This is a genomic window from Curtobacterium sp. Leaf183 (genome assembly GCF_001424385.1).
In the GTDB taxonomy this organism is placed as follows: Bacteria; Actinomycetota; Actinomycetes; order Actinomycetales; family Microbacteriaceae; genus Curtobacterium.
Genome location: NZ_LMPO01000007.1, coordinates 133,744 through 187,015, shown reverse-complemented (window position 1 = coordinate 187,015; position 53,272 = coordinate 133,744). Strand labels below are relative to the sequence as shown.

Sequence of the window (53,272 nt, the reverse complement as noted above, 5' to 3'; positions counted from 1 at the left end):
TCGCGCAGGCGGAACGGCACGGTGGTCCCGCCCGACATCCGCAGGACACCGGTGCGCTCGAGCTCGTCGAGCGCGAGCGCCACGGCGTCGGGGTCGACCGTCTCCGGCTGCTCGCCCGCCAGGCCGGCCGCGACGGCACCGAGCGTTCCGTGGCCCTGGCCGGTGGACGCCAGCGAGCCGTACAGGTCGACGCGGATCGTCGCGACGGGCAGCTCCGCGACCTGCGCGGCGAAGGCGGCGGCGGCCCGCATCGGCCCCACGGTGTGCGAGCTCGACGGGCCGACACCGATGCTGAAGAGATCGAACACGGAGACCGGCACGTCCGCCACCCTAATCCGTCCGGACGGTCGGTCCCCGATCGTCACTCAGCGTCGGCGACCGCCCTGTGCGGGCATCAGGATCCAGAGGATGACGTAGGCGATCCACAGCGGGCCGGGGAACAGGCTGAGCAGCGCCCAGATGACACGGACGAGGAACCGGGACCAGCCGAGACGGTCGGCGATCCCGGCACACACGCCGGCGAGCAGACGACCGGAACGGGGACGCGTGAGTGACTTCATGGCCCCGACGCTACGGGATCAGGACGATCTTGCCCCGGGTGTGCCCCTGCTCGAGCTGCTCGTAGGCGTCCTGCACGCGATCGAGCGGGTACGTGGCTGCGACGGGCACCTCGATCTCGCCGTCGGCGACCATCCGGGCGAGCGCCCCGAGGATCTCCGGGTCGGCGGTGTCGGTGCTGCCGGAGGTCTTCGCCCCGACCTCGGCCGCCGCCTCGAACGCGATGATCGTCTCGATGCGGTCCGCGGGGATGCCGAGCGCGATGCCCAGGTGGACGTACTCGGCGCCGTGCGTGTCGATCAGGGCGTCGACGCCGTTCGTCGCGAGCTCCTCGATGCGCTGCTGCAGTCCGTCGCCGTACGTCACCGGACGGGCGCGCTTCGACGCGAGCCACTCGTGGTTGGCCTCGGACGCGACGGCGATCACGTCGATGCCCTCGTTCGTGAGCAGCTGCGTGACGAACCCGCCGACGCCGCCCGCGGCGCCGGAGACGACGACGGTCTCCCCCGGCTTCGGGTCGACGGCGCGGACGGCCGCGGCCGCCGTGGTCGCGACGACGTCCAGCCCACCGGCGACCGTCCAGTCGAGCAACCGGGGCTTCTGGACGACCTGCTCCGCCGGCACGGAGACGTACTCCGCCTGGCTCGAGCGCTCCCACGACCAGCCGATGACCTCTTCGCGCTCGTCGACGCCGTCCACGCCCTCGCCGACCGCGACGACGATCCCGGCGAAGTCGGTGCCCTGCCCGGACGGGAGCTTCGTGTCGTCGCCACCGTCGAACAGGCCCTGGCGGATCGCGGCCTCGCCCGGGTTGATGCCGGCGGCGCGGACGCGGACGAGCACGCGCCCGGGTTCGACGGCCGGCACGGGGACGTCGGCCACGTGCAGCACGGAGCGGTCGCCCCACGCGTCAAATCGGACGGCTCGCATGGTCTCAGGAAGATCACTCATCACGCCCGACGGTACCCCTGCTGCGGCCCGACCCCGATGTGGACCGCTCCATCGGCGTGGCCGTGGGAGACTGGCGACCATGCCCATCCTCCACAAGGACATGCAGGTCTGCATCTCGCTCGCGGCCCGACCGAGCAACATCGGCACCCGGTTCCACAACGTCCTGTACGACGAGCTGGGGCTGGACTTCATCTACAAGGCGTTCACCACGACGGACCTGGCGGGCGCCGTCACGGGCATCCGGGCACTCGGGATCCGCGGCTGCTCGGTGTCGATGCCCTTCAAGGAGGCGATCATCCCGCTGGTCGACGTCGTCGAGGACTCGGCGGCCGCGATCCAGTCCGTCAACACCGTGGTGAACGACGACGGCGTGCTCACCGCGTCGAACACCGACTACGAGGCAGTCGCCGCCCTGCTGGCCTCGCACGGCGTCGACACGTCCGCGCGCGTGCTGCTGCGCGGCTCCGGTGGGATGGCGAAGGCGGTCACCGCAGCCTTCCGCGGCGCGGGCTTCGACCACCTGACGGTCGTCGCCCGCAACGCGGACACGGGGCGGGCCCTCGCCGACCAGTACGGCTACGACTGGACGCGCACCGAGGACGAGGCCGGTGACGCCGACCTGCTCGTCAACGTCACGCCCCTCGGGATGGACGGCGACGAGGCGGAGACGCTCGCCTTCGACCAGGCTCGCATCGACGCGGCCCACACGGTCTTCGACGTGGTCGCCTTCCCCTCGGAGACCCCGCTGGTGCGCGCCGGCCGGGCAGCTGACAAGCACGTCATCACGGGTGCCGAGGTCATCGCCCTGCAGGCCGCTCGCCAGTTCGAGCGGTACACGGGCGTCGCCCTGACCGACGACCAGGTGCGGCGCGCGAGCGAGTTCAGCCGCGCTCGGTAGCCGGCCACGGTCCGGACCGGAGGCTCGTCACCAGCTGGCACCGGGCCTCCCGTCAGCGGTCGGCGCGACCCGTCGCGACCCAGCCGAGCCGGCGGAGCGCCTCGCGGTTGCGGACCCAGATGAGCGGCTGCATGAGGAAGCCGGGGACGTACGTCATCGGCCCGCTGACCGCGTCCTCGACCATCGTGACCCGGCACCCACGCGCATGCGGCTCGACCGTCAGGGCCACGCGTGCCGCGCCGAGCGGCCAGCCCTCAGGCTGGATCACCAGGCTGCGCGGCGGGTCCCACTCCATCGATGTGGTGACGTCGTCGACCACGAGCGGCCACACACCGAACGAGTGGTGCAGGCGGGTGCCGACGGCCGGCCAGTCCGCCTCCTGCTTGCGCATGCGCGACGCACCCACGACCCACGTGGGGTAGAGCCAGCCGTCGCGGAGCACCGCGAAGACGGCCTCGGGCGAGCAGCGGATGATGCGGACGTTCTTCGCCATGGTGGTCACTCCTCCGGGCGCAGGTCGACGTCCTCGGACAGGCCGAACGTGTGCCGCAGGGCACTGCGCGCCGCGTGCCAGCCTGCCATGCCGTGCACACCGGGCCCGGGAGCCGCAGCTTCGGACGACAGGTACATGCCGCCGCCCATCCGCCACGGGTCGCTCGAGAGCACGGGGCGTTTGACCAGCTGCCAGAAGCTCGCGGCACCGGCGGCGATGTCTCCGCCGACGTAGTTCGGGTTGTACTCGCCCATCTGGACGGCGGTGCGGGAACTCGACGCCAGGACGGTGTCGCGGAAACCCGGGGCGAAGCGCTCGATCTGCCGGGTGACCATCTCGGTCGGGTCGACGTCGGAGCCCGCGGGCACGTGCGCGTACGCCCAGAAGACGTGCCTGCCGGCCGGCGCCCGAGACGGGTCGACGACCGTCGGCTCCGCGCCGAGGACGTAGGGCCGCTCGGCGTGCCGTCCGCGGGCGACGGCGCCCTCGGCTTCGGCGATCTCCTGGCGGGTCCCGCCGATGTGCACGGTGCCCGCCTTCCGGAGCTCGTCGTTGGTCCACGGCACCGCGTCGGACAGCGCGAAGTCCACCTTGGCGGCGGCGTTGCCGAACCGGAACCGGCGGAGTGCACCCCGGCGCGGCGACGGGATCTGGCTGCCGGCGATCCGCAGCATGCCGGGCACGCTCGTGTCGAACAGCACGGCCTTCGCGGGTGTCAGGTCACCGAGCGAGCGGATCTCGCGACCGGTCTCGATCGTGCCCCCGTGCGCGACCAGGTCGGCGGCGAGCGCGTCGACGATCGCCTGGCTGCCGCCGATCGGCACCGGCCAGCCCCGTGCGTGCGCGTAGGAGCCGAGCGACAGCGCCGCGGCGGCGGTCGAGAGCGAGGGGACGTGCTGGATCGAGTGCGCGGCGACGCCGGTCACCATCGCGGGGGCGACGTCCTGGCGGAAGCGTGCGTTCCACGCCCGGCTCCCCTGTTCCAGTGCGCGGAGCCCGAACCGCAGGACCGTGAGCGGGTGGCGCGGGACGTGCAGCAGCGCGTCGGTCGCGAAGTCGGCGACCTGGTCGGCGCTCCGCGAGAGCGGGCCCATCAGGGAGCGGAAGGCGGGGCCGTCGAGCCCGAGTTCCGCAGCGGTGCGCTCGAGGTCCTGGTAGGCGATGCCCGCACGGCCGCCGTCGAGCGGGTGGCCGTACTGCACCTCGGGCAGCCGGAGCTCGATGCGGCGTTCCATCTCGAACAGCCGGAAGAACTCGGACTGCAGCGCCATGGGGTGCACGGCGGAGCAGACGTCGTGGTGGAACCCGGACAGCGTGAGCTCGGCCGTGCGGGCTCCCCCGCCGATCGTGTCGTTGCGCTCGACGACCTCCACCGACAGCCCCGCCCGCGCGAGCGTCACCGCGGCGGCGAGCCCGTTGGGTCCCGCCCCGACCACCACCGCATCGACCATGCCCCGAGCCTACGAGCGGGCGGTGTCCGCACTCGCAGGGTCGGTGCCCTCGTCGGACTCGTCGAGGTCGTCCGGCTCGTCGGTGTCCTCGAGCGCCGCAGGCCCGGACCCGACGGGGTGCTCGGCGAGCAGGGCGGCGAAGTCCTCGGCGAGCATCTCCTGCACGCGCTCGTCACGCCCGATCTCGTAGCCCTCGGTCGGACGCTGCGCCCAGCCGAGCCGCCCGACGACCGTCGTGCCGATGTCGTCCCAGGCGCGGGCCCGGGCGGCCAGCACGATCCGGTCGACGAAGCCCTGGTCGTCCCGCCGCGAGTCGAGCATCTCGGCCAGGCGGTCGTAGGTGGCCTCGCGCATCCGGAGCGCCAGGTCGTCGCCGCGCTTGTAGTCGTGCTGGTGCTTCGAACGGCCCTTCTGCTTGAGGGCCTTCGCGCGGATGTCCCGCATGCGCTCCGCGTCGCCGCGCTGCTCCTCCGCCATCCGGTGCAGTTCTTCGCGCACGTTCTCGGCGGCGACGGCGTGGTCGAAGAAGCCCTGGTCCCGCAGGGAGTTGGTGATGATGCGGTTCGCCACGGCGATCGTGACGGCCGCCTTCGAGATGAGGAAGCCCTCGTCGACCGCCCGCTTCAGCTCGACCTGGCTGACGGGTCGCTCGGTGGAGTCCTTGCCACGTCGTCCGAACATCGCCATGCCCTCGACGATACCGGCGGAGGTCGGCCGTCCGTCCGCAGGTGGACCCGGATCACCGACGGGAGGGACGACTCGCCGCACCCGCGTCCCTAGCGTGGTGCACATGGTCACCTCCACCACCGCTCCCCGTACCGGCCTCGGCACCGCCAGCCTGGTCCTCGGCATCTGCTCGCTGCTCGCCGGGTGGACCTTCGTCGCGCCGGTCGTCGGACTGGTGCTCGGCATCATGTCCCGCAGCCGCGAACCCCTGGCCCGCGGCCGCGCGGGGTGGGGCATCCTGCTCAACCTCGTCGCGCTGGCGATCTGGGTCCTGCTCGGTGTCGTCTTCCTGGCGTTCGGCACGCTGGCCGTCTGGTCCCGTACGACCCAGGGCGGCTGAGCGACGGGTCAGAGCACCAGTCCGTACACGGCGACGTCGACGCGTCGCTCCCCCAGCGGCATCCCACTGCGCAGGGTCCCCTCGTGCGTGAACCCGAGCCGCTCGGCCAGCCCACGACTGCGCACGTTGTCCGCCGCCGTCCGGATCTCGACACGGTGCGCGCCCCGCGCCTGCGCGACCTCGACGAGGGCCGATGCTGCGCGCCGGGCGACCCCGCGGCCCTCCAGTCCGGCATCGACCCAGTAGCCGAGCGACGCCTGCCCCAGGTAGGTGTCGAACGCCAGCGACGCCGCGCCGACGATGCGGTCCTGCTCGCGGACGACGCACGGCAGCGACCGGTCCATCGCGTACTGGCCGAGCATGTGCTCCGTGTACCGCTCGGTGCCCGCGAGCGTCTGCGGTCCCCACGCCCACGGTTCGGCGGCCCGCAGGCGGTCGAGGTTCGCGAGCACGAGGTCGTGCACCGGACGCACCGTCGACAGGTCGCGCAGCGTCAGCGTGTACCCGTCACCGAGGTCCCGTCCGTACGCCGCCACGTCCTCGACACTAGGCACGCGCGACGGGCCCCGTCCGGCGTGGACGGGGCCGTCGCGCGCGGTGGACCGGACTACTCGTAGCGCAGGGCCTCGATCGGGTTCTGGCGTGCCGCGCGGCGTGCGGGCAGCGTGCCGGCCAGGAACGCGATGGCCATCACGACGAGGATGATCGTGATCACCGAGGAGGGTGCGAACTGCAGGATCTGCAGCCCGGGCAGGTCCTTGAGCACGGTCCCGGCGAGCACGTTCGAGATCCCCGTCCCGAGTGCGATCGCGACACCGGCGCCGATCGCGCTCCCGAGGAAGCCGATGAAGACGGCCTCGAGCGAGAAGAGCGTGTAGACCTTGCCGCCGCCCATGCCCATCGCCTTCATGAGCCCGATCTCGCGGGTGCGCTCCTGGACGCTCATCAGCAGCGTGTTGATGATGCCGAACCCGGCCGCGACCAGGGCGATCACGGCGAACGCGTTGAGCACGCCCACGATGCCGTTGATGACGGTCTGGAACTGCCCGAGCTGGTCTTGGATGGTCTGCCCGGTGAAGCCGGCCTTCGACAGCGCGCTCTTGACGGTCGACGCCGACGCGCCGGATGTCAGCGTGGCTGACGCGCTGGCGTACGAGGTCGCGATCGATGCGGGCTTGCCGGTCTCCTGCGCCGTCTGCATGGCGTCGGTGAGCGCCGTGTTCGCGCCGGCGCTCCCGCCGAACAGCGACTCGTTCTGGACGCCCACGACCGTGGCCGTCAGGGTGTGCTCGCCGCCCTGGTAGTCGTCCACCGCGAAGGTGAGCTCCTTGCCGACGGCGGCCTTCGCGCTGCCGAGCCCGAGGTTCTCGAGGTAGTTCGTGGGCAGGATCACCTGGTTCGCGTCGGTGCTGTCGTCGAGCTGCTTCCCCGAGGCCAGGTCGGCCTTGAGTTCGCCGGCGTTGGCGGACAGCGCCACGACGTACTTGCCGTCGCTGCCGTGCTCGGCGTACTTCGGGCTGAGCGCGACGGCCGGACGCACGGTGTCGATGCCCCGCACGTCCTTGATCTTGTCGACGTCGGACTGGGACAGGTACCCGAACGACGCCGGCCCGCGGTCGACGCTCTGGCTCGACGCGTCGGGGTCGTACTTCGCGGGGCCGCTGTCGGTGGACGAGCTGTCGACGGTCTTGGTGATCGTCAACGAGCCGGTGTCGCCGATCGAGGCCACCTGGGTGTCGATGTAGTTGCCGACGCCCGTGCCGATCGCCGAGGTCAGCGTGATGGTGAACGCGCCGATGAAGATCGCGATGACGGTGAGCGTGGTGCGGAGCTTCGAGCGGAAGGTGTTGCCGACGGCGGTCCGCAGCAGGTCGAGGAAGTTCATGCGGAGTGCCTTCCGTGGTGCTCGGGCTGGCCCGGGGCAGTGGACGCAGTGGCGGAGGGCGCCGTGGCAGCCGACGCAGCGGGTGCAGGCGCAGCGGCTGCGGGCGCGGGCGCACCGTCGTCCGACCCGCCCACGATGAGCCCGTCGCGCACGTTGACGCTCCGGTCGCAGCGCGCCGCGAGGTCCTCGTCGTGGGTGACGACGACGAGCGTGATCCCCCGCTCGCGCTGCAGGCCGAACAGCAGGTCCTCGACGATCTCGCCCGTGTTCGTGTCGAGGTTGCCGGTGGGCTCGTCGGCGAAGATCACGCTCGGCTCCCCCACCAGTGCCCGGGCGATGACGACGCGCTGCTTCTGTCCGCCGGACAGGTCGTTCGCGTCGCTCCTGGCCTTGTCCGCCAGCCCGAGGGCGTCGAGTGCCGCCATGCCCCGGCGCTTCCGCTCGGCCCCGGAGACGCCGGCGATCTTGAGCGGGAGCACGACGTTGTCGAGCACCGAGGTCTTCGGCGTCAGGAAGAACTGCTGGAACACGAAGCCGAACGTGCTGTTCCGCGTGCGGTTGACCTGGCGAGCGCTCAGCGACGCGGCGTCCGCGCCGTCGAGCAGGACCTCGCCCGTCGAGGGCCGGTCGAGCAACGCCAGCAGGTGCATGAGCGTCGACTTGCCGGACCCGGACTTGCCCACGATCGCCAGGCTCTCGCCCTGGTGCACGGCGAGGGACACCCCCTTCAGTGCATCGAACCGCGTGGAACCGCGGCCGTAGGTCCTCGTGAGGTCTCTGGCCTCGAGCACGGGAGTCGTCATGGACCCACCGTACTGTCCGATGCACGAATGCAAGTTTGCATCTGCTGTAGACACTGTGACTTCCCGGTTACAGTCGTGCCATGCCCGAGACCGCGCCGACCCCTGCACTCGGTCTCCGTGACCGCAAGCGGATCGAGACGCGGCACCGGATCGCCGAGTCCGCCCGCTCGCTCGCACTCGAGCAGGACATCGACCACACCACGATCGAGCAGATCGCCGCGCGCGCCGACATCTCGCCGCGCACCTTCTTCAACTACTTCGACAGCAAGGAGGACGCGGTCCTCGGGCACACCGAGCTCGACCTGTCGCCGGAGACCCTCGCGGACCACCTGCGCGCCGTCGCCGGGGAGCCCGCAGCGCAGGCCGTGGTCGACCTGGCCTTCCTGGTGTTCGGCGAGACCTTCGGCGACGAGCGCGAGCGCGAGACGCGGAAAGAGGTGCTGGTGCGGTTCCCCCAGCTGATGCGTCGGCAGGTCGCGCGGATGACGACCGTCGCCGAGGCGATGACCGGCGCCGTCCGCACGGTGCTCGAGCGGGATCCCGCGTGGGGGCCGGAGGCCGCGACCCCCCAGGCCGCCGAGATGCTGCTCGGGATGGTGATGACCGCGCTCCGGAGTGCCGCCCGGCACGAGGGCACGGACCCGGACGAGGTCCGGGTGACCGTGGCCGCCCTGATCCGCGACACGGCGGCGCGGATCAGCGCGGCCTGAAACCGCACTCCGCAACGGACGGGAGGCGCGGTGCCAGCTGGCACCGCGCCTCCCGTCTGTCTGCTGGTCGGGTCCGGACCCGTCAGCCCTTGCTGATGAAGCCCTCGTCGACCATCCAGTCGAAGGCGACGTCGGCGGGTTCGCGCCCCTCGACGTCGACCTGGCGGTTGAGCTCCTGCAGCACCGCGTCGGTCAGCTTCGGCGAGATCTGGTTGTAGATGCCGCGCAGCTGCGGGTACTCCTCGAGCGTTGCGCTGTCGAGCACCGGAGCGACGTTGTAGGCGGGGAAGAAGCCCTCGTCGTCCTGCAGCACGTCGAGCCCGAGGGACTTGATGCGGCCGTCGGTCGTGAAGACCTCGCCGAAGTTGCACCGTCCGCGGTCCGTCGCCGTGTAGACCGTGCCGGTGTCGAGGATGTCGACGTTCCCCTTCGGGATGCCGTTGTCGCCCGAGCCACCCAGCTCGAGCCCGTACTTCTCGAGCATCGGCTTGAAGCCGTCCGCACGCGAGTTGAACTCGGACTCGACGCAGAACGTGCGCTGGTCCTTCGGCAGGTCGCCGATCTGCGACAGCTTCGTGATGCCGCCGAGCTCCTCGACCGCCTCCTTCCGCACCGCGAACGCGTAGGTGTTGTTCATCGGTGCGGGCTTCAGCCAGGTCAGGCCGTTGCCGGCGTCCTCCTTGCGGACCGCCTGCCACTGCTCGGTCTTGTCCGGGATGCCCTCCTTGTGGCCCATGTAGGTCAGCCACGCGGTGCCGGTGTACTCGTACGTCATGTCGGCGTCGTGCCCGGTCATGAGCTGGCGGACGGCGACGCTGCCCGGGACGTTCGTCTCGTCGGTGACGTCGAACCCGGCGGCCTTCGCCGCGAGCACGCCGATCTTGCCGAGCACGAGCTGCTCGGTGAAGTTCTTCGACGTGACGGTGATGTGGGCGCCCTCGGGCAGGTCGTCGATGCGCTCGATGGAGCCCGGTCCGGCGGCGGGGACGAATGATGCGGCGGGCTGCAGGCCACAGCCGGTCAGGGCCAGGGCGGCGGCACCGGCGACGAGGGTCGCCGCCAGGCGACGGGTCGTGCGTGAGCGGGTCGTCATCGGAGTCCCTTCGGTCGTGCGACGGTCTCGACGATGCGGCCGAGCCAGTCGATGGACAGCGCGAGCAGCGCGATGAGGAGCGCTCCGGACACCAGCACCTTGGGCAGGAACAGGTTCACGCCGGTGGTGATGAGCAACCCGAGCCCACCGGCCCCGATGAAGGTCGCCAGCGCGGCCGACCCGACCAGCAGCACGAGGGCGGTGCGGATGCCCGCGAGCATGACCGGCACGGCGAGGGGCAGTTCGACCTTCACCAGGACCGAGAAGGCGCTCATGCCCATGCCACGGCCGGCCTCGACCAGGCGGCCGTCGACGCTCTCGATGCCGATGATGGTGTTGCGGAGCACCGGCAGGATCGCGTAGAGCACGAGCGCCACGACGGCGGCCCAGAACGAGAACCCGAGCCAGAACGCGAGCAGGACGACCAGACCGATGGCGGGTGCCGCCTGCCCGAAGTTGGCGATGGCCAGGATGAAGCCGCTGGCCCGGCGCAGCGGTCCGCGCGTCAGCACGATGCCGAGCGGGATCGCGACCACGAGCACGATGACGGTCGACACGATGGTCAGCTGCACGTGCTGCCAGGTGAGCGACAGCAGGCCGGAGGGGTTGAGCGTCGACCGCTCCGTCGCGGTCAGGTCGGCCGTGGCCAGCCAGACGGCGAACGCGGCGAGCACGACCAGGATCGCGACGGGCTGGATGACGAGCGGCTTCCACGACCCGCTGCGCGCGGTCTTGCCGGTGGTGGCGGCCGGTTCCACGAGGACGTCAGTCATCCGCGGACCCCCCGACGGTGGCCGGCGCCGGCATCGTCTCGATCGGGTTGGTGTTCGTGCCGACCGGCGTGTACGCCTGCTCCTCGGCCGCTGCGGCACGGGACCGGGTGATCGCGTCCATGACGGTCTCGACGGTGATCACGCCGCGGAAGGAGTCGCGGCGCCCGGTGACCAGCGCGGCACCGGCGCTCGAGACGAGCATGGTGTCGAGCGCGTCGTTCAGCGTCGCGGCCTCGCCGACCACGGGCAGGTCCGGCTCGATGCCCTCGGGGATGCGGTCGAGGCGCTCGAGCTGACGGCGCGACGGCCACCCGATCGGGCGCTGCCGACGGTCGACGACCACGGCGTGCCCGTGCCCACCGGCCTCGCGCATGCGCTGCAGCACGGCCTTCGCCTCCTCGCCGGGCGAGCAGGTGACGGCGTCGACGACCTCGACGTCGCGCACCCGGTTCAGCGTGAGCTGCTTCAGCCCGGCGCCGGAGCCGATGAAGTTCTCGACGAACTCGTTCGCGGGCTCGGCCAGGATGCGCTCCGGGGTGTCGTACTGCACGATGTGCGCGCCCTCGGAAAAGATCACGATCCAGTCGCCCAGCTTCACGGCCTCGTCGAAGTCGTGCGTGACGATCACGATCGTCTTGTGCAGCTCTTCCTGGATGCGCAGGAGCTCGTCCTGCAGGCGCTGCCGGGTGATCGGGTCGACGGCACCGAAGGGCTCGTCCATCAGCAGCACGGGCGGGTCCGCGGCGAGGGCACGGGCCACGCCCACGCGCTGCTGCTGCCCGCCGGAGAGCTCACGGGGGAAGCGGTCGCGGTAGGTGTCGGGGTCCAGCGAGACCAGGTCGAGGAGCTCGTCCACGCGGGCGGCGATCCGGTCCTTGGACCACCCGAGCATCTTCGGGACGATCGCGATGTTCGCCGCGACGGTCATGTGCGGGAAGAGCCCGCCGGCCTGGATCACGTAGCCCATCCGCCGACGGAGCTCGTCGCCGTCGATGGCGGTCACGTCGTCGTCGCCCACCACGATCCGGCCCTCGGTGGGCTCGATCAGGCGGTTGATCATCTTGAGCGTCGTCGTCTTGCCGCAGCCCGAGGGGCCGACGAGCATGACGATCTTGCCGGCCGGGATCTCGAGCGTGATGCCGTCGACGGCGGGCTTCGACTGCCCGGCGTACCGCTTGGTGACGGTGTCGAGCAAGATGCTGCGGCCCGTGACGTCGCCGTCGGCGGCCACGGGTGCGTCGGTGGTGGACATGGGTGCGTCAGTGCTGGACACGGATACCTCGCGAGGTGGTCAGACGGCCGAGGCCGAGGAGGAGCAGGTCGAGGACGAGGGCGAGCAGGACGACACCGACCACACCCACCACGACGGAGTTGAGCGCGTTGGCACCGCCGAGTCGCGACAGGCCGGAGAAGATGAAGCCGCCGAGCCCCGGGCCGAGCGCGTAGGCGGCGACCGCGGCCACGCCCATCACCATCTGCGCGGAGACGCGCACGCCGGTGAGGATGATCGGCCACGCCATCGGCAGTTCGACCTGCACGAGCGTGCGGAACCGACCCATGCCGATGCCGCGGGCCGACTCGACGACGGCAGGGGAGATCTCGCTCAGCCCGACGACCGCGTTGCGCAGGATCGGCAGGGCGGCGAAGAAGGTGATCGTCACCACGGACGGCACGACGCCGAACCCGAGCGGGACGAGCAGCAGGCCGATCACGGCGAACGACGGCAGCGTCAACCCGATGGTCGACACCTCGTTCGCGACGGACCGGAAGCGCGGGCTGCGGTAGACGAGTGCTGCGAGCACCACGGCGATGACGGTGGCGAGCACGGTGCACTGGACGACCAGTGAGAAGTGCTGCCACGACGCGAACCAGATCTGGCTCCATCGCTCCACGACGTACTGGAACACCGGGACGGGCTCCTCTCGGGTCGGCAGTCCTGCCCACGGAACGGGGCACGAACGTCGCCAAAGCTAGCCATCGCACGCGGTAGTTGTACAACCGCAAAGGTCCGGAGCGCGCTCGACGCTGCTCGCGACGATCACGAGAAGCCCAGGTCAGCGGCTGTTGTCCGCAGCAACCCTGGGAGAACGGTAACGATCCGGCTGGGGACCCCGCTACAGCCCAGCGCTCCGCAGGCCCGCCTGTTCCGCGATGCCGACCAGGTGCTCCCGCCAGTCCTGCCACGCAGCGGGCGACCGGTCCGCCAGGTTGCCGTCGCCGTCGCCCGCCAGCCCGTCGAGCATCTCGCGGACGATGTCGACGTGTCCCGCATGCCGTGCCGTCTCGTACGCCATGTGCACCAGGACCCGGTGCAGCGTCACGTCGCGCACTTCCTCCGGCCACCACGGGACGACCCCGCGGGCGTCGAGGTCGAGCGCCGCGATGGTGGCGTCGGCGTGCGCGGCGCTGGCGTGGTGGAAGGCGACGACGTCGGCCACGGTCTCGTCGAGCGTCGCGTACATGTCGGCATCGGGGGCCGCACCCTCGCGCATCCAGGGCGGCAGGTCCGGGAACGGACGCCCGAACACCGCCCCGAAGTACTCCACCTGCACCGATGCCACGTGCTTGACCACGCCGAGGACGTTCGTGCCGGTCGGCGTGACCGGCCACCGAGCCTGGCGCTCCGCGAGCCCGTCGAGCTTGCCGACCAGTGCTGCCCGGTGCTTCTGCAGGTAGCGGTGCAGGGTCGACTTCACGGTGGCGGCGTCGGTCACCGGCCGCGTCCCCTCGTCCGACAGCCGGGCGTTCCCGACGCCGGCGAGGGTGTCACCGTGCACCGCCGACCGCACCGCCGGCAAGTCGTCGGGCACGGGGGAGTCGACAGCGGGGCTCATGCCCCCGATCGTGCCACCGTCCGCTCACGGACGTGCTCCGACTCGGTGACCGCGACGCGTTCCGCCGTCAGCAGGAGTCCGGCGACGTCCGCGGAGGTCCGCGACGGTGCGTCGTTCCAGCTCGTCAGGTCACGCACACGACCCATCCGGACGTCGGGTGCGGGGCACCAGAGCACCGGTGCACCCTCGTCGGCCGCCAGCGCGTGCCACACCACGTCGAGGGCGCGCTGCACCGGCTGCGAGTGGACGGCGTGCGGGCCGCCTGCGGCGTAGACCACCGCGCCGACCAGGCACGCCCCGACGAGCGGGCGTCCGGCGACGTCCATCGCGGCGGCGCTCGAGGCCTTGCGGGTCCGGCCCTTCTCGTCGACGTAGGCGAACCACGCGTGCTGGATCCAGCCGCGTTCGATCACCGCGCGGGCGCCGGAGAGCAGGCGCTCGAGGTCGGCGAGCTCGAGCAGCTCGACTTCGGCACGGCGGACCCGGGCAGCGGCTCGGCGGGCCGCGAGACGGTCGAGGAGACCGCGGACGCCGGAGCGGGCGGGCGCGGAGGAGGAGGGAGCGGCGTCGGTGTCGACGTCGTGCTGGACGCGGAACTCGAGGGTCATCAGGCCCCTCCGATCTTCACGTGCACGGATTGGTGTGGAGTGACGATAACCCCGTTCTCGTCACCCGTCGAGAGCCGCTGCCATCCCGCGCACACCGACGGTCCGGAACGCGCTGTCGTCGCTGGTCCACAGGGCCGAGGCGATGGACACGGCCCAGCCGCGGGCCCGCAACCGGGTGGCGTCGTCGACCGCGACGCGCTCCAGGAAGACGGCCCGTGCCTCCCGGTCGAGCGTCAGCCAGGCGGTCGCGAGGTCGACGGCGGGGTCGCCGGCCGTGACGTCGCCGAAGTCCACGACCGCCGACAGGCGGTCGCCGTCCGGTCCGGGTTCGACGAGCAGGTTGAACGGGTGCAGGTCGCCGTGCACCCAGACGGGAGGCCCGGCGTGCGTCCGTGCGGACGCCGCGGCCCGCCAGAGCGCGGCCAACTCCGGAGCACGGGGCACGTCCTCCGATCGCAGCCGGTGCAGGACGGCGTCCGTCCGGGTCGCGAGGGGCACCGCGCGGACCGGGTTCACCGGGGCGTCCGACGGCGCCGGGACGTGGAGCAGGCGGACGAACGCGGCGAGCGCCTCGGCCAGGACGACGCCGCCGAGCCGTTCGCCCGCCGCCGTCCCCGGCAGCCAGGGCACGACGCTCCACGACCAGGGGTAGCCGAGCGCCGGACGGCCGGTGCGGACGGGCGCGGGCACGGGGACGACGGCGGCGACCTGCCGGGCCAGCTCGGGGAGCCACCGCTGCTCGTGCTCGATGAGCGTCGCGGCGGCCGAACGGCGGGGGAGCCGGACGGCCAGCGTGTCCCCGAGGCGGACGACCACGTTGTCCCACCCGTTTGCAGCGACCGTGAGCGGCAACGCGGCGAGGTCGGGGTGCTGGTCGGCCAGGAGCGCACGCACCAGTGTCGCGTCGACGGTGTGCTCGGCGGCGGGTGTCGGCATCGGGTCAGGGTAGTGCGCGCGCCCCTCCCGCCGTCCCCACGAACGGGGGCGTGCAGATGGTGAGGACTACTTGGTATTTTCTCAGCATCGGTCGCGTGGGCTCGTTGGGGGGGGCTCACGACCCGAGGGCGGCAACGCTCACCAGCGCTCGTCAGGCACGGTGTCCTACGGTTCCCGGCATGGACGGATGGCGGAACCCGGTGCGCTGGGCACGGACGGGGCGGTGGCTCCTGGTGCCGATCGCGGTGCTCGACTGGTTCACGCTCGTGCCCCAGGGTGCCTTCGTCGCCGCGTTCGCCGTCGCGGTGCTCGGGCTGGCGGCCGTCGCCGCTGCGCTCGTCGTGCGGATGCTGCGCGGCCGCCGCGGTGCGATGGCCGCACTCGGCGTCGTGATGCTGCTCGGGGGCCTCGCCTGGTTCGTCCTCGACCCGTTCCCCGGGTCCTTCCCGCTGATCGACGCCTGGTGGCCGGACGCCGTCACACAGCCGCAGCACGTCGGCAGCGCCTACTGGCAGCTGGCCGGACTCGGCATCGAGCTGTGTGCGTTCGGGCTGCTCGGGACGCTGCTGGTCGCCGCGCTCACCCGACCGGTCGGCGGGTCAGCACCGCGACGGTGACGTCGGCGTCGGGTGCCGTCGGCAGCAGCGCCAGGACGCGGTCGGCGAAGTCCGGGCCCGCGTCGACGGCGAGCGTGGCCACGGCGTCGATGTCCGGGAGACCGTCGAGTGCGAACACGCCGTCGGTGAAGAGCACGAGCCGGTCACCGGGCTCGAGGGCCCCCTCGACGTGCGTGCGCGTCGACCCCCGCTGCAGGCCGATCGGCAGGTCGAGCGTGCGCAGGACCGTGTGCGTGCCGTCCGCGCCGAGGTGCAGCGCCAGGCCGTGCCCCGCGTCGACGAACACCATCCGTCCGGTGTCGGGCTCGACCCGCACGTGGAACAGCGACCCGACGGCTCCCGACGCGGCGAGGTCGTCGCCGATCTGGGTCTCGAGCGCCGGACCGTCCGACCCGAGTTCGACGTCGGTGCGCGCCACGACGGCCGACCTGATCGTCGACGCCAGCAGGGCAGCCGCGCGACCCGCCGCCGACACGGACCCGATTGTCAGGCGCAGCGTGCCGTCCGCGGCGAGGCGCCAGTCGGCGACGTCCCCGGATGACTCGCGTGCCGACGTCACCACCTGCAGGTCGTGTCCGGGGACCTCGACCGGGTCGGGCGTCATGCCCGCCAGGACCTTGCGGACCCGGTCCAGGTCCATCGCGTGTCCGAGCTCGCGCTCCGCCCAGCGCGCCAGGTCCGTCAGGAGCTCGAGTTCCTCGGCGGACAGGTCGCGGGGCTCCGCGTCCATGATGCAGAGCGTGCCGACCTGCGTCCCGTCGGGCATCGACAGCGGGGCGCCCGCGTAGAAGCGGATGCCCTGCTCGCGGACCGCCGCCATGTCCTTGAACCGTGGGTCGAGCGTGGCGTCGCGGACCGTCACCGGGCCGTCGTGCATGACGGTCACCGAGCAGAAGACCTGGTCGGACGGGGCACTGCCCCCCTGCTCCCACCCCTGCGTCGACTGGGCGGTGACGACGTCGTGGTGCACGAGGTTGAGGAAGCTCAACGGGACCCCGAACGCCTGCTGCGTCATGCGGGTGATCCGGTCGAAGCGCTCCTCGGGACCGCTGCCGAGGATGCCGAGGGCCTCGACGGCAGCGGTCCTGCGGGTGGAACTCTGATCCGTGGTGGTGGTCACCCGTCCTGTCTACCCGCACCCGGAGCCAGGAACCAGTCCCGAGGGTGGGGGTCGGCGCTCAGTGTCCGGCGGGGCGTCGACGGTGCTGCCCAGCCGGCCGCGTTCGCCAGGACCCGCTGGATGTCGGCGTGGTGGTACACCGGGTACTCCTGGTCGCCGGGCGAGAAGTAGAACACCCGTCCGCGACCGCGGCGGTACGCGACACCCGAGCGGAAGACCTCGCCGCCGGCGAACGTCGACAGGAACACTTCTTCGTCGGGTCGGGGGATGTCGAAGTACTCGCCGTACATCTCCTGCCGGTCGATGACGATCGGGTGCGGCACGCCCTCGGCGATCGGGTGCTCGGGCGCCGTGGTCCACACCAGCTCGCGCTCCCCGTCGTTGCGCCACTTCAGCGAGCACGTGGTGCCCATCAGCCACTTGAAGGGCTTCGAGTAGTGCCCGGAGTGCAGCACCACGAGGCCCATGCCGGCGTGGACGGCGTCGACCACGCGCTGCACGACCGCGTCGGCGACCTGGTCGTGCGCGACGTGCCCCCACCAGAACAGGACGTCGGTGGCGTCCAGGCGTTCCTGCGTCAGCCCGTGCTCGGGCTCCTGCAGCGTCGCGGTCGTGACGTCGGCATCGGGGTGGTGCTGGCGCAGCGCGTCCGCGACCACGGTGTGGATGCCGTTCGGGTAGTGCCCGAGGACGATCTCGTCCCCGCGGCTCTCGTGCACGTTCTCGTTCCAGACGACGATGTTGGTCACGCCTGCACCTCCACTTCGTGCCCGGCAGCCGCGGACGCGTAGATCGCGTCGACGACACGGCTCCGGTGCAGTGCGAACTCCCCGTGGTGGCCGTCGTGCAGGCCGCTCCGGATCGTCGCGATGAACTCCTCGATGACGCGCTGGTGGTGCCCGGACGGCACCTGGACGGCGGGACGGGTGACCGTCGGCACGCCCTGCTCGTCCGAGTACAGCGTCACGGTGCCCTCGGTCGCGTAGTCGCGGACGAAGAGGCGCGCGCCGCCGGTCGACCCGAGCAGCTCGACCTCGATGTCCTCGGCGTCCTTCGAGTAGCTGGCCCACGAGGCCTGCAGCTGCAGGCTCGACCCGTCGTCGAAGCGCAGCAGGGCGCTCGCGAAGTCCTCGACGTCGAACGGGCGACCGGTGGCGGCCGACACCGGCGTGCGGGCGCTCCCACCACGGCCGGCGCTGCCGAGCTCGTTGTACGCCACGGCGCTCGCCGTGACGACCCGGGGTTCGCCCATCAGGTGCAGCGCGATGTCGAGCACGTGCGAGCCGAGGTCGATGAGCGGACCGCCGCCCGCTGTCTCCTTGTTCGCGAACCAGCTCTGGATGCCGGGGATGCCGGCGCGACGCAGCCAGCTGGCACGGGCGTGGTAGACGTGGCCGAGCGGGTCGCCCTGGGCCAGGTGGTTCGCCAGGAACTGCACGTCGGCGCGGCGCCGGTGGTTGTAGGCGACCTCGAGCACGCGGTCGTTCTCGACCGCGGCGTCGACCATCTCCTGCGCCTGGTCGCCGGTCGTGGCGAGGGGCTTCTCGCAGAAGACGTGCTTGCCCGACGTCAGTGCGGCCACCGCGATCGGGTGGTGCAGGGAGTTCGGCACGCCGATCGACACGATGTCGAGGTCGTCGCGGGCGACCAGGTCCTGCCAGTCCTCGTACCGGTTCGGCACGTGCCGGGACTCAGCGAGTTCGGCCAGTCGGGCCGGTTCCTGCCCCGCGAGTGCCACCACCTCGACTCCGGGCAGGGCCGTGTAGGCGTCGAGGTGGGTGGTCCCGGCGAACCCGAGCCCCACCACCCCGACTCGGAGTGTGCGGGTCGGATCCGTCGTCGTGTTGGTCGTCATCGACATGCCTCCGACGCTACCCGAGGCTTGTGTCGAATCGATACGACCTCCGGCGTGTCACCGCCTCCGCGCGTCGCGAGGTCGCACGACGCGCCGCTCACGTCCCGCGACGTCGCGCACCCTGTCGCCCGCGTGCCCGACGGCCGACGGAACGTGCGACGTGGGCCGATGACGTGCGGCACGTCGTGCGACGCCGGAGCCCCGCCCGATCGCGGAGCATTCCCAACCAGGGTCCGGGACGATGGACGCATGACGCCTCGATCCCTGTTCCGCGCACTGGCGGTCGCCGAACTCGTGACCTGGACGATGCTGCTGGTCGGCATGCTCATGAAGTACGCGATGGGCCTCGGTGACCTGCCCGTGCGGATCGGCGGCAGCGTGCACGGGTTCGTGTTCCTGGCCTACCTCGTGGTCGCCACGGTCGTCGCGGTGAACCAGCGCTGGTCGTTCGGCGCCACGGTGCTCGCGTGGGTCAGTGCGATCGTGCCCTACACGACGCTGCCGTTCGAGCTCGGGGTCGCCCGCCGCGGCATGCTCGACGGTCCCTGGCGCCGCTCGGGCGACGGCGGTCGTCGTCCGGGGTTCCTCGACCGACTGCTCTTCGCCGTGGTCGCGCACCCGTTCGTCGCCGCGCTGATCGGCGTGGTCCTGGTCGCACTCGTGTTCGCCGTCCTGCTGACGATCGGTCCGCCGGTCCCGTCCCGCTGACCGCAGCGCGCACGCTCGGCCAGCCGTCGCATCCACCTCCTGAGGTTCCACGACTCGCCGCTCAGTTCCGCCCCGGTTCCGCAGACGACCGGTCCGGGCGCTCGAGGTTCCGTGATTACGGAACCTCGAGGTGCCTGGGTGGGCCCCAGGACGGACGGGAGGCCCGGTGCCAGCTGGCACCGGGCCTCCCGTTCGTCGTGTTTCGCGCCTACAGCGCGGCCAGGACCGCGTTCAGCGTCGCGGACGGGCGCATGACCGCGCTCGTCTTGGCGTCGTCCGGGCGGTAGTACCCGCCGATGTCGACCGGCGAACCCTGTACGGCGACGAGCTCGTCGACGATCGTGCGCTCCTGCTCGCCGAGCTGCCCGGCGATCTCGGCGAAGGCCGCCGCGAGCTCGGTGTCCTCGGTCTGCGCCGCCAGTTCCTCGGCCCAGTACTTGGCCAGGAAGAAGTGGCTGCCACGGTTGTCGATCGTGCCGATCTTGCGACCGGGGGACTTGTCCTCTTCGAGGAAGGTGCCGGTCGCACGGTCGAGGGTCTCGCCGAGGATGCGCGCGCGGGCGTTGCCCGTGACGCCGGCGAGGTGCTCGAGGGAGACCGCGAGCGCCAGGAACTCGCCGAGACTGTCCCAGCGCAGGTAGTCCTGCTGCACGAGCTGCTGCACGTGCTTGGGTGCGGACCCGCCGGCGCCGGTCTCGAACAGGCCGCCTCCGCCGAGCAGCGGCACGACGGACAGCATCTTGGCCGAGGTACCGAGCTCCATGATCGGGAACAGGTCGGTGAGGTAGTCGCGCAGGACGTTGCCGGTGACCGAGATGGTGTCCTCGCCGCGGCGGATGCGCTCGAGCGAGAAGCGCATCGCGTCCTCGGGTGACATGACCTCGATCTGCAGACCCTCGGTGTCGTGCTCGCCGAGGTACCGGTGGACGAGCTCGATGAGCGCCGCGTCGTGCGAACGGGTCTCGTCGAGCCAGAAGACCGCCGGCGTCTGCGAGGCGCGGGCACGGGTGACCGCGAGCTTCACCCAGTCGCGGATCGCGACGTCCTTGGTCTGGCAAGCGCGCCAGATGTCACCCTGGGCGACCTGGTGCTCGATGACGGTGTCGCCGGCGGCGTTCGTGACGCGGACGGTGCCGTCGCCGGGGACCTCGAACGTCTTGTCGTGGGAGCCGTACTCCTCGGCCTTCTGCGCCATCAGGCCGACGTTCGGGACCGACCCCATGGTCGACGGGTCGAAGGCCCCGTTGGCGCGGCAGTCCTCGATGACGGCCTGGTAGATGCCGGCGTAGCTCGAGTCGGGGATGACCGCGACCGTGTCGTGCTCGTCGCCGTCCGGGCCCCACATGTGCCCCGACGTGCGGATCATCGCGGGCATCGAGGCGTCGACGATGACGTCGCTCGGCACGTGCAGGTTCGTGATGCCCTTGTCCGAGTCGACCATCGCGAGCTCGGGGCCCGCGGCGATGCCGTCGGTGAAGGCCTGCTTGATCTCGGCACCGTTCGGCAGCGCGTCGAGCCCGGTGAGGATCGAGTTCAGGCCGTCGTTCGGCGTCAGCCCGGCCGCGGCGAGGTCGGCACCGTAGCGGTCGAAGACGTCGGGGAAGAACGCGCGGATGACGTGGCCGAAGATGATCGGGTCGGAGACCTTCATCATCGTTGCCTTGAGGTGGACCGAGAACAGGATCCCCTCGTCCTGGGCGCGCTGGATCTGTGCGCGGAGGAACTGCTCGAGCGGCCCCACGTGCAGGACGGTGCCGTCGATCACCTCGCCCGCGAGGACCGGGATCGACTGCTTGAGGACCTGCGTGCTGCCGTCGGTGCCGACGAACTCGATCGTCAGGGTGTCGTCGGCGGGGGCGACCCATGTCTTCTCGTTGGAGCGGAAGTCGTCGGCGCCCATCGTGACGACGTTCGTCTTGGAGTCGGCGCTCCACTTGCCCATGCGGTGCGGGTGCTTGCGGGCGTAGTTCTTGACCGAGAGCGGCGCGCGACGGTCGGAGTTGCCCTCGCGCAGGACCGGGTTGACGGCGCTGCCCTTGACCTTGTCGTACCGGGAGCGGGTCTCGCGCTCGTCGTCGGTCGTCGGCTCGTCTGGGTAGTCCGGCAGGTCGTAGCCCTGCGACTGCAGCTCTGCGATCGCGGTCTTGAGCTGGGGGATCGAGGCCGAGATGTTCGGCAGCTTGATGATGTTCGCCTCGGGGGTCTTGGCGAGGTCGCCCAGTTCGGCCAGCGCGTCGTCGAGTCGCTGCTCGTCGGTGAGCCGCTCGGGGAAGAGCGCGATGATCCGGCCGGAGAGGGAGATGTCCCGGGTCTCGACATCGACACCGGCAGTGCCGGCGAACGCCTGGATCACGGGCAGGAAGGAGTGGGTGGCGAGGAACGGCGCCTCGTCCGTGAGCGTGTAGATGATCTTGGCCATGCTGGCGGGTACTCCCTTGTTCGCGCGTCGGTGGCTCCACGCTACTCGCGGTGAGCATTATCTCGACATCAAGATACATGGGCTGTGGACGAGCCTCCCGAGATGCCGACCTGTGGAGGCCGGAGGGTGCCACCCTGGGGACATGACAGATCCCCTCGTCGTCGGGCTGGTCGGGCTGCTCGTGATCGCGGGTGCCGCTCTGGTCGGGCCGAAGATCGGTGTCGCCGCGCCCCTGGTGCTCGTCGCGGCGGGCATCGTCGCGAGCCTGGTGCCGTGGATCCCGGACGCCGAGATCGACCCCGAGTGGATCCTGGCCGGCGTCCTGCCACCCCTGCTGTACGCGTCGGCGGTGTCGATGCCGACGATGAACTTCCGCCGGGAGTTCGGTGCGATCAGCGGGCTCTCCGTCGTGCTCGTCGTCGGCAGCTCCCTCGTGCTGGGGCTCTTCTTCTCCTGGGTCGTCCCGGGTCTGGGCCTGGCGTGGGGCATCGCGCTCGGCGCCATCGTCAGCCCGACCGACGCGGTGGCGACGTCGATCGTCAAGCAGACCTCGGTGTCACGCCGGGTCATCGCGATCCTGGACGGTGAGTCCCTGCTCAACGACGCGACGGCGCTCGTGCTGCTCCGGACCGCCATCGCCGCCGGTGCCGCGTCGTTCTCGTTCTGGGGCGCGGTGGGGGACTTCGCCTACGCGGTCGCCGTCGCGGTGGCGATCGGGCTCGTCGTCGGCTGGCTGAACCTGCGCGTCCGCGCCCGGGTGACGAACGCGACGGTCAACACCGCCCTGTCCTTCGCGGTGCCGTTCGCGGCGTCGATCCCCGCCGAGGGCCTGCACGCATCGGGCCTGGTCGCCGCGGTGGTCGCCGGGCTCGTCACGGGCATCCGGGCGCCGCGGGTGCTGCCGCCGACGCACCGGCTGTCGGACGCGCAGAACTGGGGGACGGTGTCCTTCGTGCTCGAGGGCGCGGTCTTCCTGGTGATGGGCCTCGAGCTCGCGTCGATCGTGGCCGACGTGCAGCGCGACCACGCCGGCATCGTGCCGGCGCTGCTCATCGCCCTGGGCGCCCTCGTCCTGACCGTCCTCGTCCGGGCGGCGTACGTCGTCCCGCTGCTGTGGGGCCTGTCGCGGAGCGCCGACCGACAGGCCCGACTGCAGGGCCGGCTCGAGGAGTACCGCTCGGCCGACCGCGCGGCGACGAGCGCCGCCCTGCAGGAGCACCGCTTCGGCAACCGACAGCCGAGCGAACGTGACCTCGAACGTTTCGGCACCCGGATCCGTCGGGTCCTCGCCGACATCCGGTACTTCTCGGCGGCGCCCCTCGGGTGGCGTGAGGGCACGGCGGTCGTGTGGTCGGGGATGCGCGGCGCCGTGACGGTCGCCGCCGCCCAGACCCTGCCGGACGGCACCCCGCAGAAGTCCCTGCTGGTGTTCGTCGCGTTCGCCGTCGCCGTGCTGTCGCTGCTGCTGCAGGGCGGCACGATCGGCCCGCTGCTGCGGTGGATCAGCCCGCCGCGGTCCGACGACACGGCGAAGGACCGCGAGGAACGCCGCCGTCTGATGGAGGTCATGCGGAGCGCCGCCGAACAGGTCACCGCGGCGAGCGCCGAGCCGACGGCGCCGCGCACGCGCGAGGAGCTCGAGGCCACCGACCCGGCGGAGCTGCGGGCGTGGTTCGGCCGCGAGAAGACCCGGCGACTCCAGGTGCTCGACGCCCAGCGGTCCGCGCTGCTCGACGCCCGTGACGACGGCGTGTTCGACGCCGACGTGCTCGAGTCGGTGCTCGGGAACCTCGACGCCGAGCAGATCGCGCTCGAGCTGCGCGGCGGACCGGCCGGCTGACGGGCCCGGGCCGGTGGGGACACCAGCCGGTGGGGTTCAGTGCCCGATCGTGATCCGGAAGACCCGCACACCGGCGGCCTGCAGCGCCGCCAGTCCGAGCCGCAGTCGCATCGTCCGGAACGGTCGCCGGAACCCGGACGGAGCCGATGCGGCCCCGATCTGGTGGAGGACCTCGGACGTCAGGGTCCGCTCGAGCTTCGGGACCAGCCGGGTCGCACCCGACACCGTGATCACGATGCGGACCGCGTGCGGCGTGAGCAGGGGTCCGATCAGGTCCGCCGCCTCGTGCGCGCGGTGGAAAGCCGGGTCGTTCCCCGGACGTCGGATCGCGATGACGGCGAGCTCGGCGTCACCCGTCTCGGACGGGTCGGGCAGGTCGTCGACACCGATGACCCGCATGCGTGCCGCGTCGACACCGGCGCGGACGGCCGCGACTCGGAGCACCGGCAGGAGTTCCTGCGTGCCGGCGAGGACGACCTCGGCGTGCTGCAGGTCGATCGGCTCGTGGCGTTCCCGGGGCGTTCGGGCCATGAGGGGGTCCTTCCGCTCGTTCGTCGTCCCGACAGTACCGATCGGCGGCTGACCGGGCCGGTCCACCCCGAGACCGGCCCGGTTCGCCCCTAGGCTGGCGCCATGGCACGGGTGCTGCGGACGGACCGGGGGCTCGACCGGCTCGTGAACTTCTCGGACGCGACGGTCGCGATCGCGATCACGCTGCTGCTCCTGCCGCTGGTCGACGTGGCGAACGAGATCGACCGGATGTCCCTCGGCGCGCTGCTCAGCGAGAACGTCGGCAAGCTCATCGCCTTCGTCGTCAGCTTCGTCGTGATCTCGCGGCTGTGGTTGTCGCACCACGGCCTGTTCGAGGCGACCCGCTCGTACTCGACCACGGTCCTGCGCGTGAACTTCGTCTGGTTGGCGAGCATCGCGTTCCTGCCCTTCTCGTCCAACCTCATCGCGCAGACCACCCACGACCGCGGCGTGAACGCGCTCTACATCGGCACGATCGCGCTCGCGAGCCTGAGCATGACGGCGATGCAGTGGACGATCTGGCGGGACCCGGAGCTCATCCGCCCGGACGGTCGCGGCATGGTGCACCCGGTGGACGGGACGGTGACGTTCATCGCCCTGGTGGTGGCGCTGGTCGGCGCCGTGATCGTGCCTGCCGGGGGGCCGTTCTGGCTGTTCCTGCTGGTGCCGGCCGGCTGGGTCTCGACGGCGCTGGAACGCCGGCTCCATGCGGATGACGGTCGGGCAGCGACCCCCCACGAGGACGACACCGGCGACGTGTGACCCCGTCGAGGGGCTGTACAACCGGACAGCTTCGTGCAGAATGGTCTGCGGCCATGACGATTCCCAGCGACGCAGACCAGCAGCACGCCACCCCGACCGTGCACCTGTCGCGTCGTGCTGCCCTCGAGGCGGAGCGCGCCGCGGCGAAGAAGCCGAAGCCCATCGTCACGAAGGCGACGAAGAAGCCGAAGCCCGCCAGCGCAGCCCCGACCACCCGCTTCACCCGCACCCCGCGCCGCACCGTCACCACCCGCCCGAGCCTGCGGCGCACCAGCCGGCTCACGCTGACCAGCGCCGCGGCCGCCGTCGCGATGTTCGCCGCCTCGGCCATGCCCGCGCACGCCACGGTCGGCACGTCGAGCGCCACGTCGACGCTCGCCCCGGTCGTCCGCACGCAGGACTACGCCGTCACGCAGGCCGTCGCGACCGCCACGACCTCGCGGGACGGCTTCACCATCGGCGGCGGCAACAAGGTCGTCACGACCGACCCCGATGCCGCGGTCGTGTACGGCGGCGAGGTCCGGTCCCCGTTCCCCGCTCCGGTGCGCATGAGCTCGGGCTTCGGGTGGCGCTCGGCCCCGTGCGCGGCGTGCTCCTCGCAGCACCAGGGCCTCGACTTCAACCCCGGCATGGGTGCGCCGATCGGTGCCGTCGCCGCCGGTACGGTCCGCGTCTCGGGCACCTACTTCTCCTACGGCAACGCGGTCATCATCGACCACGTGGTCGACGGCCGGAAGGTCTCCACGCTCTACGGCCACATGATCCCGGGGTCCTCGCCGGTCACGGTCGGCCAGCGGGTCGAGGCCGGCGAGTTCATCGGCAGCGTCGGCTCGTCGGGCGTCTCCACGGGCGCGCACCTGCACCTCGAGGTCCTGATGGACGGCACGCTGCCGGTCGACCCGCGCGCGTGGATCGAGTCGCACACCGGACGCCCGCTCTAGCTTCCTTCCCAGCAGCTGCGGGCTGATCACCCAGCCAACCTGTGCAGGATCACAGGGTGGACACCTGGATCGCCTTCGCCCTCGTCGTCGTCTTCGTGTTGGTCGGCGGGGTGTTCGCGGCAGCCGAGATCGCCCTGGTGTCGCTCCGCGAGTCCCAGCTCCAGCAGCTGGAGCGCCGTGGCAGCCGCGGTGCACGGGTGGCCGCGCTCGGCCGTGACCCGAACCGCTTCCTGTCCGCCGTGCAGATCGGCGTGACCGTGGCCGGCTTCTTCTCCGCCGCGTACGGGGCGTCCTCGATCGCCCCCGACGTGGCCCCGCTGTTCACCGGGCTCGGGCTCGAACGCGGCGCCGCCGAGGCCGTCGCCCTGGTCGCCATGACCCTGGTCATCGCCTACCTGTCGCTCGTCTTCGGCGAACTCGTGCCGAAGCGCCTGGCCCTGCAGCGTGCCGAGGGCTTCTCGATGGCCGTCGCCCCGACGCTCGACCGGTTCGCGGTCCTGATGCGCCCGGCCATCTGGGTGCTGTCGAAGAGCACCGACGCCGTCGTGCGGCTGCTCGGCGGCGACCCCGACGCGCGCAGCGAGTCGATGAGCACCGAGGAGCTGCGCGGGCTCGTCTCCGACCACGACGCGATCGACGAGCAGGGGCGCCGCATCGCCCGCAGCGCGCTCGACGCCCACGACCGGATCCTGCGCGAGTCCATGCGGCCCTGGTACGACGTCGCGACGCTCGACGGCGCACAGAGCATCGCCGAGGCCACCGACCGCGCGCTCGACCTCGGGCACACCCGCTACGTCGTCACCGACGGCTCCCGCGACGGGGTGACGGGCTTCGTGCACCTGCGCGACCTGCTCCGACCCGAGGACGCGACGGCCGAGATCCGGTCGGTCAGTCGGTCGATCGTCGCCTTCCCCGAGACGAAGTCCCTGTCGAGCACCATCGCCGAGATGCGCACCTCCGGCGCCCAGATCGCGCTGGTCGTCGACGAGTACGGCGGCAGCGCGGGCATGGTCACGCTCGAGGCACTGCTCGAGGACCTGGTCGGCCCGATCCGTGACGAGTACGACGCCCCGGTCCGTGACACGGGCGACGTCGACGGCGCCACGGTGCTCGAGGACCTGGTCGCCGACGGTGGACCGGCCCTGCCGGACGGCGACTACGAGACCGTCGGCGGACTGGTGCAGGTGCACCTGGACCGCGTCCCCCGGGTCGGCGACGTGGTCGAGGTGGGGGACCACCGCCTCGAGGTCACCCGCATGGACGGCCACCGTGTGGCCCGCGTCGCCGTCACCACCACAGCGGAGCGCGTCGTCACCACCTGACCCGAGTCACCACGTGATCCGCGTCACCACGTGATCCGCGTCACCACGTGATCCGCGTCACCACGTGATCCGCGTCACCACGTGACGGACGGGAGGCCCGGTGCCAGCTGGCACCGGGCCTCCCGTCCGTCTGTGCGAGCGTCAGAAGTCCGTGCCCCGACTCACCGACTCCCACGCGTCCACCTCGGAGCGGAGCGCGTCGAGCGCGGCACGGAACCCGTCGGACGCGTCGTTGCCGAGCAGCAGCATGAACGGCGTCGCGTCGGACTCGACCGCGGTGATGAGCGCCTGCGCCGCCTTCGCCGGGTCACCGGGCTGTGTGCCGTGGGCGGTGTCGTGCTCGATGCGCCGCTTGCCGGCGGTGTCAGCGTAGGCCTCGATCGGGGTGGCGGACTGGGTCAGCGAGCGCCCCGCGAAGTCGGTGCGGAACCCGCCGGGCTCGACGACCATGACGTCGATGCCGAGCGGCGCGACCTCCTTGCGGAGGGAGAGCGACAGGGCCTCGAGCGCGGCCTTGACCGCCGCGTAGTAGCCGGAGCCCTCGGGCGAGATGCGGGCGCCGATCGAGGAGATGTTCACGATCGTGCCGGTCCCGCGCGCTCGCATCCCCGGCAGGACGGCGCGGATCAGCCCGGTCGGGCCGTGGACGTGGGTGTCGAAGAGCGTCCGGACGGCCTCGGGCTCGCCCTCCTCGACCGCGGCGCGGTAGCCGTACCCGGCGTTGTTGACGAGGACGTCGACGCGGCCGAACCGCTCCTCGGCAGCGGCCACGGCGGCCGTCACGGCGTCGGGGTCCGTGACGTCGAGCGCCAGGGCGAGCGCGCGGTCGGGCGCGGTGTCGGCGATGTCCTGCACGCGGGCGGCATCGCGGGCGGTGACGACGACGGAGCCGCCGGCGGCCAGGACGGCCTCGGCGAACGCACGACCCAGCCCGGTCGAGCAGCCGGTGATGAACCAGGTGGTGTCGGAAGTGGTGGTCATGCGCCCATGCTGCCGCTGTGCACGGGGGCGAGACGGGGCACGGTGGTACCTGCCTGACGTCAGGCACCAGGACGTAGCCTTCTCGGCATGGGTATCGACGTGCGCAACGAGATCCGCGACTTCCTGTCCTCCCGGCGGGCGCGGATCACGCCGGACCAGGCGGGCATGCCCTCGTTCGGCGGCGGGGTCCGGCGGGTGCCGGGGCTGCGTCGGCACGAGGTCGCGATGCTCGCCGGTGTCAGCGTCGACTACTACACACGGCTCGAACGCGGCACGCTCAAGGGCGTCTCGGACAGCGTGCTCGAGGGCCTGGTCGGCGCACTCCAGCTCGACGAGGACGAGCGGACGCACCTGTGGGACCTCGCCCGCCTGGCGAACTCGGGCGTGAAGACGATGCACCGGACCATGCCGACCCGGATCCGCCCGGGTGTGCAGCGACTGCTCGACGCCATCACCGGCGCGCCGGCGTGGGTCCGGAACGAGCGCGGCGACGCCTTGGCGGCGAACGAGCTCGGTCGCGCGCTGTACGCACCGATGTTCGCCGGCCCGGGTCGTCCGGTGAACTCCGCGCGCTTCACGTTCCTCGACCCGGCGGCGCGGACCTTCTTCGTGGACTGGCCCCGGACGGCGCGTGACTCGGTCGCGATCCTCCGGGCGGCCGCGGTCGCGAACCCCTGCGAGCCCGGGCTCGTGACGCTCGTCGGCGAACTGTCCACCCGCAGCGAGGAGTTCCGCACGTGGTGGGCCGAGCACGACGTGCGTCTGCACCGCAGCGGCAAGAAGCGGCTCGACCACCCCGTCGTCGGCGTGCTCGAGCTCGACTACGAGGCGCTCGACCTGGTCGCCGACCCCGGCCTGACCATGTTCACGTACAGCGCCGAACCCGGCTCCGAGTCCGAGCGGTCGATCGCACTGCTGGGCAGCTGGGCCGCCACGGAGCGCGCCGAACAGGTCGCGGCCGAGGCCTGAGCGCGACCGACGGCGCGGCGGCGGACACCGACGCGGAACGACACCGCCGACGTCGTACGACAGCGTATTTGTCGCCTCGCCGGCAAGCATCAGTACGGTCGGCGCCGTGCCGAGTCGGAACGACACCGCCGATGTCGTACGACAACGGACCTGTCGTCCCCGCGGCAGGCCACGCTCGGCGGCGCATCGGCCCCGCGGCGGGTCGCGCGCTACGCGGTGGTGCCCGGTGCCTCACCGTCGTCGCCGTGCGTGTCGTCGAAGTCCTGCAGGAACGCGGTGCGCTCGAGTGCGGCGATGCGCAGGACCCGCTCGCGGGCTGACAGCCGCAGCACCCGGATCGCGGCGAACACGAGCACGATGAGCGCCACGGTCAGCACCGCTATCGCGAGCAGGAAGACCACGTACGGCACGGCGAAGATGCTGAACCCCGAAGACATCACGCGATCGACCCTACCGGCGCCGCGGATCGACGCCGCCGTAGGCTGACCGCGTGAGCACCCCCGGCGCCAGCACCGACCACCGCGCCGAACCCGCGTTCGCCCGCGCGGTCGCCAAGGCCCTCGGGGAGGCTCGGACCGTGCTGGCCCTCGGCGCCGGCAGCGTCCAGTACGTCCCGAACGCCGTCGACGTGACGACCGTCGAGGACCCGACCGGCCCGCTCCCCGCCGCGGACGCCGCCGTCGCCGCCTTCTGCGTGCAGGACTGGTCAGACCCGGAGCACGTGCTCGCCGAGGTCCGGCGCGCCACCACCGGTCCGGTGGTGGTCCTGACGCGGGACCCCGCGCGGATCCCCGAGCACTGGCTGGCCGAGTACGCCCCCGACGTCACGGCCGCCGACGCGGCGCGCCACCCCGCGCTCGACCGCATCGCCGCGGCGCTCGGCGACGAGGTCACGACCACCCGGCTGCCGGTCCCGTTCACGAGCGTCGAGCGGTTCGCCGAGGCGTTCTACGCGCGGCCGGAGCGGCTGCTCGACGCCGACGTGCGCCGGGCCGACCCGGCCTGGGCACTGGTCGACGAGATGAGTGCCCGGCGCTCGGTCGCCGCGCTCCGCACCGCGCTCAAGACCGGCGCCTGGGACGACCGGTACGGGCACCTGCGCGTCCAGCCCACGTACGACGGGTCGGTCGTGCTCTTGACAGCGGGTCCTAGGCTGACCTCGTGAGCAATCGTCCCCAGGAGGTCGTCGGCGTCCACGCCGGCATCAGGGCCTGACGACCCCGGCTGTGTCGTCCGACGCGGCCGCGCTCGTCGACCCCCTCCCGGAAGCACCGTCCGGCGCGACGCCCATGGGCGCCCCGGACGGCACCACAGAACGGTTCACACCATGCTGCCCATCAGCGAGACCACCATCCGCACGTCCTTCGTCAACGCCTCGCGCAAGGAGACGAGCGACGTCACACTGCCCGCCGGCTTCGACACGATCGTCTGGGACGACCTGGACTTCCTCGGCTGGCGCGACCCCAAGATCGGACGGCGCGCGTACGTCGTCGTGCCGACGCTCGACGGCGGCCTGGTCGGGATCCTGTTCCGCCAGGCCGAGGCGTCGCCTCGCTCCCGGGCCCAGTGCTCGTGGTGCCAGGACGTGCAGCTGCCGAACGACGTGGTGTTCTGGAGCGCCAAGCGCTCCGGCAAGGCGGGCCGGAACGGCAACACCGTCGGCACCCTGGTGTGCGAGGACTTCCAGTGCTCGAGCAACGTCCGGAAGACCCCGCCGTTGGCCTACGAGGGCTTCGACGTGCAGGCCGCACGCCTGCGGCGCATCGAGGACCTGCAGGTGCGCGCGGCGGGCTTCGCCGCCGAGGTCTGACCCACACCCCAACACGGACGGGAGGCCCGTGGCGGGGTCGCCACGGGCCTTCCGTCCGTCTCCTGGTCGGTTCTACCGGCCGATGCTCGACATGTCGGGGTAGCGGTCACCCGACGGGGCGGGCAGCGCCGACAGGCGCTCGACCTGCTCCGGGGTGAGGGTGAGGTCGGTGGCGCCGACGTTCTCCTCGAGTCGGCTGACGCGCTTGGTGCCCGGGATCGGGACGACGTCGTCGCCCTGCGCCAGCAGCCAGGCGAGGGCGACCTGGGCGGGCGTGCCGCCGACCTCGTCCGCGACGTGCTTGACCTCGTCGACGATGCGCATGTTCGTCGCGAAGGCTTCCTCCTGGAAGCGGGGGTTGTCGAGGCGGAAGTCGCCGGAGTCCAGGTCCGAGGGCTTCGTGATCGCTCCGGTCAGGAACCCGCGGCCGAGCGGCGAGTACGGCACCAGGCCGATGCCGAGTTCGCGCAGGGTGTCGAGCACGTCGCCCTCGGGGTCGCGGGTCCACAGCGAGTACTCGCTCTGCAGGGCCGTGATCGGGTGGACGGCGTGCGCCTTGCGGATCGTCGCGGCACTGGCCTCGGACAGGCCGATGTGGCGGATCTTCCCCTGCTGGACGAACTCGGCGAGCTGGCCGATGACGTCTTCGATCGGGACCTGCGGGTCGACGCGGTGCTGATAGTACAGGTCGATGTGGTCGGTGCCGAGGCGGCGGAGGGAGCCCTCGAGCGCCTCCTGGACGGACTCGGGGGCAGAGCTGATGCCACGCTGCGTCGCCGGCTCCGCTTCGCCCGGCTGGTGGGTGATGAGGCCGAACTTCGTCGCGATGACGACGTCGTCGCGGCGGTCGGCGAGGGCTCGACGCAGGAGCTCCTCGTTCGTGTAGGGACCGTAGGCCTCGGCCGTGTCGAAGAGGGTGACGCCGAGGTCGATCGCGCGGTGGATGGTGCGCACCGACTCGTCGTCGTCCGTGCCGGCGCCCGTGTAGAAGGCGCTCATCCCCATCGTCCCGAGGCCGAGGGCGCCGACGTGGAGGTCACTGAGCTTGCGTGTCTGCATGCATCCCGGTCTACTCGTGCTGTGATCAGAGCGTGAACCTGTACTTCCGGCTGCTGCTCCTTCGTCTCCGGACCCGGCGAGCGCGCCGCCTGTCGCTGTGGGACGAGGCGAGGACGCCGTTCCGCGTGGTGCCGACCGACCTCGACCCGCTGCGGCACGTCAACAACGGCAAGTACCTGTCGATGCTCGACCTGGGCCGGATGGACCTGATGCTCCGCTCCGGGTTCTGGCAGTCGCTGACCGATCGTGGCTGGTACCCGGTCGTCGCCGCGCAGACGATCACGTACAAGCGGTCGCTGACGCTCGGGCAACGGTTCGAGCTCGTGACCCGCGTGCTCGGGGTGGACGACCGGGCCGCGTACATGGAGCAGACGTTCGTGCGGCGCGGGTCCGTCGTCGCCCGTGCGGTGGTGCAGGCACGCTTCCTGCGGACCAGCGGCGGCACGGTTCCATCGGCGGAGTTGCTCGACGCCCTCGGCGGGGCCCCGGCGGACCGGGAGCTGCCGGCATGGGTGCACGACTGGGCCGGAGCCGTCCGCATCAGCTCGACGGAGGCGTAGACAGGTTCCGTGAGCGAACGACCGTCCAGCAGCACCACCCGCAGGGGACTCATCGCCGGGGGAGTCGGCCTGGGACTGGCGGGGGTGCTCGCCGCGTGCAGCGGACCCGCACCGAAGCCGTCGGGGTCACCCTCGTCCGCACCGTCCGACTCCACGCCGTCCGGATCCGCGTCGCCGTCGTCGGGCGGGACCGGTCCGACCACCTGGGACGCGTTGGCCGCGGCCGTGTCCGGCACGCTGCTCAGATCCGGCTCGCAGGGATGGGACGGTGCCCGCGTGCTCGAGAACCCCCGCTACGACGACGCCGACCCGCGGGGCATCCTCCGCGTGGCGGACACGGACGACGTCGCCGCGGGGCTGGCGTTCGCGCGGAACACGAACACCCCCGTGGCACTCCGCGCTGGCGGTCACTCGTACACGGGGTGGTCGGCCGGCGGCGCCGCGGGCACGGACGTCCCCCGGTCGCTCGTGATCAGCACCGCGGACCTCGACGGTGTCCAGGTGTCCGGCGACTCGGTGACGGTGGGCCCCGGCGCGCGGCTCGCGGACGTCTACGCGACCCTGGCCGATGCCGGACGTGCCATCGGCTCGGGCTCCTGTCCGACGGTCGGCATCGGCGGCCTGACCCTCGGCGGTGGCGTGGGGGTGCTCGTCCGGTCGTTCGGGCTCACCGCCGACCAGGTGACCGCCGTCACGATGGTCACCGCGGACGGGACCGTGCACGAGACGTCCGCGTCGTCGGACCCGGACCTGTTCTGGGCCAGCCGTGGCGGGGGTGGCGGGACGGTCGGCGTCGTGACGTCGATGACGCTGCGGACGCAACCCGCGCCTCCCGTGCTGCTCTTCACCGTCGTCTTCCCCTGGTCTGCCGCTGCGGCGGTCGTGCGTGCCTGGCAGGCCTGGGCGCCCCGGGCGGACCCGAAGCTGTGGTCGACCCTGAAACTGCTGGCCGGGTCGCGACACAGCACACCGACCGTGACCGTCACGGGAACGTGGACCGGCGAGAAGTCGGGCGCAGACACCTCCGTCGACGGTTTCATCGCGTCCGTCGGGGTGACTCCGACGTCGCACACCGCGACGGAGCTCAGCTACGGCGCTGCGATGGCGCAGCTGGCGGGGAAGCCGCAGCGGGTGTCCGAGGCGGCGACGTCGTCGATCGGGACCACGGCGCTGTCCGACGCGCAGATCGACGTGCTGGTGCAGCAGGCCGCGGGTGCGTCCGACGTCTCCGGGATGCAGGAGGGCGGTGTCGCGCTCGACGCCCTCGGCGGGGTCGTGGCCGACGTCGGGCGGACGGACACCCCGTTCCCGTGGCGGTCGGCGCTGTGCACCGTGCAGTACACGGCGGTCTTCGCGAACGGCAGCGACCCGGCGCCGTTCGACCGGTACGTGCGCGGGTTCCGCTCGGCGATGCGTCCGGCGTGGGGCGATGCGGCGTACGCGAACTACTGCGACGCCGCGATCACCGACCCGTCGGCGTACTTCGACGTCAACACCTCACGGTTGCACCGCATCGCCGAGCAGGCCGATCCGCACGGGGTGTTCGCGCAGCCGCACTGGGTCTGAGCCGCGGCGCCGATGCGGGCGCGGGCGGAACGGCACTGCACGCCGGGACGGACACAGCACCACGGGATCCCGTGGTGCTGTGTCCGTTCTGCGGTGCGGTGCGGGCTGCACGCCCGCGCCCTGTGGCTCAGCCGCGGCGGAAGTAGCCGTTCGACGCCGGCAGGAACATCAGGATCGTCGCGATGATGACCGCGACCAGGCCGATGGTGCCGATGATGCTGAAGGCGCTCACGACGCCGAGGACCTGCAGGATCGCCAGGACCAGCAGCACGATGCGGGCCCAGTTGCGGCCGTCGCGCATCCGGAAGACGATGAACAGCTCGACCAGGGCGATGATGATGCCGATCACCCCGCCGGCGACGAGGGCGCCGCCCATGCCGTTGGTCTGGTTGCCGCTCATCGAGAAGAGCCCGACGATGCCGCTGATGATGCCGAGCACCACGGTGATCAGCCAGAGGAAGAACGAGACGGTGACCGCGGTCGGCCGCCCAGAAGATGCGCTCATGGTGTGTGTTCCCTTCGTGGTCCCTGTGGACCGGATGTGACAGAAGGTAGTCGTCGGCGGCCCGGTTCGTCCGCGACGACCTACGATGTGCGCATGGTGGCACCGGAGCTGGTCGTCCTCGACGCCGATGCCTGGCGTGCCTGGCTGGTCGCGCACGACGACGAACCCGACGGCGTCTGGCTGGTGCTGGCGAAGAAGGGCACCACCGAGCCGACGACGCTCACCTACGCCCAGGCACTCGACGAGGCGCTGTGCTCGGGCTGGATCGACGGGCAGAAACGCTCGCGTGACGCGGCCACCTTCCTGCAACGGTTCACCCCGCGCCGGAAGGCCTCGCTGTGGTCGGAACGGAACATCGGCCTGGTCGCGACGCTGACCGCCGCGGGCCGGATGCGCGACCGCGGCCAGGCGGAGGTCGACCGCGCGAAGGCGGACGGCCGGTGGGACCGGGCGTACGCGGGCGCGGCGAGCGCCACGGTGCCCGAGGACCTGCAGTCCGCGCTCGACGCCGACCCCGCGGCGGCCGCCCTGTTCGCGGACCTGGACGGGACCAACCGGTACGCCGTGCTGCAACGGGTGACGACGGCCCCGAGCCCCACCGCCCGCGCGAACCGCATCGCCAAGCTGGTGGGGATGCTCGGACGCGGCGAGACGCCGTACCCGCGACCCGAGCGCTGACCCGGGGGACAGGTGTGGATGCTCCACCCGCCATCGCGGCGTAGACCGGGTCCATGACCAACTCCGACACCACGACCCGTCCCGCAGACGCCTCCGGCACGTTCCGCATCGGTGGCGACCTCGAGGTCAACCGCCTCGGCTACGGCACCATGCAGCTCACCGGCCCCGGGGTGTGGGGACCGCCGAAGGACCACGACGAAGCCGTCCGCGTGCTCAAGCGCGCCGTCGAGCTCGGGGTGAACTTCTTCGACACCGCCGACTCGTACGGCCCCTACGTCGCCGAGGAGCTCCTCAAGGAGGCCCTGCACCCGTACGGCGACGACGTCGTCATCGCGACCAAGGCCGGCCTGACGCGGACCGGACCCAACAAGTGGCCGCCGGTCGGCCGTCCCGAGTACCTGCGCCAGGAGGCCGAGATGAGCCTCCGGCGCCTGGGGCTCGAGCGCATCGACCTGTTCCAGCTGCACCGCATCGACCCGAAGGTCCCGCTCGAGGACCAGGTCGGCGAGCTGAAGAAGCTGCAGGACGAGGGCAAGATCCGCCACATCGGGCTGTCCGAGGTCTCGGTCGACGACGTCAAGGCCGCCCAGGAGATCGCCACCATCGTCTCCGTGCAGAACCTCTACAACCTGCAGAAGCGCGACGCCGAGGAGCTCCTCGACTGGTCCACCGAGCAGGGCATCGGCTTCATCCCGTGGTTCCCGCTCGCCACCGGCGGACTGACGGGCGACCGCTCCCCGCTGACCGATCTGGCGCAGCGCAAGGGCGCGACCCCGGCACAGCTCGCCCTGGCGTGGCTGCTCAAGCGCTCGCCGGTCATGCTGCCCATCCCGGGCACGTCGAGCGTCGACCACCTCGAGGACAACCTCGCCGGTGCGACGATCGAGCTGACCGACGACGAGTTCGAGGAGCTGTCCGGCCTGGGCAAGTGACGCGACCGGGCCCCGCTGGCGGCGGTGGTTCCCGGATCGAGCGGTGACGAATCCGGTTCGCGATCCTGCGGGATCCCGGACCGGATTCGTCATCTGACAAAAGCGATGGCCGCCATCGCCCGAGCAGCAGCCCGGCCGAGCCCCTCCGCCGGCCTGGTCCACCGCCAGGGCGCGGGCGACTACCGTCGACAGCATGCAGCGACGCCCCCTGGCCAGCACCGGCCGCGAAGTCTCCGTCATCGGTCTCGGCACGTGGCAGTTCGGTGGTGACTGGGGGCCCGTCTCCGACGAGGACGCCTTCGCCGTGATGGACGCCTCCGCCGACGCCGGTGTGACCCTGTTCGACACCGCCGACGTCTACGGCGACGGCGAGAGCGAGCAGCGCATCGGCCGTTGGCTCAGGGCCAACGCGGACTCCGGGGTGACGGTCACGACGAAGATGGGCCGCCGCGCGGACCAGGTCCCGGAGAACTACGTCGCGGCGAACTTCCGCGAGTGGGTCGACCGGTCGCGGACGAACCTGCAGCAGGACACGCTCGACCTGGTTCAGCTGCACTGCCCGCCGTCCGTGGTGTTCGCGGACGACGCGGTGTACGACGCCCTCGACGCCCTGATCGCGGACCAGTCGATCGCCGCGTACGGCGTCAGTGTCGAGACCGCCGAACAGGCCCTGACCGCGATCGCCCATCCCGGTGTGGCCAGCGTGCAGATCATCCTCAATGCGTTCCGCCTCAAGCCGCTCGACGCCGTCCTGCCCGCAGCCCGTGAGGCCGGTGTCGCCGTCCTGGCCCGTGTGCCGCTGGCGTCGGGACTGCTCTCCGGCAAGTACACGACCGACACCGAGTTCGCCCCGCAGGACCACCGAACGTACAACCGGCACGGCGAGGCCTTCGACCAGGGCGAGACCTTCAGCGGCGTCCCGTTCGAGGACGGTGTCCGCGCGGCGCAGGAGTTCGCGGCGTCCCTGCCGTCCGGTGTGTCCGTCCCGCAGGCCGCGCTCGCGTGGATCGTCGCGCAGGACGGCGTCACCGCGGCGATCCCGGGTGCGCGCAACGCCGACCAGGCCCGCTCGAACGCCGAGGCCGGCTCGCTCGACCTCGACTCCGTGCCCGGCCTCGACAGCACGGTGAACGACCTGTACGACCGCTGGTTCCGCGCGACGGTGCACGAGCGCTGGTGACCTACGGCCTGAGCTCCTCCCAGCGTCGGCTCCGAGGGGCTTCAGGCAGCAGGCGTGGTTCCCACCGGTCCCACGGCTGACCGGCCCGGTGCGGGCCTACGGTGATCCCGCAGCTGCAGGACACCCGGGAGGACCGCCATGCGTCCGCGTCACATCGTCACCGTCGCGTCACTGGTCGCGGCCCTCGTCGCGGTCCCCGCCGTCGTCGTCCTCGCGTCGCACCCGGTGGTCACGACCACCGCCACCGCCGAGGCGGCACGCATCGCCGCGGCCCAGATCCGCGAGCTCCGGCACACGCCGAACCAGGTCCTCACCGGCGTCGTCGGCGCGGACGTCCGTGGTGCGGTGACGTTCGCGTACGCCGGGGACTCGATCACGGCCCGCCCGGGTTCGTGGCTCCGTGACCTCGCGAGCGACCCGACCGGCTCGGGTACCGGCGTGCACGCGCTCGGCGGCTACGCGCACAGCGGGTACCGCTCCGACCAGGTCCTGGCGCGGATGCCCGCCGTCCCCGGGGCGGACGTGCTGGTCGTCGAGCTCGGCACCAACGACGTGAACCAGGGCGTGCCGACCGACCGCATCGTGCGCACCATCGACACCCTCGTCGAGCGGCAGGGCACGCCGCACGTGCTGCTGGTCGCCGCTCCGCCGTCGAACCACACCACGAGCCTGTGGGGCGTCGACCGTCGGACCGGCAACCGGGTGCTCGACCGAGCCCTGGCGACGGACGCCCACGCGCACGGCTGGTCCTACGCCGACCCGTTCGCCGGCGACCGCGAGCCCGACGACTCCTGGGCGCCCGGCACGACGGCGGACGGCATCCACCCGACGACCGCGGCGAACGTCCGGATCGCCGGCGCGTTCGCCACGGCGATCCGCACGGCGTCGGGATCGTCGGGGACCGGCGCCCCCGCAGTCAGCGAGACCGCCGTCAGCGACACCACGGTCACCACGCGCTGAGCGTCAGCGCGAGGTGAGCGTCAGCGCGAGGTGAGCGTCAGCGCGAGGTGAGGACCTTCTGCGTGCCAGCGATCACCGCGGCGTCCTCGGCGAGCGCCACGAGCGGGTCGTGCAGGCCGGTGGTCTTCCCGACGGCCTTGCGCGCGGCCAGGCCCACGAAGCTGCCGATGACCGCGCCGACCGCGCCGAGCACGGCACCCTCGACACGGCGGTCGCGCCTGCCGGTCGTGCCGATGGCGAGCCCGACGACGGCTCCGGACGCGGCACGGCCGATCAGCCCGGTGGCGGCGGTGCGGTTCGGGGTCATCGGGAGCTTGTCGCCGATGATCTCGCCGACCGCGGCAGCGACCAGCAGCCCGCGGCCGAGCGGCGTGCGGAACACCGCCCAGTCCTGCCACGACCCGGACAGCTGCGACTGGTCCCGGTTGAGTGCCAGCAGTGCGAGCGGGGTCGCGCTGCGGCCGCCGGTCAGGATCCCGAGCAGCAGTGCCTTGGTGCCGGTGTGCTTGGTGTGCTTCGCCATCGTGTGTCTCTCCTCGTACAGGTCCAGTCCGACGCTACGCGCACGCCTCGACGCCAGCTGGAGGGTGTAGCAATGTGCCGTGCATGTGGGCGTGATCGACGAGGCCGGACGGCTCCGACTGCTCGGCGCCGCGATCGCGGGGGCCGCGTTCGCGGTCGTCCTGGTGATGCTCGTGCTGTCGTCGTGGACCACGGCGACGACCGGCGTGCTCGTGTCCGTCGGCATCCCCGCCGCGGTCGTCGGTGGTGCGATCGGCGTCGCGCTGACACTGCGGTCCTGGCGGCTCGAGGGCGGGTACGAGCGGGCGACGGTCGCGCAGCGGTGGGTCTCCGACGGCGAGGTCCCGGTCGACGTGCCCGCCACCGAGTGGATCCCGCTCGTCCAGGCGCAGGCCGAACGCCAGCTCGCCGGCTGGGGGAAGATCGTGCTCAGCGTGTTCTGGATCGCGATGACGTGGTCGATGCGCGCCCAGCACGGCATGCTCATCACCCTGCTGCTCACGGGGCTGTGGGTGGGGCTCGGCCTCTGGAGCGCCGTCGTGGTGATCCCGCGGGCGCGGGCAGCTGCGGCGATGCTCAGGCGTCCGTTCGTCACCGAGCCGGATGGTCCGGTCACGTCCGTGTAGGCAGGGTGCATGACACCCCCGAAGCACCCGTTCCGTTCCCGTCGCGCCCTGGTGACCGGTGCCAGTGGCGGGATCGGCGAGGCGATCGCGGTCGGCCTGGCTCGCGCCGGCAGCGACGTGGTCCTGGTCGCCCGGTCCGCGGACGCGCTCGAGGCCGTCGCGGCGCGGATCCGACGTGACCACCGGGTGCGCGCCGAGGTCGTCGTGGCCGACCTGGCAACGGATGCCGGTGTCGACCACGTCATCGACACGATGCGGGGCACGCGGGTCGACATCCTGGTCGCCAACGCCGGCGTCGCTGCGATGGGCGACTTCGTCGACGCCACGGACGAGCGGAACCGGACGCAGATCGCACTCAACACCACGGCGCTGACCCGGATGGTGCACGCGTTCCTGCCCGCCATGCTCGAGCGTCGGGTCGGCGGTGTCATGACGATCGCGTCGACCGCGTCGTTCCAGCCGACGCCGGGCATGGCCGTCTACGGGGCGACCAAGGCCTTCGTGCTGTCGTTCACCGAGGCCGTCTGGCAGGAGACGCTCGGCTCGGGCGTCCGGGTCCTGGCGCTCTGCCCCGGTCCCACCGAGACGGGCTTCTTCGACGCGGCCGGTGGCGGCGACGTCATGACGAGCGGGCGGCAGACCGCCGACCAGGTCGCCGCGGTCGGCCTGCACGCCTTCGCCCGTGCCGGGGGCCCGACGGTGGTGTCGGGGCTCGGCAACACCGTGATCGCGAACGCGCACCGGTTCGTGCCGCGTGCCCTGATGGCGCGGTTGTCCGCGAAGGTGACGGCCGAGCACTGAACCCGGCCACGGCCGGACGGGAGGCCCGGTGCGGGCCCGCACCGGGCCTCCCGTCCGGTGGTCAGGCCGTGAACTGCCGGTAGAAGGCGGCGGGGTCGGCCGCCAGGGCCGCCTTCGCGGCGGCGCTCCACTCGTCGACGACGACCTCGAGCGCGTCGCGCTCGACCCCGTCGAGCGACGCCCGTGCCACGTCGGCCGGGTCGACCTTGGGGCCCTCGTAGCCCGCCATCATGTCGGTGTCGGCCGCACCCAGGTGCAGCCCCTGCATGCTGATGCCCTTCGGCGCGAGTTCCAGGCGCAGGGCGTTCGTCATGTTCCACGCCGCCGCCTTGGCGATCGCGTAACTGCCGGAGCCCGGGTACGCGAACCACGACAGCGCCGACAGGACGTTCACGATGCCGCCGCCCCCGTTGCGCTCGATGACGGGTGCGAAGGCCCGGGTCATCGCGAGCGTGCCCCACACGTGCGTGTCGAGCTCGTGGCGCAGGTCGTCCAGGTCGTCGGTCAGCAGTGCCGACTGCGAGGTGATGCCGGCGTTGTTCACCAGCAGCGTGACGTCGCCGGCGCGCTCGGCGACGGCGTCGACGGATGCCTGGTCGGTGATGTCGAGGGGCAGGACCTCGACGCCGGGGACGTCGACGAGCTCGGGCCGGCGAGCGGTCGCGTAGACCTTCGCGGCACCGCGCTCGAGCAACTCCGTGACGAAGCGACGTCCGATGCCGCGGTTTGACCCGGTGACGAGTGCGACCGATCCGGTGATGTCCATGGTGTCCTTCCGTCGTGCGGGCCTCTCCCGCGGCGACGGACGTACGCTAGGACCTCACATGGACGTCAGGGGCAAGTCGTGATCGACGAACGGATGCGCATCGGGGACCTCTCCGCACGGGCGGGCGTCAGCGTGCGGTCGCTGCGGTACTACGAGGAACAGGGGCTGCTCGTCGCCGACCGGACAGCGGCGGGGCAGCGCACGTACGACGACGCCGCCGTCGAGCGGGTCCGCCTGGTGCAGCAGCTCTACGCCGCCGGGTTGTCCAGCCGGACGATCGCGCAGCTGCTGCCGTGCGTGGACGCGGGCGTCGCCACGCCGGAGAGCTTCGCGCTGCTGACCGACGAGCGCGACCGGATCACGGCGCAGATGGCCGAGCTCCGGGCCGCGCGTGACCGGCTCGACGAGGTCATCAGCATCAGCGAGCACCCGACGCCGGAGCACTGCCCGGCGCTGCGCTGACCGTCAGCGGCGGGAGCGCCCCGGGTCGACGACGCGCCGGTCCGCGGCGCTCGCACGCACGGCGAAGCCCGCCGCGACCGCGCCCGCCGTGTCTGCGGCCAGGTCACCGATCGTGTCGTCGTAGCCGACGTAGATCGAGGAGTCGAGGTGGGTGTGCCCGACCCATTCGCACATCTCCCACACGCCGCCGATCGCCAGACCGGCCGTCCCCGCGAGCACGACGACGGCCACGAGCGGCATCCGCCGGACGTCGGGGAGCACCCGGACGTCGGAGCCGATCACGACGACCAGGATGCTCAGCGCGCCGATGAGCAGGAAGTGGATGATCTTGTCCCAGAGGAACACGGTCGTGTACCACTCCAGGACGCTGCTCCAGCCGGCCACCAGTGCGAGCAGGCAGAGCGCGGTGTCGAAGGCCGGACGCAGGCCCAGGATGCGCGGGACGACCACGCCGAGCATCGTCAGCGACATCACCGCGAAGGCGATCGGGCCCCATCCGACGGCCGCGACGGGGATGCTCACGAGCGTCAGGGCCCGGAGCACGTCGGCCACGTACTCGGCGCCGCGGGGACGACGCAGGAAGGTCGGGCCAGCGGTGGTGACGATGCTGGTCACTCAGGTCTCCCAACGGATGACGGCATGGACGGGGAGGTGGTCGGAGGGCCAGGTGCCCGATGGCCGCCGCGTGGAGATCGACACGCTGTCGACGGCCGGACGGGCCCCGGCGGCGCCGCGGACCAGGATCCGGTCGAGGCGGGGACCGCCGGGCTTCGGCTGCCGGTATGCCGCGTACGTGCCGACACTCGCCGGACGCGCCGTCGTCGGTGCCAGGTCCCACGTGTCCTCGAGCCCCGCGGCCGTCAGCACCCGGGCGGACGCCGAGCGCTCCCCGGCGTTCCAGTCGGCCATGACCACCGCGGGCAGCCCGGCGGCGTGCACCTGCCGCCCGAGCAGGCGCGCGGAGCGGATCTGCGCGAGCGGGGAAAACGGGTCGACGTGGGTCGCGACGGCCAGGAACGCCGTGTCCGACACGAGGTCGTGCAGGCCGACCAGCACGGCGATCCGCGGGAAGGGCGCTCCCCACGCCCGGGAGCCGATCCGGGTCGGGTCCGGAGCGAGTGCGATCGTGCGGGTGTCGCCGACCCGCAGCCGCTCGGTGTCGACGAAGAACCCCACGTGCTCGCCACCGCCGGCCGCACTGCGGTCGGCGACCACCGGGGCCCACCGTGACCCGAGTGCGGTGGCGAGGTGCTGCACCTGGGCGGACACGGCCTCCTGGACGGCCAGCAGGTGCGGTGCCTCGGACCGGACCAGTTCGGCGACGGCCGGGGCGCGATGGGTCCAGGCGTCCGGGTGCCCACGCCGCAGGTGCGGCATCGGCCGGCGCACGTTGAACGTCATGCAGTGCAGACCGGGGTGGTCGACCGTCACCGCTGCACCGGCACGGCATCGCTCGGCTGCGGTGCTCGATGCGGGGCCGCTCGACGGACGACCGGCACCGGGCGCGTGCCGACGAGTGCTCGCCGCATGATGCGGGCGGGGGAGAACGCCCGCATGCCGGACACCCAGAACGTGCGGGCGGCCTTCCGGGTCCGGACGACCAGTCCCCACGGATCCTGCACGGGCGTGCCCGACACCGACGCGACGAGCCCGGTGTCGAGCACCGTGCGCCAGGTCGGGTCGAACTGGATCGACAGGTCGACGTCGTCGTGGACCATCGGGTCCCGGCGGTGGACGCGGTGCCGGATCGCCAGCCAGGCGGTGCGCCGCATGAACATGTTCGAGCCGAACAGCGGCGGGCGTCCGAGCGCCCCGGTCATCAGCGTGAAGTACGCCCGCATGTAGGCGACGTCCCAGAACCGTCCGGCGCCCGTGCCCAGTCCGCGGAAGTGCCCGGGGCCGGTCACCGCCGTGACGAGCGGGTCGGCGAACCAGGCCGTCCCGCGGGCGATCCAGTCCGCCGGCAGGACCGAGTCGGAGTCGACCCGTGCGATGACGGCACCGCGGGCGGCGTCGTACCCGTGGCTCGCGGCTGCGCCGATGCCGCGGAGCGGCTCGTGCAGCACCGTCGCACCGGACGCCCGCGCAACCGCGGCGCTGCCGTCGGAGCTGCCGTTGTCGACGACGACGACCTCGTCCGGCCGGCGGGTCTGCCCGGCGAGGGACGCCAGGCAGGCGGCGAGCTGGTCCGCGTCGTCGAGGACCGGGATCACGACGGTCACGGTCAGCGGGGAGTGCATGCACCCACCCAACCAAGGGGGTGCTGAGCACCCGTCATCCTTCGGACGATCAGGCGGTCGCCACATCCGCCCTGGCCGGTACGGTCGAGGCATGGGCCGACGCAACGTCCTGGTGGAGGGCGTCTCCGGCAGCGGGAAGTCCTCGGTCTGCCGTGAGCTGCGTCGGCGTGGACACCACGCAGTGGACGGCGACCGCGAGCTCGCGTACACGGGGGACCCCGGAACGGGCCTCCGCGTCGAGGGCGTCGCCGGCACCGACGCCCACCACCACCACCTGTGGGACGTCGAGCTGGTCCGGGCGATGGTCGCCGACGACACGACGCCGGTCACGTTCTTCTGCGGGGGTTCCCGGAACGTCGGGGCGTTCATCGACCTGTTCGACACCGTGTTCGTGCTGACGATCGACCTCGACACGCTGCGGGGCAGGCTCGACCGGCGTGCCGCGGACGACTGGGCGGGGCGGGGGAGGACGGCGGAGCGGGCGCTGGTCGAGGAGCTGCACGCCTCGGGTACGGACACTCCGGCCGGGACGCCCGTCGATGCCACGCGGCCCCTGCACGTCGTGGTCGACGAGATCCTGCGGCGCTGCTGATCCCGCGCGCTGTGGTCCGTGCTGCCGTGCCGCGGTCCGTGCCGTGGTCCGTGCCGTGGTCCGTCAAGCGTCCGGGTCGTCGTCGTCGGCTCCTGGGGAACCTGTCAGTCGCTGACGGAAGACCCAGACACCCACACCGGTCATGACGCCACCAGACGCTGCCGCGACGAGGAACGCCAGGCCCGCCAGCACGTGGCCGCCGGTGAGCAGGACCACCCCGATCAGCGCGGCCGCCCCGACGAAGAGCGCAGCGAGCACGAAGGTGACGACGGTGCTGCGCGGAGTGGCGTTCTGCTCGAGCCCGGTGTCCCGCACCCAGTTCGGGTCCCGCGCCCGCCAGACGAGGCCGACCGTGGTGCCGAGCAGCACCACGATGCTCGCAAGGAGCAGGACCAGCGCCGCCATGCCCGAACCCTACCCAGACCGTTGAGAGTCGCTCGTGGATGCGCCAGGATCGGACCATGGTCGGGGAACAGGGAGACGGGCCGCGCGTCGTCGCGGTGAGCAGGGACGGCGAGCACCGGTTCAGCAAACCGCTCGTCGACGAGGTCGTCCTGGTCGAGGGGTGGGGCATCGAGGGCGACGCCCATGCGGGGACGACCGTGCAGCACCGCTCCCGCGTGGCCCGCGACCCCTCGCAGCCGAACCTGCGCCAGGTGCACCTGATCCACGCCGAGGTCTTCGACGAGGTCGCCGCTGCCGACTTCCACGTCGAGCCGGGGCAGATGGGCGAGAACGTCACGACGCGGGGGGTCGACCTGCTCGGCCTGCCCACCGGTACCGTGCTGCACCTCGGTGACTCCGCCCGGGTCCAGGTGACGGGGCTGCGGAACCCGTGTCAGCAGATCAACGACTTCGAGCCGGGGCTGTTGCGCGCGGTGCTCGGCCGGGCCGACGACGGCTCCGTCGAACGCAAGGGCGGCGTGATGAGCATCGTCCTGGCCGGTGGGACCGTGCGGCCCGGCGACGGCATCCGCGTCGAGCTGCCCGCTGGCGAGCCCCAGCCGCTGCAACCGGTGTGAGCGTGCGGATCGCCGACCTCGCCGATGACCCGCCGGAATGGTCCGGCACCGTGCTGGTCGCGCGCGGGTCGGACACGGCCGAGTGGGGGCAGACGGACGAGCGGTACCAGGCGGGCTCGATCAGCAAGCACCTGATGTCGGTCGTGGTCCTCTCCCTGGTGGGCCGCGGTGTGCTCGACCTGGACGCCCCGATCGCCCGCTGGGTGCCGACGCTGCCGGCGCACCTGGGACCGGTGACGCTCCGGCAGCTCCTGAGTCACACCTCCGGGATCGGACACTGGGGCCAGATCCCCGGGCTCCCGCCGCTCCTCGAGGTCCCACCGCCGCGGGACGAGCTCGTCGCCATGGTCCTGTCCGCACCGCGAACGTCCGCGCCCGGGGAGCACTGGCGGTACAGCTCGCCAGCGTTCCTGGTCGTCGCGCTCGTGGTCGAGGCCGCGACCGGCAGCGGGTACTCCGACCTCGTGACCGAGATCGTGCTCGGGCCCGCCGTGATGACGTCCACGACCTCCGGACGTTCCCCCCTCGGCGATCCGTCCGTCGCGGTCGGCCACCGGGACGGACAGGTGCTCGAACCCCACCCGGCGTTCGCGGCGCTCCCGGGCAGCGGGGACCTGTGGGCGACGACCGAGGACCTGCTGCGCTACAGCCGGGCGCTGCGACAGGGAGCCCTGCTCCGGCCGGACCTCGCGTCGCAGCTGTGGCAGCAGCACGCACAGATGGAGCAGGCCGACGCCGTCGAGCGCCCGACCGCGGCGTGGGCGTACGGGTTCGGGACGTTCCTCGGACGGGTGCTGGGGCAGGACGCCTGGTTCGTGCCCGGCGACAACCCCGGGTACCAGTCCCTGCTGGCGTACCTGCCGGCGACGGACACCGACGTCGTCGTGCTCAGCAACGAGGAGTCCGGCGTCGACACAGTGCTCGGGTCCCTGACGCTGCGGTAGACGTCGTCCGCGCGGATGACCATGATCGACCTGTGCCCACACCCACCAGCCTCGTGACCACCGTCGACGGGCACACGTTCGCGCGTGTCGACGGTTCGGGGGCCCCGGGACCGACCTGGGTCCTCCTGCACGGGTCGGACGGCAGCGAGCTCGACCTGCTCCCGCTCGCGGAGCGCCTCGCCCCGTCGGCCACGAAGATCGCTCCCCGCGGAACGGTCCGGACGACCGGCGGGTACGCCCACTTCCGTCGGCGGGCTGACCTGTACCCGGTCGAGGAGGACCTGATGGCTCGGATCGAGCCGCTCATGTCCCTCGTCACCGCGGCGCAGGCCGGCGCTTCGACCGAGGTGCCGGGTCGCGCGGTCGTCATGGGCTTCTCGAACGGCGCGATCATGGCGGCGGCGCTGCTCGAACGACATCCCGAACGGTTCGCGGCGGGCATCCTCCTCCGCCCGCGGGCACCGTTCCGTGCCGATCCGGCTCCCGTGGCGTCGTCGGTGCCGGTCCTGCTGCTCGAGGGACGCGACGACGCCAGGCGGACTCGCGACGACGGGCTCATCGTCGCCGACCGCCTCCGGAGCGGCGGTGCGTCGGTGACCCACCTGGTCCTGCCCGTCACGCACCGCGTCACCCGGTCGGACGAACGGGCCGTCAGCGAGTGGCTCTCCGAGCTGCCCGCCGACGACGCCCGACGGTGATCGGCACCCGGTCCCCCTGACGTGCCGGAGCCAGAGCGCCCCTCCGGCTAGCGCTTCTCGTCGACCAGCGCGACGAAGCGGCTGCCGATGCCCTCGACCTCGTGCCGGGTGGAGCCCGCGACCGGGTCGGGCGCCTGGTACGGCGCGTGGTAGTCGCACATCAGGTGGTCCCAGTCCGGCCACCACTTCTTCGGACGAGCCGTCTCGGCGTACCCGCAGACCACGCACTCCAGCTGCACCCAGACCTTCTTGGAACCCGTCCGGTTCGCCCGGGACTGCACGAGCCAGGCGGGCGGGTCCTGCTCGATCGCCTGGAGTTCGGCCTCGCTGAGTCGCGAGGGGATCCCGTGGTGGGTCGCCATCTCGAGGGGGATGTCGAGCCGGACGGCGGCGTCGCGTCGGGAGAGCATCCGGCCAGCCTAGGTTCTGTCGCCGGGCACCGCGTGCCGAGTGGCCTCGTCGTACACCTCGAGCAGGCGGTCGAGGAATGACTGCACGACGGCGCAGTCGGCGCTGCTCAGATCGCTGATCAGGGACTCGACACCCGAGATCAGGGGGGCGACGAGTGCTTCCGCCCTGGCCGCTGACTCGGCGCCGGGGGTGATGACGACCTTGCGGCCGTCCTGCGGGTGCGGCTCGCGGTCGACGTGCCCCGCTCGCTCGAGCCGTTGCACCACGAGCGACAGGGCAGCCGTCGAGATGTCGAGCCGGTCCGCGAGCTCGGTCGGCGTCGAGGGGCCCGACGTCAGCAGGTGGTCCATGGCCCGGAGCCCGTTGTCGTCGACCCCGAGCTCGCGCGCGAGGTGCCGCTCGAACGCCTGCTGCCGGACGGCGATCTGCTGCACACGGGCTCGCAGGTCGTCGTCGGGCATCGGGCGACCGTCGCGACGCGCACGCCGCCGGTCATCTCGGTCCGAGGGGTTCTGCTCATGCACGACACCGATGATACCCGTGTAGATTGCCAATCTCATTGATTATCTTCGGAGGCACCATGGCTCGCCGCGCACTCATCTCGGGCGCCAGCATCGCCGGGCCCGCCCTGGCGTACTGGCTCCACCGGTACGGATGGGAGACGACGGTCGTCGAACGTGCCCCGGAACTCCGGCTCGGCGGCCAGAACGTCGACGTCCGCGGAGCCGGGCGCGAGGTCGCACGGCGGATGGGCGTCGAGGACGACATCCGCGCGGCCACCACCGGCGAGGTCGGCACCCGCTTCGTGGGCCGCAACGGGGTGACCAGCGCCGAGTTCCCCGCCGGGACGTCCGACAGCGGTGGGGCCACCGCGGAGCTCGAGATCCTGCGCGGCGACCTCGCGGCGCTGCTCGTGCAGCGCACCGCGGGCGACACCGAGTACCGGTACGGCGACCGGGTCACCGCCCTCCGCGACGACCCCGCGGACGGCGTCGCCGTCTCGTTCGAGCACGGCCAGGAGGAACGGTTCGACCTGGTCGTGGCGGCCGACGGTCTGCGGTCCAGCACTCGGGACCTGGTCTTCGGCGACGAAGCCGAGATCCGCCCGCTCGGCCTCGAGACCTCGTGGGCAACGATCCCGCGCACGGCGACGGACGACGACTGGTGGCGCTGGTATTCGGCACCGGGTGGCCGGTCCGTCATGCTCCGACCCGACCCGCACGGGACGATCCGCGCGGCGCTGTCCGTCGTGACCCCGCGGGACCGGGCCCGGTCGCAGCGGCGGCGTTCGCCCGACGAGCAGCGCGCCCACCTGCGTGACGTCTTCACGGGTGCGGGCTGGGAGACCGAGCGGGTCCTCGACGCGATCGACCTGGCCGACGACCTGTACTTCGAGTCGATCGCGCAGGTCCGCGCGCCGCGGTGGTCCTCCGGCCGTGTGGCGCTGCTCGGCGACGCCGCGTACTGCGCGTCGCCCGTCAGCGGCATGGGCACGAGCCTGTCCCTCGCCGGGGCCTACGTCCTCGCCGGGGAGATCGCCGCACACGTCGACCTGCGCGATGCCTTCGCCGGGTACGAGCGTGTCATGCGCCCCTGGGTCGAGCGGGCGCAGCAGCTCCCGCCGGGGACCCCACGGCTCGCGAACCCGGTCACCCGCGCCGGCGTCACGGCGTTCGGCCTGGCGGTGCGGGTCGGGGCGTCGCCGGTCGTCGGCAGGATCGCCGGTCGCCTGTTCACCCCGCCCGCCGAGGCCGTCGACCTGCCCGACTACCGGCACCTGGAGCGCTGATCAGCGCACCAGGAGACCGATCGCCGACGCGAGCCGCTCGCGGTAGGCGTCACGGGTGCGTACCTGGTGCTTCAGCCCCACCGACACACTGCACAGGGCCCGTGCGACGGCCGGTGCGTCGTCGACGTGGCCGGTCAGGGCCGTGGTGAGCATGGTCTCGAACACGGCTGGCGCCTGGCGGACGCTGTCGTCGACCAGGTCGTGGTTGTCCTCGAGCACGGTCGGGACGTCGTGCACCATCCCGCCGACGTAGCGCCCGGCCCACCGGTCGAACGCCTCGAGCACGCGCTCGTCGACGGGGCGTCCGGCGTCGCCCAGGATCTGCTCGATGGCTGTCAGGTCGCGCGACAGCACGTGGATGGCTGCTTCGCGGAACAGGGCCTGCTTCGACGCGAACAGGAAGTACAGCCCGGGTCGCGAGATCCGCGCCGCGCGTGCGACGGCGTCCATCGAGGTGGCGCGGTAGCCGGTGCGGGCGAACACGTCGAGTGCGGTCTCGAGCACGGCATGACGGCGACCGGTGTCCGCGGGTGCCGTGGTGTCGCTCATGCGATCGACCCTACCGCGCGGGAGACGCACTAGACAGTTCTTGTTCAGCGTGTACAGTCAGCTGCATGACCGACACCCGCATCCACACCCGGTTCGACGCCGGGTCCACGGCCGCCGACGTGCTCGTCGACGTGGACCTCACCGGCCTCCGTGCGGTCGTCACCGGCGCCTCGTCCGGTCTCGGCGTGGAGACGGCTCGTGCCCTCACTGCCGCCGGCGCCACCGTCACGCTCGCGGTGCGGGACACGACCGCCGGCGCGACCGTGGCCGAGGCGATCGCGCGGGAGACCGGACGACAGCCGGACGTCCGCGTGCTCGACCTGGCCGATCGCGGTTCCGTCGCCGGCTTCGTCGACGGGTGGACGGAGCCCCTGCACCTGCTCGTGAACAACGCCGGCGTGGTCACGTCCGGACTCGAGCGGACGGTCGACGGCCGCGAGCTGCAGTTCGCGACGAACCACCTGGGTCACCACGCCCTCGCCCGAGGTCTGCGTGCGGCACTCGCCACCGGCGCGGCCGAACGCGACGGTGCCCGCGTCGTCGTCCTGAGTTCCACCGCGCACATGCGTGCCGGGGTCGACTTCGAGGACCTCGACTTCACCCGGCGCGACTACGACCCCCAGATCGCCTACGCGCAGGCGAAGACCGCGAACGTCCTGTTCACCGTCGCGGCCACCCGGCGCTGGGCCGACGACGGCATCGTCGCGAACGCCGTGAACCCCGGCGGGATCGTGACCGGGCTCCAGCGGAACTTCAGTGCGGCGCAACGGGCGTCGCTCGCAGCCGCCGAGGCCGCCGGTGCGTTCGCGTACAAGTCCGTGGAGCAGGGTGCCGCGACGACGATGGTCGCCGCGGTCGCGCCCGAGTTCGCCCACACCGGCGGGCACTACCTGGACGACGGCAACGAGGCGTACACGGTCCCGGACACCGCGACGCTCGTCGAGCACCCGCACGGGGTCAAGGCGTGGGCGCTCGACCCCGAGGCGGCCGAACGCCTGTGGGCGGTGTCGGACGAGCTGACCGCAGCGAGCTGACTGCATCCGCCCAGAGCGGACACGAGCCCGCCGCGTGCGCGTGGACGATTGACTGGCTGGATGCGGGCTCTGGTGCTGGGTGGGACGGGATGGCTGGGACGCGCGGTCGTGCGCGACATGCTCGCTGCGGGGACGGACGTCACCTGTCTGGCGCGGGGGACGTCCGGCGAGGTGCCCGAGGGAGCGCACCTCGTCCGGGCGGACCGTCGGGCATCCGGGGCGTACGACGGTGTTCGTGGGGACTGGGACGAGGTCGTCGAGCTCTCGGCCGACCCGGACCTGGTCGAGCCGGCCCTGGACGCCCTCGCCGACCGGGCCGCGCACTGGACACTCGTGTCGACCGTCTCGGTGTACGCCCGCAACGACCAGCCCGACGCCGACGAGACCGCGACCCTGGTCGAGCCACGCGACCTGGCGCAGTACGCGGACGCGAAGGTCAGCGCCGAGCGCAGCAGCGCCGCCCGTCTGGGCTCCCGGCTGCTGATCGGCCGCCCGGGTCTGGTCGTCGGGCCGGGGGACCCGAGCGACCGGTTCGGCTACTGGCCGGCGCGACTGAGCCTGGGCGGACGGGTCCTGTCGCCGACGACCGCGGGGCGCTCCGTCCAGGTCATCGACGTCGCTGACCTGGCCGCCTGGATCGGCCACGCCGGTCGCACCGGGCAGACGGGCATCGTGAACGCGGTCGGCCCGGCGGTCCCCCTCGCCGACTTCCTCCGACAGGTGACGACGAGCACAGCCGGCCCCACGCGCACAGCCGGCCACGACACCGAGCTGGTCGAGGTCGAGGACGACGTGCTCCTCGACCGTGACGTCCGCTACTGGGCCGGCCCCCGCTCCCTGCCCCTGTGGCTTCCGCGATCGGACGCCGCCTTCGCACAGCGCTCCGGTCGGGCCTTCGTGGCGACCGGCGGCCGGACCCGCCCCCTCGAGCCGACCGTGGCAGCCGTCCTGGCGGACGAGCGTGCCCGCGGGCTGACTCGGGCCCGACGCTCCGGCCTCACACCGGTCGAGGAGGACGCCGTCCTGCGCAGCCTGCGCTGACCGGGTGCGCAACGTCGGACACCGGCGGCGACACCCGGACGGGCCTGGCAGCACCTGACCAGGGCCCGCCTAGATCGTCACCCCGAGCAGTGTCAAGCCCCTGCGTCGAGCCCTCGGGCTCCCCTATCTTCGACGCGCAGCCGAGATCCGGCTGGGGGGTCCGCAGGGGCGGGCCTCCGTCACGTCAGGGAGTGACAGCACATGCACCACCGAAGGATCAGGACCACAGCACTCGTCACCACACTCGTCGGCGCCGCCGTGGTGGCACCGCTGGGTACGGGAACCGTTGCCTACGCGGGGGTCACCGCCCCGGTCGGCGACGTCGGGCAGTTCCGGCAGACGTTCGTCGAGAACTTCAGCAGGGACGCGTCGGCGAACGGTCCGTTCGCCAGGACGTACGCGAACTCGTGGCAGCCGTACCCGGACGGGACCGGAGGGATGTACTCCTCCGGCTCGCAGATCAGCGCCCGCAACGGCCTGATGGACGTCCGGCTCGACGGGCAGCACGGTGCCGCCGGGACGTTCGGCACACCGGGCGACGCCTGGACACACGTGGGCGGGAAGTTCTCCGTCCGCGCCAAGGCCTCGGGCGGTGACGGCAACGGGGCGGCGTTCATCCTGTGGCCGACGTCGAACGTCTGGTCGGACGGGGAGATCGACTACCCCGAGGCCGACTTCGCGGGTGAGCCGATGCTCCATCAGCACTCGATGGTGCCCGGCCAGGAGTCGACCGCCACGAGCATGAGCACCGGGGTGACCTGGCGGAGCTGGCACACCTACTCCGTGGAGTGGATCCCCGGCAGGTCGGTGACGTACCTGCTCGACGGCCGGGTGATCCGGACCATCACGTCGAACGTGCCGACCACCGCGCACCGGTACATGTTCCAGGTCGGGAACTGGGGCGCTCCCGGGCACCTGTTCATCGACTGGGTCAGCACGTACACGTACACGGGCTGACGGCCTGCGGCCGCGACCACGCGCAGGACGGAAGGCCCGGTGCCAGCTGGCACCGGGCCTCCCGTCCGTCGTCAGGCGCCGGTCGTCGCGCGGTCCGCGCGGTGCCGCGCACCGTCGTCGTCCTGTGTGCTGAGGTACAGGCGGTGGCTGGTGATGATCATCGACAGCCACCCCGCCCCCGTGACCCACCCCACCGCGACGTCGGTGAACCAGTGCGCACCGAGCAGGACCCGCGACAGGCCCACCGTCAGGGCGGTGCCGGCCGCCGTCCCGATCACGGCGACCTGCGGGCCGTTCCGCTCCTGTCGGAGGGCCATCAGGTAGGCGATCACGCCGAGGATCGTCGTCGCGTTCAGGGTGTGTCCGGACGGGAACGACGGGGACTTCTCGAAGGGCGGGATCGCATCGCGACGCCGCGGACGGTTGCGCTTGATCAGGTCCTTG

Annotated in this window: 64 protein-coding genes (2 of these 64 running past the window's edge); 29 read left to right on the top strand and 35 right to left on the bottom strand. The window is 72.1% G+C overall.

Annotated elements, in window-relative coordinates:
* The 3 genes in view from ASG04_RS05325 to ASG04_RS05315 are tightly spaced (at most 45 nt apart) and all read right to left on the bottom strand, a layout consistent with a single transcriptional unit that may run on beyond the window.
* Positions 1-320, bottom strand: partial view of an L-serine ammonia-lyase gene (locus ASG04_RS05325; RefSeq protein WP_056121609.1) — the 5' end (the start) only. Its footprint begins 1,063 nt before the window's first position; the window shows 320 of its 1,383 coding nt (coding positions 1-320); its start codon is at positions 318-320; the stop codon falls past the left edge of the window.
* A gap of 45 nt (positions 321-365) precedes the next feature.
* Positions 366-560: a PspC domain-containing protein gene (locus ASG04_RS05320; RefSeq protein ID WP_056121204.1), complete on the bottom strand. Its 195-nt coding sequence runs from the start codon at positions 558-560 to the stop codon at positions 366-368.
* A gap of 10 nt (positions 561-570) precedes the next feature.
* Complete coding sequence (locus ASG04_RS05315; RefSeq protein WP_235515442.1) at positions 571-1,509, bottom strand: NADP-dependent oxidoreductase; 939 nt, start codon at positions 1,507-1,509, stop codon at positions 571-573.
* A gap of 79 nt (positions 1,510-1,588) precedes the next feature.
* On the opposite strand from ASG04_RS05315, the gene ASG04_RS05310 reads away from it, so the two are divergent.
* Positions 1,589-2,407, top strand: a complete 819-nt coding sequence (locus ASG04_RS05310; RefSeq protein WP_056121201.1) for a shikimate 5-dehydrogenase — start codon at positions 1,589-1,591, stop codon at positions 2,405-2,407.
* Between the two features lie 52 nt (positions 2,408-2,459).
* Here ASG04_RS05310 and ASG04_RS05305 read toward each other — a convergent pair whose 3' ends face one another.
* The 3 genes from ASG04_RS05305 to ASG04_RS05295 are packed head-to-tail and all read right to left on the bottom strand — an operon-like array spanning position 2,460 to position 5,038.
* Positions 2,460-2,900, bottom strand: coding sequence for an SRPBCC family protein (locus ASG04_RS05305; RefSeq protein WP_056121607.1), 441 nt, complete (start codon positions 2,898-2,900; stop codon positions 2,460-2,462).
* A gap of 5 nt (positions 2,901-2,905) precedes the next feature.
* Positions 2,906-4,351, bottom strand: a complete 1,446-nt coding sequence (locus ASG04_RS05300; RefSeq protein ID WP_056121199.1) for a phytoene desaturase family protein — start codon at positions 4,349-4,351, stop codon at positions 2,906-2,908.
* Between the two features lie 9 nt (positions 4,352-4,360).
* Positions 4,361-5,038 carry a hypothetical protein gene (locus ASG04_RS05295; protein ID WP_056121197.1) on the bottom strand — a complete coding sequence of 226 codons (678 nt, stop codon included), beginning with the start codon at positions 5,036-5,038 and terminating at the stop codon, positions 4,361-4,363.
* A gap of 103 nt (positions 5,039-5,141) precedes the next feature.
* Between ASG04_RS05295 and ASG04_RS05290 the strand changes: the two genes are divergently transcribed.
* The gene (locus ASG04_RS05290; protein ID WP_056121605.1) at positions 5,142-5,417 is read left to right on the top strand and encodes a hypothetical protein; all 276 of its coding nucleotides are present in this window, start codon (positions 5,142-5,144) and stop codon (positions 5,415-5,417) included.
* 8 nt (positions 5,418-5,425) lie between these two features.
* Here ASG04_RS05290 and ASG04_RS05285 read toward each other — a convergent pair whose 3' ends face one another.
* The 3 genes from ASG04_RS05285 to ASG04_RS05275 all read right to left on the bottom strand — a co-directional run bounded on the left by ASG04_RS05285 (position 5,426) and on the right by ASG04_RS05275 (position 8,105).
* Complete coding sequence (locus tag ASG04_RS05285; RefSeq protein ID WP_056121191.1) at positions 5,426-5,953, bottom strand: GNAT family N-acetyltransferase; 528 nt, start codon at positions 5,951-5,953, stop codon at positions 5,426-5,428.
* A 71-nt stretch (positions 5,954-6,024) separates the two neighbouring features.
* Positions 6,025-7,302 (bottom strand): ABC transporter permease, encoded by a 1,278-nt coding sequence (locus ASG04_RS05280; protein WP_056121190.1) that lies wholly within the window; start codon positions 7,300-7,302, stop codon positions 6,025-6,027.
* On the bottom strand, positions 7,299-8,105 hold the full coding sequence (locus ASG04_RS05275) for an ABC transporter ATP-binding protein (RefSeq protein WP_056121189.1): 807 nt from the start codon (positions 8,103-8,105) through the stop codon (positions 7,299-7,301). Before ASG04_RS05275 ends, ASG04_RS05280 begins: the two co-directional genes overlap by 4 nt.
* Positions 8,106-8,185: 80 nt before the next feature.
* Here ASG04_RS05275 and ASG04_RS05270 point away from each other — a divergent pair, with 80 nt between their 5' ends.
* Positions 8,186-8,815 carry a TetR/AcrR family transcriptional regulator gene (locus ASG04_RS05270; protein ID WP_056121188.1) on the top strand — a complete coding sequence of 210 codons (630 nt, stop codon included), beginning with the start codon at positions 8,186-8,188 and terminating at the stop codon, positions 8,813-8,815.
* An 82-nt stretch (positions 8,816-8,897) separates the two neighbouring features.
* On the opposite strand, the gene ASG04_RS05265 is transcribed toward ASG04_RS05270, so the two are convergent.
* The 7 genes from ASG04_RS05265 to ASG04_RS05235 form a co-directional block, all read right to left on the bottom strand.
* Positions 8,898-9,908, bottom strand: a complete 1,011-nt coding sequence (locus tag ASG04_RS05265) for a glycine betaine ABC transporter substrate-binding protein (protein ID WP_056121187.1) — start codon at positions 9,906-9,908, stop codon at positions 8,898-8,900.
* Entirely contained in the window at positions 9,905-10,681 is a 777-nt protein-coding gene (locus tag ASG04_RS05260) for an ABC transporter permease (protein ID WP_056121185.1), read from the bottom strand. Before ASG04_RS05260 ends, ASG04_RS05265 begins: the two co-directional genes overlap by 4 nt.
* Entirely contained in the window at positions 10,674-11,933 is a 1,260-nt protein-coding gene (locus ASG04_RS05255; protein WP_056121183.1) for an ABC transporter ATP-binding protein, read from the bottom strand. Before ASG04_RS05255 ends, ASG04_RS05260 begins: the two co-directional genes overlap by 8 nt.
* A 7-nt stretch (positions 11,934-11,940) precedes the next feature.
* Complete coding sequence (locus ASG04_RS05250; protein ID WP_056121178.1) at positions 11,941-12,588, bottom strand: ABC transporter permease; 648 nt, start codon at positions 12,586-12,588, stop codon at positions 11,941-11,943.
* Between the two features lie 207 nt (positions 12,589-12,795).
* Positions 12,796-13,515, bottom strand: a complete 720-nt coding sequence (locus ASG04_RS05245) for a DinB family protein (protein ID WP_082517828.1) — start codon at positions 13,513-13,515, stop codon at positions 12,796-12,798.
* The gene (locus tag ASG04_RS05240; RefSeq protein WP_056121177.1) at positions 13,512-14,123 is read right to left on the bottom strand and encodes a hypothetical protein; all 612 of its coding nucleotides are present in this window, start codon (positions 14,121-14,123) and stop codon (positions 13,512-13,514) included. Before ASG04_RS05240 ends, ASG04_RS05245 begins: the two co-directional genes overlap by 4 nt.
* A 60-nt stretch (positions 14,124-14,183) precedes the next feature.
* A complete protein-coding gene (locus ASG04_RS05235; RefSeq protein WP_056121176.1) occupies positions 14,184-15,059 on the bottom strand; it encodes an aminoglycoside phosphotransferase family protein in 876 nt (291 codons plus the stop codon).
* A 179-nt stretch (positions 15,060-15,238) separates the two neighbouring features.
* Between ASG04_RS05235 and ASG04_RS05230 the strand changes: the two genes are divergently transcribed.
* Positions 15,239-15,676, top strand: a complete 438-nt coding sequence (locus ASG04_RS05230; protein WP_056121174.1) for a hypothetical protein — start codon at positions 15,239-15,241, stop codon at positions 15,674-15,676.
* Here the strand turns inward: ASG04_RS05230 and ASG04_RS05225 are convergent.
* Genes ASG04_RS05225 through ASG04_RS05215 form a run of 3 tightly spaced genes read right to left on the bottom strand, consistent with a single transcriptional unit; the run spans position 15,639 to position 18,657 of the window.
* Complete coding sequence (locus ASG04_RS05225) at positions 15,639-16,796, bottom strand: PP2C family protein-serine/threonine phosphatase (RefSeq protein ID WP_056121172.1); 1,158 nt, start codon at positions 16,794-16,796, stop codon at positions 15,639-15,641. The genes ASG04_RS05230 and ASG04_RS05225 overlap by 38 nt on opposite strands.
* Complete coding sequence (locus ASG04_RS05220) at positions 16,793-17,545, bottom strand: ThuA domain-containing protein (RefSeq protein ID WP_056121170.1); 753 nt, start codon at positions 17,543-17,545, stop codon at positions 16,793-16,795. Before ASG04_RS05220 ends, ASG04_RS05225 begins: the two co-directional genes overlap by 4 nt.
* Positions 17,542-18,657 (bottom strand): Gfo/Idh/MocA family protein, encoded by a 1,116-nt coding sequence (locus ASG04_RS05215; RefSeq protein WP_235515441.1) that lies wholly within the window; start codon positions 18,655-18,657, stop codon positions 17,542-17,544. Before ASG04_RS05215 ends, ASG04_RS05220 begins: the two co-directional genes overlap by 4 nt.
* A 243-nt stretch (positions 18,658-18,900) precedes the next feature.
* Between ASG04_RS05215 and ASG04_RS05210 the strand changes: the two genes are divergently transcribed.
* The gene (locus tag ASG04_RS05210) at positions 18,901-19,359 is read left to right on the top strand and encodes a DUF3817 domain-containing protein (protein ID WP_056121168.1); all 459 of its coding nucleotides are present in this window, start codon (positions 18,901-18,903) and stop codon (positions 19,357-19,359) included.
* A 208-nt stretch (positions 19,360-19,567) separates the two neighbouring features.
* On the opposite strand, the gene ASG04_RS05205 is transcribed toward ASG04_RS05210, so the two are convergent.
* On the bottom strand, positions 19,568-21,778 hold the full coding sequence (locus tag ASG04_RS05205; RefSeq protein ID WP_056121167.1) for an NADP-dependent isocitrate dehydrogenase: 2,211 nt from the start codon (positions 21,776-21,778) through the stop codon (positions 19,568-19,570).
* Between the two features lie 142 nt (positions 21,779-21,920).
* On the opposite strand from ASG04_RS05205, the gene ASG04_RS05200 reads away from it, so the two are divergent.
* Positions 21,921-23,618: a cation:proton antiporter gene (locus ASG04_RS05200; protein WP_056121165.1), complete on the top strand. Its 1,698-nt coding sequence runs from the start codon at positions 21,921-21,923 to the stop codon at positions 23,616-23,618.
* A gap of 36 nt (positions 23,619-23,654) precedes the next feature.
* Here ASG04_RS05200 and ASG04_RS05195 read toward each other — a convergent pair whose 3' ends face one another.
* Positions 23,655-24,149 carry a hypothetical protein gene (locus ASG04_RS05195; protein WP_056121163.1) on the bottom strand — a complete coding sequence of 165 codons (495 nt, stop codon included), beginning with the start codon at positions 24,147-24,149 and terminating at the stop codon, positions 23,655-23,657.
* Positions 24,150-24,251: 102 nt separating this feature from the next.
* On the opposite strand from ASG04_RS05195, the gene ASG04_RS05190 reads away from it, so the two are divergent.
* From ASG04_RS05190 to ASG04_RS05180, 3 genes are read left to right on the top strand one after another with little or no spacing between them, the layout of a single operon-like run.
* Positions 24,252-24,911, top strand: coding sequence for a TMEM175 family protein (locus ASG04_RS05190; protein ID WP_056121161.1), 660 nt, complete (start codon positions 24,252-24,254; stop codon positions 24,909-24,911).
* Between the two features lie 53 nt (positions 24,912-24,964).
* Positions 24,965-25,852, top strand: a complete 888-nt coding sequence (locus ASG04_RS05185; protein WP_056121159.1) for a M23 family metallopeptidase — start codon at positions 24,965-24,967, stop codon at positions 25,850-25,852.
* Positions 25,853-25,908: 56 nt separating this feature from the next.
* Positions 25,909-27,174 (top strand): hemolysin family protein, encoded by a 1,266-nt coding sequence (locus ASG04_RS05180; RefSeq protein ID WP_056121158.1) that lies wholly within the window; start codon positions 25,909-25,911, stop codon positions 27,172-27,174.
* Between the two features lie 141 nt (positions 27,175-27,315).
* Here the strand turns inward: ASG04_RS05180 and ASG04_RS05175 are convergent, their stop codons facing one another.
* Positions 27,316-28,155, bottom strand: a complete 840-nt coding sequence (locus tag ASG04_RS05175) for an oxidoreductase (protein ID WP_056121157.1) — start codon at positions 28,153-28,155, stop codon at positions 27,316-27,318.
* An 87-nt stretch (positions 28,156-28,242) separates the two neighbouring features.
* On the opposite strand from ASG04_RS05175, the gene ASG04_RS05170 reads away from it, so the two are divergent.
* Complete coding sequence (locus tag ASG04_RS05170) at positions 28,243-29,124, top strand: helix-turn-helix transcriptional regulator (RefSeq protein ID WP_056121156.1); 882 nt, start codon at positions 28,243-28,245, stop codon at positions 29,122-29,124.
* Positions 29,125-29,333: 209 nt separating this feature from the next.
* On the opposite strand, the gene ASG04_RS05165 is transcribed toward ASG04_RS05170, so the two are convergent.
* Complete coding sequence (locus ASG04_RS05165) at positions 29,334-29,564, bottom strand: hypothetical protein (protein WP_156463539.1); 231 nt, start codon at positions 29,562-29,564, stop codon at positions 29,334-29,336.
* Positions 29,565-29,614: 50 nt separating this feature from the next.
* Between ASG04_RS05165 and ASG04_RS05160 the strand changes: the two genes are divergently transcribed.
* Positions 29,615-30,289: a hypothetical protein gene (locus ASG04_RS05160; protein ID WP_056121153.1), complete on the top strand. Its 675-nt coding sequence runs from the start codon at positions 29,615-29,617 to the stop codon at positions 30,287-30,289.
* A gap of 162 nt (positions 30,290-30,451) precedes the next feature.
* On the top strand, positions 30,452-30,934 hold the full coding sequence (locus ASG04_RS05155; RefSeq protein WP_056121151.1) for an FBP domain-containing protein: 483 nt from the start codon (positions 30,452-30,454) through the stop codon (positions 30,932-30,934).
* Between the two features lie 72 nt (positions 30,935-31,006).
* Here the strand turns inward: ASG04_RS05155 and ASG04_RS05150 are convergent, their stop codons facing one another.
* Positions 31,007-31,993, bottom strand: a complete 987-nt coding sequence (locus tag ASG04_RS05150) for an aldo/keto reductase (protein WP_056121149.1) — start codon at positions 31,991-31,993, stop codon at positions 31,007-31,009.
* 32 nt (positions 31,994-32,025) lie between these two features.
* On the opposite strand from ASG04_RS05150, the gene ASG04_RS05145 reads away from it, so the two are divergent.
* Positions 32,026-32,553 (top strand): acyl-CoA thioesterase, encoded by a 528-nt coding sequence (locus ASG04_RS05145; RefSeq protein WP_056121147.1) that lies wholly within the window; start codon positions 32,026-32,028, stop codon positions 32,551-32,553.
* 9 nt (positions 32,554-32,562) lie between these two features.
* Positions 32,563-34,119 (top strand): FAD-binding oxidoreductase, encoded by a 1,557-nt coding sequence (locus tag ASG04_RS05140; protein ID WP_056121145.1) that lies wholly within the window; start codon positions 32,563-32,565, stop codon positions 34,117-34,119.
* A gap of 127 nt (positions 34,120-34,246) precedes the next feature.
* Here the strand turns inward: ASG04_RS05140 and ASG04_RS05135 are convergent, their stop codons facing one another.
* Positions 34,247-34,624: a hypothetical protein gene (locus tag ASG04_RS05135; protein WP_056121143.1), complete on the bottom strand. Its 378-nt coding sequence runs from the start codon at positions 34,622-34,624 to the stop codon at positions 34,247-34,249.
* A gap of 93 nt (positions 34,625-34,717) precedes the next feature.
* Here ASG04_RS05135 and ASG04_RS05130 point away from each other — a divergent pair, with 93 nt between their 5' ends.
* The 4 genes from ASG04_RS05130 (at position 34,718) to ASG04_RS05115 (ending at position 38,374) form a co-directional block, all read left to right on the top strand.
* Positions 34,718-35,302, top strand: coding sequence for a YdeI/OmpD-associated family protein (locus ASG04_RS05130; RefSeq protein ID WP_056121140.1), 585 nt, complete (start codon positions 34,718-34,720; stop codon positions 35,300-35,302).
* 53 nt (positions 35,303-35,355) lie between these two features.
* Positions 35,356-36,234: an aldo/keto reductase gene (locus ASG04_RS05125; protein WP_056121139.1), complete on the top strand. Its 879-nt coding sequence runs from the start codon at positions 35,356-35,358 to the stop codon at positions 36,232-36,234.
* Positions 36,235-36,427: 193 nt separating this feature from the next.
* Entirely contained in the window at positions 36,428-37,414 is a 987-nt protein-coding gene (locus ASG04_RS05120) for an aldo/keto reductase (RefSeq protein WP_056121137.1), read from the top strand.
* Between the two features lie 138 nt (positions 37,415-37,552).
* Positions 37,553-38,374 carry an SGNH/GDSL hydrolase family protein gene (locus ASG04_RS05115; RefSeq protein WP_056121135.1) on the top strand — a complete coding sequence of 274 codons (822 nt, stop codon included), beginning with the start codon at positions 37,553-37,555 and terminating at the stop codon, positions 38,372-38,374.
* Positions 38,375-38,411: 37 nt separating this feature from the next.
* On the opposite strand, the gene ASG04_RS17555 is transcribed toward ASG04_RS05115, so the two are convergent.
* Positions 38,412-38,897, bottom strand: coding sequence for a DUF4126 family protein (locus ASG04_RS17555; protein WP_056121133.1), 486 nt, complete (start codon positions 38,895-38,897; stop codon positions 38,412-38,414).
* Positions 38,898-38,976: 79 nt separating this feature from the next.
* On the opposite strand from ASG04_RS17555, the gene ASG04_RS17550 reads away from it, so the two are divergent.
* Positions 38,977-39,522, top strand: coding sequence for a hypothetical protein (locus ASG04_RS17550; RefSeq protein WP_162241693.1), 546 nt, complete (start codon positions 38,977-38,979; stop codon positions 39,520-39,522).
* Between the two features lie 9 nt (positions 39,523-39,531).
* Complete coding sequence (locus ASG04_RS05100) at positions 39,532-40,323, top strand: SDR family NAD(P)-dependent oxidoreductase (protein WP_056121129.1); 792 nt, start codon at positions 39,532-39,534, stop codon at positions 40,321-40,323.
* A gap of 61 nt (positions 40,324-40,384) precedes the next feature.
* Here the strand turns inward: ASG04_RS05100 and ASG04_RS05095 are convergent, their stop codons facing one another.
* Positions 40,385-41,089 (bottom strand): SDR family oxidoreductase, encoded by a 705-nt coding sequence (locus tag ASG04_RS05095; RefSeq protein ID WP_056121127.1) that lies wholly within the window; start codon positions 41,087-41,089, stop codon positions 40,385-40,387.
* A 78-nt stretch (positions 41,090-41,167) separates the two neighbouring features.
* Here ASG04_RS05095 and ASG04_RS05090 point away from each other — a divergent pair, with 78 nt between their 5' ends.
* Entirely contained in the window at positions 41,168-41,551 is a 384-nt protein-coding gene (locus tag ASG04_RS05090) for a MerR family transcriptional regulator (protein WP_235515440.1), read from the top strand.
* A 3-nt stretch (positions 41,552-41,554) separates the two neighbouring features.
* Here the strand turns inward: ASG04_RS05090 and ASG04_RS05085 are convergent, their stop codons facing one another.
* Genes ASG04_RS05085 through ASG04_RS05075 form a run of 3 tightly spaced genes read right to left on the bottom strand, consistent with a single transcriptional unit; the run spans position 41,555 to position 43,791 of the window.
* Complete coding sequence (locus ASG04_RS05085) at positions 41,555-42,166, bottom strand: hypothetical protein (protein WP_056121124.1); 612 nt, start codon at positions 42,164-42,166, stop codon at positions 41,555-41,557.
* Entirely contained in the window at positions 42,167-42,982 is an 816-nt protein-coding gene (locus tag ASG04_RS05080) for an endonuclease/exonuclease/phosphatase family protein (protein WP_056121122.1), read from the bottom strand.
* A complete protein-coding gene (locus tag ASG04_RS05075) occupies positions 42,979-43,791 on the bottom strand; it encodes a glycosyltransferase family 2 protein (protein WP_162241692.1) in 813 nt (270 codons plus the stop codon). Before ASG04_RS05075 ends, ASG04_RS05080 begins: the two co-directional genes overlap by 4 nt.
* Positions 43,792-43,882: 91 nt before the next feature.
* On the opposite strand from ASG04_RS05075, the gene ASG04_RS05070 reads away from it, so the two are divergent.
* Positions 43,883-44,383, top strand: coding sequence for a nucleoside kinase (locus ASG04_RS05070; protein WP_056121121.1), 501 nt, complete (start codon positions 43,883-43,885; stop codon positions 44,381-44,383).
* A gap of 63 nt (positions 44,384-44,446) precedes the next feature.
* Here ASG04_RS05070 and ASG04_RS05065 read toward each other — a convergent pair whose 3' ends face one another.
* Positions 44,447-44,788, bottom strand: a complete 342-nt coding sequence (locus tag ASG04_RS05065; RefSeq protein WP_056121119.1) for a hypothetical protein — start codon at positions 44,786-44,788, stop codon at positions 44,447-44,449.
* 56 nt (positions 44,789-44,844) lie between these two features.
* Here ASG04_RS05065 and ASG04_RS05060 point away from each other — a divergent pair, with 56 nt between their 5' ends.
* From ASG04_RS05060 to ASG04_RS05050, 3 genes are read left to right on the top strand one after another with little or no spacing between them, the layout of a single operon-like run.
* Positions 44,845-45,405 carry an MOSC domain-containing protein gene (locus ASG04_RS05060; RefSeq protein ID WP_056121116.1) on the top strand — a complete coding sequence of 187 codons (561 nt, stop codon included), beginning with the start codon at positions 44,845-44,847 and terminating at the stop codon, positions 45,403-45,405.
* 2 nt (positions 45,406-45,407) lie between these two features.
* Complete coding sequence (locus ASG04_RS05055; protein ID WP_056121114.1) at positions 45,408-46,349, top strand: serine hydrolase domain-containing protein; 942 nt, start codon at positions 45,408-45,410, stop codon at positions 46,347-46,349.
* Positions 46,350-46,381: 32 nt separating this feature from the next.
* Positions 46,382-47,047 carry an alpha/beta hydrolase gene (locus tag ASG04_RS05050; protein WP_156463537.1) on the top strand — a complete coding sequence of 222 codons (666 nt, stop codon included), beginning with the start codon at positions 46,382-46,384 and terminating at the stop codon, positions 47,045-47,047.
* A 47-nt stretch (positions 47,048-47,094) separates the two neighbouring features.
* On the opposite strand, the gene ASG04_RS05045 is transcribed toward ASG04_RS05050, so the two are convergent.
* Together ASG04_RS05045 and ASG04_RS05040 are read right to left on the bottom strand one after the other, a co-directional pair.
* Positions 47,095-47,457 (bottom strand): hypothetical protein, encoded by a 363-nt coding sequence (locus ASG04_RS05045; protein ID WP_056121109.1) that lies wholly within the window; start codon positions 47,455-47,457, stop codon positions 47,095-47,097.
* A 9-nt stretch (positions 47,458-47,466) separates the two neighbouring features.
* A complete protein-coding gene (locus ASG04_RS05040; protein WP_056121107.1) occupies positions 47,467-47,919 on the bottom strand; it encodes a MarR family winged helix-turn-helix transcriptional regulator in 453 nt (150 codons plus the stop codon).
* Positions 47,920-48,038: 119 nt separating this feature from the next.
* Between ASG04_RS05040 and ASG04_RS05035 the strand changes: the two genes are divergently transcribed.
* Positions 48,039-49,247, top strand: a complete 1,209-nt coding sequence (locus ASG04_RS05035) for an FAD-dependent monooxygenase (RefSeq protein ID WP_056121105.1) — start codon at positions 48,039-48,041, stop codon at positions 49,245-49,247.
* Here the strand turns inward: ASG04_RS05035 and ASG04_RS05030 are convergent, their stop codons facing one another.
* The gene (locus tag ASG04_RS05030; protein WP_156463536.1) at positions 49,248-49,796 is read right to left on the bottom strand and encodes a TetR/AcrR family transcriptional regulator; all 549 of its coding nucleotides are present in this window, start codon (positions 49,794-49,796) and stop codon (positions 49,248-49,250) included.
* 65 nt (positions 49,797-49,861) lie between these two features.
* On the opposite strand from ASG04_RS05030, the gene ASG04_RS05025 reads away from it, so the two are divergent.
* The 3 genes from ASG04_RS05025 to ASG04_RS05015 all read left to right on the top strand — a co-directional run bounded on the left by ASG04_RS05025 (position 49,862) and on the right by ASG04_RS05015 (position 52,828).
* The gene (locus ASG04_RS05025) at positions 49,862-50,830 is read left to right on the top strand and encodes an SDR family NAD(P)-dependent oxidoreductase (protein ID WP_056121103.1); all 969 of its coding nucleotides are present in this window, start codon (positions 49,862-49,864) and stop codon (positions 50,828-50,830) included.
* A 60-nt stretch (positions 50,831-50,890) separates the two neighbouring features.
* A complete protein-coding gene (locus tag ASG04_RS05020; RefSeq protein ID WP_056121101.1) occupies positions 50,891-51,871 on the top strand; it encodes an NAD-dependent epimerase/dehydratase family protein in 981 nt (326 codons plus the stop codon).
* 201 nt (positions 51,872-52,072) lie between these two features.
* Positions 52,073-52,828, top strand: a complete 756-nt coding sequence (locus tag ASG04_RS05015; protein ID WP_082517826.1) for a glycoside hydrolase family 16 protein — start codon at positions 52,073-52,075, stop codon at positions 52,826-52,828.
* Between the two features lie 71 nt (positions 52,829-52,899).
* Here ASG04_RS05015 and ASG04_RS05010 read toward each other — a convergent pair whose 3' ends face one another.
* Positions 52,900-53,272, bottom strand: partial view of a phosphatase PAP2 family protein gene (locus ASG04_RS05010; protein WP_056121097.1) — the 3' portion only. 485 nt of this gene lie beyond the right edge of the window; the window shows 373 of its 858 coding nt (coding positions 486-858); its start codon lies beyond the right edge, outside the window; its stop codon occupies positions 52,900-52,902.

Coding starts and splice junctions, on each gene's coding strand:
- ASG04_RS05320 (WP_056121204.1), bottom strand. CDS start 560: ATGAAGTCACTCACGCGTCCCCGTTCCGGTCGTCTGCTCGCCGGCGTG.
- ASG04_RS05315 (WP_235515442.1), bottom strand. CDS start 1,509: ATGAGTGATCTTCCTGAGACCATGCGAGCCGTCCGATTTGACGCGTGG.
- ASG04_RS05310 (WP_056121201.1), top strand. CDS start 1,589: ATGCCCATCCTCCACAAGGACATGCAGGTCTGCATCTCGCTCGCGGCC.
- ASG04_RS05305 (WP_056121607.1), bottom strand. CDS start 2,900: ATGGCGAAGAACGTCCGCATCATCCGCTGCTCGCCCGAGGCCGTCTTC.
- ASG04_RS05300 (WP_056121199.1), bottom strand. CDS start 4,351: ATGGTCGATGCGGTGGTGGTCGGGGCGGGACCCAACGGGCTCGCCGCC.
- ASG04_RS05295 (WP_056121197.1), bottom strand. CDS start 5,038: ATGGCGATGTTCGGACGACGTGGCAAGGACTCCACCGAGCGACCCGTC.
- ASG04_RS05290 (WP_056121605.1), top strand. CDS start 5,142: ATGGTCACCTCCACCACCGCTCCCCGTACCGGCCTCGGCACCGCCAGC.
- ASG04_RS05280 (WP_056121190.1), bottom strand. CDS start 7,302: ATGAACTTCCTCGACCTGCTGCGGACCGCCGTCGGCAACACCTTCCGC.
- ASG04_RS05275 (WP_056121189.1), bottom strand. CDS start 8,105: ATGACGACTCCCGTGCTCGAGGCCAGAGACCTCACGAGGACCTACGGC.
- ASG04_RS05270 (WP_056121188.1), top strand. CDS start 8,186: ATGCCCGAGACCGCGCCGACCCCTGCACTCGGTCTCCGTGACCGCAAG.
- ASG04_RS05265 (WP_056121187.1), bottom strand. CDS start 9,908: ATGACGACCCGCTCACGCACGACCCGTCGCCTGGCGGCGACCCTCGTC.
- ASG04_RS05260 (WP_056121185.1), bottom strand. CDS start 10,681: ATGACTGACGTCCTCGTGGAACCGGCCGCCACCACCGGCAAGACCGCG.
- ASG04_RS05255 (WP_056121183.1), bottom strand. CDS start 11,933: ATGTCCACCACCGACGCACCCGTGGCCGCCGACGGCGACGTCACGGGC.
- ASG04_RS05245 (WP_082517828.1), bottom strand. CDS start 13,515: ATGAGCCCCGCTGTCGACTCCCCCGTGCCCGACGACTTGCCGGCGGTG.
- ASG04_RS05240 (WP_056121177.1), bottom strand. CDS start 14,123: ATGACCCTCGAGTTCCGCGTCCAGCACGACGTCGACACCGACGCCGCT.
- ASG04_RS05235 (WP_056121176.1), bottom strand. CDS start 15,059: ATGCCGACACCCGCCGCCGAGCACACCGTCGACGCGACACTGGTGCGT.
- ASG04_RS05230 (WP_056121174.1), top strand. CDS start 15,239: ATGGACGGATGGCGGAACCCGGTGCGCTGGGCACGGACGGGGCGGTGG.
- ASG04_RS05215 (WP_235515441.1), bottom strand. CDS start 18,657: ATGTCGATGACGACCAACACGACGACGGATCCGACCCGCACACTCCGA.
- ASG04_RS05210 (WP_056121168.1), top strand. CDS start 18,901: ATGACGCCTCGATCCCTGTTCCGCGCACTGGCGGTCGCCGAACTCGTG.
- ASG04_RS05205 (WP_056121167.1), bottom strand. CDS start 21,778: ATGGCCAAGATCATCTACACGCTCACGGACGAGGCGCCGTTCCTCGCC.
- ASG04_RS05200 (WP_056121165.1), top strand. CDS start 21,921: ATGACAGATCCCCTCGTCGTCGGGCTGGTCGGGCTGCTCGTGATCGCG.
- ASG04_RS05195 (WP_056121163.1), bottom strand. CDS start 24,149: ATGGCCCGAACGCCCCGGGAACGCCACGAGCCGATCGACCTGCAGCAC.
- ASG04_RS05190 (WP_056121161.1), top strand. CDS start 24,252: ATGGCACGGGTGCTGCGGACGGACCGGGGGCTCGACCGGCTCGTGAAC.
- ASG04_RS05185 (WP_056121159.1), top strand. CDS start 24,965: ATGACGATTCCCAGCGACGCAGACCAGCAGCACGCCACCCCGACCGTG.
- ASG04_RS05175 (WP_056121157.1), bottom strand. CDS start 28,155: ATGACCACCACTTCCGACACCACCTGGTTCATCACCGGCTGCTCGACC.
- ASG04_RS05170 (WP_056121156.1), top strand. CDS start 28,243: ATGGGTATCGACGTGCGCAACGAGATCCGCGACTTCCTGTCCTCCCGG.
- ASG04_RS05155 (WP_056121151.1), top strand. CDS start 30,452: ATGCTGCCCATCAGCGAGACCACCATCCGCACGTCCTTCGTCAACGCC.
- ASG04_RS05150 (WP_056121149.1), bottom strand. CDS start 31,993: ATGCAGACACGCAAGCTCAGTGACCTCCACGTCGGCGCCCTCGGCCTC.
- ASG04_RS05135 (WP_056121143.1), bottom strand. CDS start 34,624: ATGAGCGCATCTTCTGGGCGGCCGACCGCGGTCACCGTCTCGTTCTTC.
- ASG04_RS05130 (WP_056121140.1), top strand. CDS start 34,718: ATGGTGGCACCGGAGCTGGTCGTCCTCGACGCCGATGCCTGGCGTGCC.
- ASG04_RS05125 (WP_056121139.1), top strand. CDS start 35,356: ATGACCAACTCCGACACCACGACCCGTCCCGCAGACGCCTCCGGCACG.
- ASG04_RS05120 (WP_056121137.1), top strand. CDS start 36,428: ATGCAGCGACGCCCCCTGGCCAGCACCGGCCGCGAAGTCTCCGTCATC.
- ASG04_RS05115 (WP_056121135.1), top strand. CDS start 37,553: ATGCGTCCGCGTCACATCGTCACCGTCGCGTCACTGGTCGCGGCCCTC.
- ASG04_RS17555 (WP_056121133.1), bottom strand. CDS start 38,897: ATGGCGAAGCACACCAAGCACACCGGCACCAAGGCACTGCTGCTCGGG.
- ASG04_RS05100 (WP_056121129.1), top strand. CDS start 39,532: ATGACACCCCCGAAGCACCCGTTCCGTTCCCGTCGCGCCCTGGTGACC.
- ASG04_RS05095 (WP_056121127.1), bottom strand. CDS start 41,089: ATGGACATCACCGGATCGGTCGCACTCGTCACCGGGTCAAACCGCGGC.
- ASG04_RS05075 (WP_162241692.1), bottom strand. CDS start 43,791: ATGCACTCCCCGCTGACCGTGACCGTCGTGATCCCGGTCCTCGACGAC.
- ASG04_RS05070 (WP_056121121.1), top strand. CDS start 43,883: ATGGGCCGACGCAACGTCCTGGTGGAGGGCGTCTCCGGCAGCGGGAAG.
- ASG04_RS05065 (WP_056121119.1), bottom strand. CDS start 44,788: ATGGCGGCGCTGGTCCTGCTCCTTGCGAGCATCGTGGTGCTGCTCGGC.
- ASG04_RS05060 (WP_056121116.1), top strand. CDS start 44,845: ATGGTCGGGGAACAGGGAGACGGGCCGCGCGTCGTCGCGGTGAGCAGG.
- ASG04_RS05045 (WP_056121109.1), bottom strand. CDS start 47,457: ATGCTCTCCCGACGCGACGCCGCCGTCCGGCTCGACATCCCCCTCGAG.
- ASG04_RS05040 (WP_056121107.1), bottom strand. CDS start 47,919: ATGCCCGACGACGACCTGCGAGCCCGTGTGCAGCAGATCGCCGTCCGG.
- ASG04_RS05035 (WP_056121105.1), top strand. CDS start 48,039: ATGGCTCGCCGCGCACTCATCTCGGGCGCCAGCATCGCCGGGCCCGCC.
- ASG04_RS05030 (WP_156463536.1), bottom strand. CDS start 49,796: ATGAGCGACACCACGGCACCCGCGGACACCGGTCGCCGTCATGCCGTG.
- ASG04_RS05025 (WP_056121103.1), top strand. CDS start 49,862: ATGACCGACACCCGCATCCACACCCGGTTCGACGCCGGGTCCACGGCC.
- ASG04_RS05020 (WP_056121101.1), top strand. CDS start 50,891: ATGCGGGCTCTGGTGCTGGGTGGGACGGGATGGCTGGGACGCGCGGTC.
- ASG04_RS05015 (WP_082517826.1), top strand. CDS start 52,073: ATGCACCACCGAAGGATCAGGACCACAGCACTCGTCACCACACTCGTC.